The organism is Pseudarthrobacter sp. CCNWLW207 (assembly GCF_037203945.1).
GTDB lineage: Bacteria > Actinomycetota > Actinomycetes > Actinomycetales > Micrococcaceae > Arthrobacter.
In genome coordinates this window covers 339,783-396,409 of the sequence record NZ_JBBCBS010000002.1, presented here as the reverse complement: position 1 = coordinate 396,409, position 56,627 = coordinate 339,783, and the positions used below count along the sequence as shown (strand labels likewise).

52 protein-coding genes (1 of these 52 only partly in view) are annotated in these 56,627 nt (G+C 66.2%); 14 read left to right on the top strand and 38 right to left on the bottom strand.

Annotated elements, in window-relative coordinates; translation table 11 throughout:
* Nucleotides 1-184: the 5' end (the start) of a lysine--tRNA ligase gene (lysS, locus tag V9L17_RS04885; protein ID WP_337345464.1), read on the bottom strand. It extends 1,343 nt beyond the left edge of the window; 184 of the gene's 1,527 nt are visible here — the first part of the coding sequence; the start codon lies at nt 182-184; its stop codon lies off the left edge, out of view.
* Nucleotides 185-298: 114 nt separating this feature from the next.
* On the opposite strand from lysS, the gene V9L17_RS04880 reads away from it, so the two are divergent.
* The gene (locus tag V9L17_RS04880; RefSeq protein WP_443198003.1) at nt 299-1,162 is read left to right on the top strand and encodes an alpha/beta hydrolase; all 864 of its coding nucleotides are present in this window, start codon (nt 299-301) and stop codon (nt 1,160-1,162) included.
* A gap of 76 nt (nt 1,163-1,238) precedes the next feature.
* Nucleotides 1,239-2,072 (top strand): alpha/beta fold hydrolase, encoded by an 834-nt coding sequence (locus V9L17_RS04875; protein ID WP_337345462.1) that lies wholly within the window; start codon nt 1,239-1,241, stop codon nt 2,070-2,072.
* Between the two features lie 83 nt (nt 2,073-2,155).
* Here V9L17_RS04875 and V9L17_RS04870 read toward each other — a convergent pair whose 3' ends face one another.
* The 11 genes from V9L17_RS04870 to V9L17_RS04820 form a co-directional block, all read right to left on the bottom strand.
* Nucleotides 2,156-3,631 carry a DHA2 family efflux MFS transporter permease subunit gene (locus tag V9L17_RS04870; RefSeq protein ID WP_337350667.1) on the bottom strand — a complete coding sequence of 492 codons (1,476 nt, stop codon included), beginning with the start codon at nt 3,629-3,631 and terminating at the stop codon, nt 2,156-2,158.
* Nucleotides 3,632-3,757: 126 nt separating this feature from the next.
* Entirely contained in the window at nt 3,758-4,324 is a 567-nt protein-coding gene (locus tag V9L17_RS04865; protein WP_337350666.1) for a type 1 glutamine amidotransferase domain-containing protein, read from the bottom strand.
* 113 nt (nt 4,325-4,437) lie between these two features.
* Complete coding sequence (locus tag V9L17_RS04860) at nt 4,438-5,298, bottom strand: hypothetical protein (protein WP_337350665.1); 861 nt, start codon at nt 5,296-5,298, stop codon at nt 4,438-4,440.
* A gap of 93 nt (nt 5,299-5,391) precedes the next feature.
* Nucleotides 5,392-7,164: a DUF5605 domain-containing protein gene (locus V9L17_RS04855; RefSeq protein ID WP_337350664.1), complete on the bottom strand. Its 1,773-nt coding sequence runs from the start codon at nt 7,162-7,164 to the stop codon at nt 5,392-5,394.
* A 30-nt stretch (nt 7,165-7,194) separates the two neighbouring features.
* A complete protein-coding gene (locus tag V9L17_RS04850) occupies nt 7,195-10,107 on the bottom strand; it encodes a family 78 glycoside hydrolase catalytic domain (protein WP_337350663.1) in 2,913 nt (970 codons plus the stop codon).
* 62 nt (nt 10,108-10,169) lie between these two features.
* Nucleotides 10,170-11,681 carry a glycoside hydrolase family 43 protein gene (locus V9L17_RS04845; RefSeq protein ID WP_337350662.1) on the bottom strand — a complete coding sequence of 504 codons (1,512 nt, stop codon included), beginning with the start codon at nt 11,679-11,681 and terminating at the stop codon, nt 10,170-10,172.
* Entirely contained in the window at nt 11,678-14,179 is a 2,502-nt protein-coding gene (locus V9L17_RS04840) for a beta-glucosidase family protein (protein ID WP_337350661.1), read from the bottom strand. Before V9L17_RS04840 ends, V9L17_RS04845 begins: the two co-directional genes overlap by 4 nt.
* 68 nt (nt 14,180-14,247) lie before the next feature.
* Nucleotides 14,248-15,108, bottom strand: a complete 861-nt coding sequence (locus V9L17_RS04835; protein WP_337345454.1) for an ATP-binding cassette domain-containing protein — start codon at nt 15,106-15,108, stop codon at nt 14,248-14,250.
* The gene (locus V9L17_RS04830) at nt 15,105-16,958 is read right to left on the bottom strand and encodes a dipeptide/oligopeptide/nickel ABC transporter permease/ATP-binding protein (RefSeq protein ID WP_337350660.1); all 1,854 of its coding nucleotides are present in this window, start codon (nt 16,956-16,958) and stop codon (nt 15,105-15,107) included. The genes V9L17_RS04835 and V9L17_RS04830 overlap by 4 nt, the downstream gene beginning before the upstream one ends.
* Entirely contained in the window at nt 16,955-17,896 is a 942-nt protein-coding gene (locus tag V9L17_RS04825) for an ABC transporter permease (RefSeq protein ID WP_337345452.1), read from the bottom strand. Before V9L17_RS04825 ends, V9L17_RS04830 begins: the two co-directional genes overlap by 4 nt.
* An 81-nt stretch (nt 17,897-17,977) precedes the next feature.
* On the bottom strand, nt 17,978-19,498 hold the full coding sequence (locus tag V9L17_RS04820; RefSeq protein WP_337350659.1) for an ABC transporter substrate-binding protein: 1,521 nt from the start codon (nt 19,496-19,498) through the stop codon (nt 17,978-17,980).
* 185 nt (nt 19,499-19,683) lie between these two features.
* Between V9L17_RS04820 and V9L17_RS04815 the strand changes: the two genes are divergently transcribed.
* Entirely contained in the window at nt 19,684-20,322 is a 639-nt protein-coding gene (locus tag V9L17_RS04815; RefSeq protein WP_337345450.1) for a TetR/AcrR family transcriptional regulator, read from the top strand.
* Between the two features lie 39 nt (nt 20,323-20,361).
* Here the strand turns inward: V9L17_RS04815 and V9L17_RS04810 are convergent, their stop codons facing one another.
* From V9L17_RS04810 to V9L17_RS04800, 3 genes are all read right to left on the bottom strand, one after another.
* A complete protein-coding gene (locus tag V9L17_RS04810) occupies nt 20,362-21,117 on the bottom strand; it encodes an SDR family NAD(P)-dependent oxidoreductase (RefSeq protein ID WP_337345449.1) in 756 nt (251 codons plus the stop codon).
* A gap of 61 nt (nt 21,118-21,178) precedes the next feature.
* A complete protein-coding gene (locus tag V9L17_RS04805) occupies nt 21,179-23,083 on the bottom strand; it encodes a hypothetical protein (RefSeq protein ID WP_337350658.1) in 1,905 nt (634 codons plus the stop codon).
* 182 nt (nt 23,084-23,265) lie between these two features.
* On the bottom strand, nt 23,266-24,009 hold the full coding sequence (locus tag V9L17_RS04800) for a FadR/GntR family transcriptional regulator (RefSeq protein WP_337345447.1): 744 nt from the start codon (nt 24,007-24,009) through the stop codon (nt 23,266-23,268).
* 220 nt (nt 24,010-24,229) lie between these two features.
* Here V9L17_RS04800 and V9L17_RS04795 point away from each other — a divergent pair, with 220 nt between their 5' ends.
* The 6 genes from V9L17_RS04795 to V9L17_RS04770 all read left to right on the top strand — a co-directional run bounded on the left by V9L17_RS04795 (nt 24,230) and on the right by V9L17_RS04770 (nt 30,397).
* The gene (locus tag V9L17_RS04795) at nt 24,230-25,594 is read left to right on the top strand and encodes an MFS transporter (RefSeq protein ID WP_337345446.1); all 1,365 of its coding nucleotides are present in this window, start codon (nt 24,230-24,232) and stop codon (nt 25,592-25,594) included.
* 105 nt (nt 25,595-25,699) lie between these two features.
* On the top strand, nt 25,700-27,442 hold the full coding sequence (locus V9L17_RS04790) for a dihydroxyacetone kinase family protein (protein WP_337345445.1): 1,743 nt from the start codon (nt 25,700-25,702) through the stop codon (nt 27,440-27,442).
* Nucleotides 27,439-27,909 (top strand): ribose-5-phosphate isomerase, encoded by a 471-nt coding sequence (locus V9L17_RS04785; RefSeq protein WP_337345444.1) that lies wholly within the window; start codon nt 27,439-27,441, stop codon nt 27,907-27,909. Before V9L17_RS04790 ends, V9L17_RS04785 begins: the two co-directional genes overlap by 4 nt.
* A complete protein-coding gene (locus V9L17_RS04780) occupies nt 27,893-28,705 on the top strand; it encodes a triose-phosphate isomerase family protein (protein WP_337345443.1) in 813 nt (270 codons plus the stop codon). Before V9L17_RS04785 ends, V9L17_RS04780 begins: the two co-directional genes overlap by 17 nt.
* Nucleotides 28,702-29,535, top strand: coding sequence for a sugar phosphate isomerase/epimerase family protein (locus V9L17_RS04775; RefSeq protein WP_337350657.1), 834 nt, complete (start codon nt 28,702-28,704; stop codon nt 29,533-29,535). The genes V9L17_RS04780 and V9L17_RS04775 overlap by 4 nt, the downstream gene beginning before the upstream one ends.
* Nucleotide 29,536: 1 nt before the next feature.
* A complete protein-coding gene (locus tag V9L17_RS04770; RefSeq protein WP_337350656.1) occupies nt 29,537-30,397 on the top strand; it encodes a phosphogluconate dehydrogenase C-terminal domain-containing protein in 861 nt (286 codons plus the stop codon).
* Nucleotides 30,398-30,498: 101 nt separating this feature from the next.
* Here the strand turns inward: V9L17_RS04770 and V9L17_RS04765 are convergent, their stop codons facing one another.
* Entirely contained in the window at nt 30,499-31,119 is a 621-nt protein-coding gene (locus tag V9L17_RS04765) for a TetR/AcrR family transcriptional regulator (RefSeq protein WP_337345440.1), read from the bottom strand.
* Between the two features lie 129 nt (nt 31,120-31,248).
* On the opposite strand from V9L17_RS04765, the gene V9L17_RS04760 reads away from it, so the two are divergent.
* Nucleotides 31,249-31,515: a hypothetical protein gene (locus tag V9L17_RS04760; protein WP_337350655.1), complete on the top strand. Its 267-nt coding sequence runs from the start codon at nt 31,249-31,251 to the stop codon at nt 31,513-31,515.
* A 37-nt stretch (nt 31,516-31,552) separates the two neighbouring features.
* Here the strand turns inward: V9L17_RS04760 and V9L17_RS04755 are convergent, their stop codons facing one another.
* The 19 genes from V9L17_RS04755 to dacB all read right to left on the bottom strand — a co-directional run bounded on the left by V9L17_RS04755 (nt 31,553) and on the right by dacB (nt 48,864).
* A complete protein-coding gene (locus tag V9L17_RS04755) occupies nt 31,553-32,263 on the bottom strand; it encodes a GAF and ANTAR domain-containing protein (protein ID WP_337350654.1) in 711 nt (236 codons plus the stop codon).
* A 9-nt stretch (nt 32,264-32,272) separates the two neighbouring features.
* Nucleotides 32,273-32,974, bottom strand: coding sequence for a GAF and ANTAR domain-containing protein (locus V9L17_RS04750; protein ID WP_337350653.1), 702 nt, complete (start codon nt 32,972-32,974; stop codon nt 32,273-32,275).
* A 136-nt stretch (nt 32,975-33,110) separates the two neighbouring features.
* Complete coding sequence (locus tag V9L17_RS04745) at nt 33,111-33,383, bottom strand: hypothetical protein (protein ID WP_337350652.1); 273 nt, start codon at nt 33,381-33,383, stop codon at nt 33,111-33,113.
* 11 nt (nt 33,384-33,394) lie between these two features.
* Nucleotides 33,395-33,616 (bottom strand): hypothetical protein, encoded by a 222-nt coding sequence (locus V9L17_RS04740; RefSeq protein ID WP_337345435.1) that lies wholly within the window; start codon nt 33,614-33,616, stop codon nt 33,395-33,397.
* 329 nt (nt 33,617-33,945) lie between these two features.
* Nucleotides 33,946-34,890: a 4-phosphopantoate--beta-alanine ligase gene (locus V9L17_RS04735; protein ID WP_337345434.1), complete on the bottom strand. Its 945-nt coding sequence runs from the start codon at nt 34,888-34,890 to the stop codon at nt 33,946-33,948.
* Between the two features lie 2 nt (nt 34,891-34,892).
* Nucleotides 34,893-35,786 carry a Rossmann-like and DUF2520 domain-containing protein gene (locus V9L17_RS04730; RefSeq protein WP_337350651.1) on the bottom strand — a complete coding sequence of 298 codons (894 nt, stop codon included), beginning with the start codon at nt 35,784-35,786 and terminating at the stop codon, nt 34,893-34,895.
* Nucleotides 35,779-37,335, bottom strand: a complete 1,557-nt coding sequence (locus V9L17_RS04725; protein WP_337350650.1) for a PH domain-containing protein — start codon at nt 37,333-37,335, stop codon at nt 35,779-35,781. The genes V9L17_RS04730 and V9L17_RS04725 overlap by 8 nt, the downstream gene beginning before the upstream one ends.
* An 89-nt stretch (nt 37,336-37,424) precedes the next feature.
* Nucleotides 37,425-37,937, bottom strand: a complete 513-nt coding sequence (locus tag V9L17_RS04720) for a PH domain-containing protein (protein ID WP_337345431.1) — start codon at nt 37,935-37,937, stop codon at nt 37,425-37,427.
* Nucleotides 37,918-38,460: a DUF3180 domain-containing protein gene (locus tag V9L17_RS04715; RefSeq protein WP_337345430.1), complete on the bottom strand. Its 543-nt coding sequence runs from the start codon at nt 38,458-38,460 to the stop codon at nt 37,918-37,920. The genes V9L17_RS04720 and V9L17_RS04715 overlap by 20 nt, the downstream gene beginning before the upstream one ends.
* A gap of 3 nt (nt 38,461-38,463) precedes the next feature.
* A complete protein-coding gene (gene folK, locus V9L17_RS04710; protein ID WP_337345429.1) occupies nt 38,464-39,003 on the bottom strand; it encodes a 2-amino-4-hydroxy-6-hydroxymethyldihydropteridine diphosphokinase in 540 nt (179 codons plus the stop codon).
* Nucleotides 39,000-39,359 carry a dihydroneopterin aldolase gene (gene folB, locus V9L17_RS04705; protein ID WP_337345428.1) on the bottom strand — a complete coding sequence of 120 codons (360 nt, stop codon included), beginning with the start codon at nt 39,357-39,359 and terminating at the stop codon, nt 39,000-39,002. The genes folK and folB overlap by 4 nt, the downstream gene beginning before the upstream one ends.
* Nucleotides 39,360-39,372: 13 nt before the next feature.
* The gene (folP, locus tag V9L17_RS04700; RefSeq protein WP_337350649.1) at nt 39,373-40,293 is read right to left on the bottom strand and encodes a dihydropteroate synthase; all 921 of its coding nucleotides are present in this window, start codon (nt 40,291-40,293) and stop codon (nt 39,373-39,375) included.
* Nucleotides 40,294-40,303: 10 nt separating this feature from the next.
* On the bottom strand, nt 40,304-40,948 hold the full coding sequence (gene folE, locus V9L17_RS04695; RefSeq protein ID WP_337345426.1) for a GTP cyclohydrolase I FolE: 645 nt from the start codon (nt 40,946-40,948) through the stop codon (nt 40,304-40,306).
* Between the two features lie 10 nt (nt 40,949-40,958).
* The gene (ftsH, locus tag V9L17_RS04690; protein ID WP_337345425.1) at nt 40,959-43,022 is read right to left on the bottom strand and encodes an ATP-dependent zinc metalloprotease FtsH; all 2,064 of its coding nucleotides are present in this window, start codon (nt 43,020-43,022) and stop codon (nt 40,959-40,961) included.
* A gap of 146 nt (nt 43,023-43,168) precedes the next feature.
* Nucleotides 43,169-44,212 carry a LacI family DNA-binding transcriptional regulator gene (locus tag V9L17_RS04685; protein ID WP_337350775.1) on the bottom strand — a complete coding sequence of 348 codons (1,044 nt, stop codon included), beginning with the start codon at nt 44,210-44,212 and terminating at the stop codon, nt 43,169-43,171.
* Between the two features lie 93 nt (nt 44,213-44,305).
* A complete protein-coding gene (hpt, locus tag V9L17_RS04680) occupies nt 44,306-44,857 on the bottom strand; it encodes a hypoxanthine phosphoribosyltransferase (protein WP_337345424.1) in 552 nt (183 codons plus the stop codon).
* Between the two features lie 30 nt (nt 44,858-44,887).
* Nucleotides 44,888-45,979 carry a tRNA lysidine(34) synthetase TilS gene (gene tilS / locus V9L17_RS04675; RefSeq protein WP_337350774.1) on the bottom strand — a complete coding sequence of 364 codons (1,092 nt, stop codon included), beginning with the start codon at nt 45,977-45,979 and terminating at the stop codon, nt 44,888-44,890.
* Nucleotides 45,980-46,039: 60 nt separating this feature from the next.
* Nucleotides 46,040-47,173: a zinc-dependent metalloprotease gene (locus V9L17_RS04670; RefSeq protein ID WP_337350648.1), complete on the bottom strand. Its 1,134-nt coding sequence runs from the start codon at nt 47,171-47,173 to the stop codon at nt 46,040-46,042.
* A 197-nt stretch (nt 47,174-47,370) separates the two neighbouring features.
* The gene (gene dacB, locus V9L17_RS04665) at nt 47,371-48,864 is read right to left on the bottom strand and encodes a D-alanyl-D-alanine carboxypeptidase/D-alanyl-D-alanine endopeptidase (protein ID WP_337350647.1); all 1,494 of its coding nucleotides are present in this window, start codon (nt 48,862-48,864) and stop codon (nt 47,371-47,373) included.
* A 154-nt stretch (nt 48,865-49,018) separates the two neighbouring features.
* Between dacB and V9L17_RS04660 the strand changes: the two genes are divergently transcribed.
* Complete coding sequence (locus tag V9L17_RS04660) at nt 49,019-49,507, top strand: inorganic diphosphatase (protein WP_066287853.1); 489 nt, start codon at nt 49,019-49,021, stop codon at nt 49,505-49,507.
* A gap of 121 nt (nt 49,508-49,628) precedes the next feature.
* Nucleotides 49,629-50,954 (top strand): carboxylesterase family protein, encoded by a 1,326-nt coding sequence (locus tag V9L17_RS04655; protein ID WP_337350646.1) that lies wholly within the window; start codon nt 49,629-49,631, stop codon nt 50,952-50,954.
* A 154-nt stretch (nt 50,955-51,108) separates the two neighbouring features.
* Here V9L17_RS04655 and V9L17_RS04650 read toward each other — a convergent pair whose 3' ends face one another.
* Nucleotides 51,109-53,502, bottom strand: coding sequence for a phosphoketolase family protein (locus V9L17_RS04650; protein ID WP_337350645.1), 2,394 nt, complete (start codon nt 53,500-53,502; stop codon nt 51,109-51,111).
* 612 nt (nt 53,503-54,114) lie between these two features.
* On the opposite strand from V9L17_RS04650, the gene V9L17_RS04645 reads away from it, so the two are divergent.
* On the top strand, nt 54,115-54,540 hold the full coding sequence (locus V9L17_RS04645; RefSeq protein WP_337350644.1) for a hypothetical protein: 426 nt from the start codon (nt 54,115-54,117) through the stop codon (nt 54,538-54,540).
* Nucleotides 54,541-54,587: 47 nt separating this feature from the next.
* Nucleotides 54,588-55,187, top strand: coding sequence for a hypothetical protein (locus tag V9L17_RS04640; protein ID WP_337345419.1), 600 nt, complete (start codon nt 54,588-54,590; stop codon nt 55,185-55,187).
* 58 nt (nt 55,188-55,245) lie between these two features.
* Here V9L17_RS04640 and V9L17_RS04635 read toward each other — a convergent pair whose 3' ends face one another.
* Both V9L17_RS04635 and V9L17_RS04630 read right to left on the bottom strand, forming a co-directional pair.
* Nucleotides 55,246-55,638: a DUF1761 domain-containing protein gene (locus V9L17_RS04635; protein ID WP_337350643.1), complete on the bottom strand. Its 393-nt coding sequence runs from the start codon at nt 55,636-55,638 to the stop codon at nt 55,246-55,248.
* Nucleotides 55,639-55,755: 117 nt separating this feature from the next.
* The gene (locus V9L17_RS04630; RefSeq protein ID WP_337350642.1) at nt 55,756-56,607 is read right to left on the bottom strand and encodes an AraC family transcriptional regulator; all 852 of its coding nucleotides are present in this window, start codon (nt 56,605-56,607) and stop codon (nt 55,756-55,758) included.
* Nucleotides 56,608-56,627: the final 20 nt, after the last annotated feature.

The window sequence follows — 56,627 nt, the reverse complement described above, 5'->3', positions numbered from 1 at the left end:
CGTCCGCTTCGAGGTGGGCGTACTTTTCGCGGATCTCGGTGAGGGAATGCGTGCGTTCAACACCCACCGGGTATGCCTCGGTTCCGCGCTCGATCAGCTTGGCGCGCTTTTCCATGCGGATGCGCATCTGTTCGCTGGCGTCGAGCGGCTCTGGGGCATTCTTGGGGGTGTTTTGGGAAGTCACAATCCCCAAGTTTACCGGGAGTTCCGGCCACCGGGTTTTTGTCCAGATAATGCACGTTCAGACCGCCGCCGGCCACGTTCGGTGGACAAAAACTCCAAGGGACGCCGCCCTAGGATGGGGAGGGTGAAAGAACAGGTAGTGCCAACGCACGACGGCGGCCGGCTGGCGTTGTACAGCTACGGCACCGAGGACGCTCCGGGAGAGCGCCGGGTAGTGCTGATCGGCGGAGCCTTCCTCACAGCCCTGATTTATCGCCCTTTTTCGGAAGCGCTGGCTGAGGGCCTTGGCGACGGCTGGGCGGTGGACGTGTACGACCGCCGGGGCCGCGGCAAGTCCAGCGAACAGCCGGCGGACTACTCCATGGCCACCGAAATCGCAGACCTCCGCACAATCCTTGACGCCACCCGCGCGCGCAACATCCTGGGGCACAGCCTGGGCGGCTCCGTCGCGTTGAACGCGGTCCAGGAATTTACCGGCACAGCTTATGTGCCGGACAAGCTGGCCGTGTACGACGCCGCGGTGAACATCGACGGCAGCATCGACACCGACTGGCTGGACGGGTTCGAGGACGCCGTTAACAACGGCCGCGTGGGTCACGCCCTTGCTCACATGAAGAAGGCCACCAATCCCGGCAGTGCGCTGGCCAAGATTCCCGAGCCGGTTCTCGCAGGGTTGATGGCCCTGATGTCCCGGACCAAGGTGAACAGGCTGTTCCGCCAGGTGATGCCCAGCGGCGTCGGTGAGCTGCGGGCCGCGTACAACGAGCCGGACCACGCCAGGGACTTCGGTGTCCTGCCCTCCAACACCCATTTCATGGCTGGCGGAAAAAGCCCCGCCTGTTACAAAGCCACGGCCGAGCTGCTCCATGCCGCAGTGCCCGGAAGCACGTTTGAGCTGTCACCCAAGGGTTTCCATGGCTCCATCCCCGCCGCCGTCGAGGAGCTTGTGACGGACATCTCGGAGTACTTCAAAGGCTGATTTCCCGCCCAAATCTTTACCGGCGCCAAAGGCACTCCTGCTGCCAGCACTCAGGTACCTCGGCTAGGCTCGGAACATGACGCGCGAGAACATCAAGACCCCCGACGGCGGCACACTCGAGCTCTTCTCCACGGGTGCCGAACTGGCGTCCGCCGGCTCCGGCGTGGTGGTGGTGCCGGCCTCCATGGTGACTGCAGCCGACTACACCAAGTTCGCGCAGAAGCTCAGCGCAGCCTTGGGCCGCCCGGTGCATACCTTCAACCGCCGAGGCCGCGGTTCCTCGTCGCCGCAGCCGGATGACTACACGCTTGACGCGGATATCCGGGACCTTGACGCCGTCATGAAGCACACGTCCAGCACCGACGTGTTCGGCCACAGCTTCGGCGGCGCCGTGGCCCTGCACGCGGCCCGGACGCTTCCCGTGGAACGGCTGGCCGTCTACGATCCCGCCGTGTCCGTGAACCACAGCGTCAAAGCCGACTGGACAGCGGAATACGAACGCGCCACGGCCGCCGGGGACGACGACCGCGCCCTTGCCGTGCTGAGCAAGGGCCTGGAAACCGGCGGCGCGTTCTCCCGGATGCCGTTGTCCATGCTCACCATCGCCAACAAGCTCACCGCCGGCACGCATGTAGGCAAGCAGATGCGCGAACTGATGCGCACCGGCGTCCGGGAAATCAAGGCGATCATCGCCGCGGACATGCCGGCCGAACCGTTCCTGGAACTGCCACTGGAAACCCTGATCGTGGTGGGTGAGAAGAGCCCGGCGTACTTTGGCGTGGCGTGCGGCCAGATCCACGACGTCCTGTCCGGTTCGAGCTATACCATCCTCCAAGGTTCCGGCCATGACGGCGTGCTCCGCGCGCCGGACAAGCTCATCACCGAACTCAGCGACTTCTTCGCCGGCTAACCCCTTGGCCGTTTAACCCCATGTAAGTAGCAGCAGATGTCGTTTTGAGGGCTCAAAACGACATCTGCTGCTACTTAGTTGGGTTAGTGGCCGCCGTGGGTGGGACCGGCGCCTTCTGTCTTGCGCATCATCGCTGAAAGTACGACGGCGGCAAGGGCTATCACAGTCGCCGTCAGGAACGCTGCGCTCATCCCGGCAACCAAACCGGAGGCGGCGGAAACCACAGCGAAGATGGACACCAGCAGCGCCGTGCCGGCGGCGCCGGCCACCTGCTGCGTGGTGCTCATGATCGCCGAGCCGTGCGAGTAGAGGTGCGGCGGCAGCGGGTTCAGGCCGGTGGTGAACGCCGGGGTGAACAGCAGTGCCAGGCCAAAGCTCAGCACCACGTGCAGGCTGACGATCCACCACACCGCTGTGCCGGCGTCGAGCATGGAGAACTGCCACAGGGACAGCACCATCAAAACCGAACCGGTCACTGTCAGCGGCAGCGGGCCTACCTTGTCGAAGAGCCGGCCGATGAACGGGCCCAGCAGGCCCATGGCCAGTCCGCCCGGGAGCAGGGCAAGGCCCGTCTCCAACGATCCCAGGCCGCGGATCTCCTGCAGGTAGAGCGGCAACAGGATCACGCCGCCAAACAGCGCCATCATGGCCACCACCATCAGCAGCACCGAGACGGTGAACATCCGGAAGTTGAAGGCGCGGAGGTCCAGCAGCGGAGCCTCCGCCTTCTGCAGCCGAAGCTGACGGAGCACAAACACTGCCAGGCTGGCCACGCCCACTACCAAGGCACCAATAGCTACCGGGCTCGGGCCGCCCTGAGCTCCGTGGCCGCCGCCGATCTGGCTGAGGCCGTAGACCAGCCCGCCGAAGGCCGGGACGGTCAGGAGCACGGAGAGGAAGTCGAGCTTGGTCTTCTCTGTTTCGCCGATGTTGGTCAGGTACTTGGCGCCGATCGCCAGCGCCGCGAGCGCCACGGGGAGGACGAACACAAACATAAAGCGCCAGGTGAAGTGCTCCAGGATCAGCCCGGAAACGGTGGGGCCCATGGCCGGGGCCACTGAGATGGCGATGCTGACGTTGCCCATCACGGCACCGCGCTTGGCGAGCGGGACGAGGGTAAGGATGGTGGTCATCAGCAGCGGAAGCATGATTGCCGTGCCACCGGCCTGGACGATGCGTGCCAGGAGCAGTACTTCGAAGCCGGGAGCCGCTGCGGCCAGCGCGGTTCCGCCGGCGAAGAGGCCCATGGCCAGCATAAAGACTGCACGCGTGGACAGGCTCTGCAGGATGAATCCCGTGGTGGGGATGACCACGGCCATGGTGAGCATAAAGCCGGTAGACAGCCACTGTACGGTGGGCGCGTCCACTCCAAGGTCCACCATCAGCCGCTGCAGGGCAACGTTCATGATGGTTTCGTTGAGGATCACCACGAATGTTGCCACCAGCAGTGTGGCGATGATGGTCACCGATTCGCGGGACATCTTCGCCGGTGCGGACGGCTGCGCCTCAGTGGCCTGCACGGGCTCTCCGTGCGCGTCAGAAGAGACTTTTGTAGACATAAGTGTTCCCTCAGGGAGTTTGAGTTTGATGGCAGGCGAGCTTCGTCGCTGCAGATTCCAACACTCTACCCGGTGGACTAATTCCTCCGCCGGGCATTTTTCTTAACCCTGAGGGAACAATTTTATTTAGGCCGTCTGGCCCGCGTGCTGGCCTTCGGAGATTTCCTCCACCAGCTTGCTGTTGAAGGCAGGAAGGTCCTTCGGGCTTCGGCTGGTCACCAGCCCCTGGTCCACCACCACTTCGTCATCGCTCCAGTTGGCACCCGCGTTTTTCAGGTCGGTCTGGAGCGTGTGGTACGAGGTGACATTCCGGCCGCGGACCACGCCGGCGTCGATCAGCAGCCACGGTCCGTGGCAGATCGAGGCCACCGGCTTGTGCTGTTCGAAGAAGGCCCGGGTGAAATTCTGGGCGGCCTTGTCCACCCGGAGGTGGTCGGCGTTCACTACTCCGCCCGGGATCACCAGGGCGTCAAAGTCCGAGGCGTTGGCATCCGCAACCGTCAGGTCCACGTCGAAGGTGTCGCCCTTCTCTGTGCCCGCATAACCCTGCAGCTTGCCGCTCTTGGGAGCCACCAGCGTGGGTTCGCCGCCGGCGTCCTTGACTGCCTGCCACGGGCTGGTGAGTTCAACCTGCTCCACGCCGTCCGTCAGCAGGAATGCGACTTTCTTGCCTGCGATGCTGTGTTCTGACATTTTTCCTCCTCTGGTGAGGCGGAGGGAGCACATGGAAGCACTGCGTCATCCGCCTGGAGTTGTTTGCCTGACATGATCCAGCCTAGGAAAACCCAAACTCATAAGCAAGCTGACTACTTTGGCAGCACCAGCAGGTAGCCCGCAGGCAGGTCGCTGCTCCAGCGTCGCGGCTCCCGGACCACGAACTGCGTGGCCAGCTGCTCGGGGGTAATCAGGGTGTTCGGCGCGGGCGACGGACCCCACTGCCCGCTGCCGTGCGGGAAGAGCGGGTCCAGGACGTGGACGCCAGTAACGGAGAATTCCGGGAACTGGCCGGGATCGCCGAGCGACTCGAAGCCACTCATCACCCACGCGTGGCGGCCACTCCACATGACCAGCCCCACCGGCCGGCCCGTGGCGGCGATGGCGCGTGCCGCGGCCTGCAGCGCGTCCTCGTAGCCGGAGATGCTGACCACCTCGTAGGGCCCCATTCCCACCTCGGTCAGCACCTTCGCCCAACCGAAGGGATTGGCGCCGTTGAACGAGTTGGACGACCGCGCCCGGGCCATCTCCCACAGGTCATTCTGCTGGGCGCGGTCGGTCCACGTGCCGCCACCGGTGTCGTCGATGAGGTTGTGCGCCATCTGGATGCTCGCCGCAACACACCAGTCGAAGGTGTACTGCGGCACGAAGTCCCCCTCCTGGTAGAGGTTGAGGGCAAACACCTGGGGCACCGGGGCCGGCATTGGTACCGACGCCGGACTGGGCACCGATGGTGCGGAGGGAACCGATGATGGGGTGGGAACGGATGTTGCCGTGGGGGCCGCGGCCTGCTGGGGCGAGAGGGTGGCGTCGCTCGCGGCTGGCGGGGCCGTGGTGGCCGGGATCGGTGAATCGGTGAGGGCCTCGTCAATGCCGACCGCGGGCACGCAGGCGGTGAGGAGGGTCGCCAGGACGACGAGCCACGCAAGATAACGGGGCTGGGCACCGGTCATGATCGATCCATTCTAGCGCGGCGCCGCGGGAACACCCCGTCCGGGAACCGCAGCCATCCAGCCGCTGAGGGCCTGCCGCGGTTCCCGGAAATGTCAGGAAACGGCGCGGATACGAACAGCCATGAACTGCCGGCCCGGAAGCTCCACCTGGAACCGTCCTTCCACTGCGTCGGGCCGCGTTTCCACTGTCATGTTCCAGGTGTCGATGACGTCCACCTGGTACTGACGCCCGGCTGGCATGACGAAGTTCCGGTACGTGGGCTGGTTGAACCCGAAGTAGCTGATCTCATACTCGAACCGGATGCCGGCGGTGGGAACGTCCCAGGCGCTGGGCAGCGGATCAAGGAAACCTCCGGGTGTCTCTTCCTGGATGCTGCGCAGGAAAGCAATGCGTTCCGGGCTGCTGCCGTGGAACCCGCCGCCCTTGGCCCACCACAGGATGTCCCGGTCGTGCATATATGTTTCGCCGTGGCCAACGTAGCCGCCGCGGACGGCGCCTTCCCAGAACCGCCGGGTCATTTCCTCACCGGTGATGTTGCCCCAGCCTTGGTCGATGTTGCCTTCGTAAGCGCACTCGTCGATGACCACCGGCTTCTGCCAGCGGTCGCGCCACTCCCCCGTGAACTCCGCGGTCTTGTGTACGTCCTGGCGCTGGATGCTGCTGTGCGTGATCCAGGGCCGGCTGTAGTCGTAGAACGCGTGGCAGTTGTGGATGGACAGCAGGTGGGCGCTGGGGTCATTGGCCTGGACAATCCCGGCGAATCGTTCCCAGTCCTCGGTGGTCTTGCGGAAGAGCAGGTCATATTCGTTGGCCAGGGACCACCAGATGTTCCGGTGCGAGGCAAGCCGGGCCACCACGTACTTCAGGTAGCGGTCGTCCTGGCCCGGGGTCATGGTGGAAAAGCCCCAGCGGTCGTAGGCGTGGAAAAGGATGAGGTCAGCCTCGATGCCAAGTTCGTCCAGTTGGCTGATGCGCTGTTCGAGGTGGCGGTAGAACGCCGGGTTGGGCCGCTCGTAGTCGAAACCACCGGCAAGGGAGCCCTCGAACGGGTAGAGGTCCGGTTCGTTTTCGTTGAACAGGTACGACTTGGGGAAGACGCACATCCGCATCTTGTTGAACGGTCCTGTGGCCAGCGTGTCCAGGGTCTGCTTTTCCAGGGCATCGCCCTGGTGGGTCCAGGCGTAGGCCGTGGTGCCAATCGGCAGGTAGGCGGTACCGTCGTCGTACGCGAAGTGGAACGTGTTGGCCACGCGAACCACGCCCTTGGCACCCGCTGCAGCCTCCGCTGCGCTGAAGGATCCGGTGATGCCGTCGAGCGAGCGGGCGTTGCTGGAGGTGGCGAAGGTCCATTCCCCCGCCTCCGGGACCAGGAGCCTGACCTTGTAGTTGCCGTCCCCGTCATAGAAGCCCGGCACATCCAACCTCTTCCCGGACGGGGCGGTGAAGACTGCACGGAGTTCGACGTCGGTGAACGGGTTGCCGTGCGAGGGCCCGGCGAAGGTGATTTCGAGCCGGTCCTGCGCTGCAGCCGCCGTGGGCAGGGAAACAGCCGCGCTGGCCCGTTCAACGGATTCCGGTTCGAAGTCGGCGGCGGGGGCCGGGACGTCGACGGCGGCTGCCGCTGCCCGCTGCGCCACGGTGTCCTCCGGCTCGAGTTCGCCGATGAGGCGGAGGATCTCTGCAACCTGGGCAGGCTTTCCCTTCAGGGCTTCCTCGGTTCCGAGGATCAGTCCCACCTCGTGGAAGTACAGGGTGTGCAGCAGGGGGTTGTTGGTCAGGGTGGGGACGTGCTCGGTGAGGATGCGGTTACCCTCGGCATGCCGCATCACAAAGTACAGGGGGCTTTCAGCGGTAAAAGTGCTCATCGATGCCTTCTTGGTTCGTGATTCAGGAGTTCAGGAGTCGTGACGGGTGCGTTCGGAGCGGCGTCCGTCCAGGGCTGCGAGGGCGGCGGCGATGTCCTGCTTGACGGCGGGCTGGGTGAAAATCAGGCCCTGGTCCAAGGTGGTCTGCCGGTACCAGACGGTGTCCTTGCGGAAGGCCGCGGCCGCGGCTGGATCATGGGCATCGATGGCCTGCCATACGGCGGCATACGCCTGTGGGTCGTCTATGATGTCCGCGAGCGGGGAGTGCAGCGAGGCCGTACTGCGTTCTGCTGCCGGTCCGGCGTCGGGAACATCCCAGCTGTGCTGGCCCGAGCCCACTACGAAGCCTGCGGAGCCGTCCGGCAGAGAGACCTCCGCGGTGCTTCCAGGAGGCACTTTGGCCTCCACCAGGATCCGGTCGCCCACGCGCTTCCACGCAACCTGGGCCAGGCCGTAAGGAGTTTCGTGCGACGTCGAAGCGTGCGTCAGGCTGTTCAGCGGGCGCGGCGCGATGCGGAGTTTCCGGTATCCGGGCGCTGCCGGGGCCAGGCCAGCCACGGTGCGGTGCATCCAGTCTGCGATCGCGCCCAGCGCGTAGTGGTTGAACGAGGTCATTTCGCCGGGGTTGACGCTGCCGTCCTCCAGGATGGAATCCCAGCGTTCCCAGATGGTGGTGGCACCCTGCGTGACGGGGTAGAGCCAGGACGGGCATTCGGTCTGCGTGAGCAGCCGCTCGGCAGCACCGAGGTGACCCGTCACAGTCAGGGCGTCGGCAACCAGCGGCGTACCCACAAAACCGGTGGCGATCCGGTAGCCGCCCAACCGTGCGAGCTCGGCGAGCCGGTCACCAAGGGCCTGGCGCTGCGCCGGATCGGTGCTGATGCCGAACATCAGGGCCAACGAATAGGCCGTCTGGGCGTCCGAGACCATGCGGCCGGCCGGCGTCACGTATTGGGCCAGGAAGGCCTGCCTGGTCTCCTCGGCGAGCGCAGCGTACTTGCCGTGGTCGGCGTCGTTCCCCAGGACGGCAGCCGCGTGGGCCACCAGGTCCAGGGACCGGAACAGGTAGGCGCTGGCCACAATGTCGCCGTGGGTGCGGGCGGCACCGGGCTTGTCCGGCGGAGCGGCGGGGTCCAGCCAGTCGCCCAGCTGCATCTGGCCCTGCCACAGCCCCGAACTGTCCCGGACCTTCAAGAGGGCGTCGGCCCAGTCCCGCATGCTGGCGTATTGGCGGCGGAGCAGGCCAGTGTCACCGAAGCGCTCGAAAAGCACCCACGGGACCACGGTGGCGGCGTCGCCCCAAGCGGCCACAGGTGATTCGAGCATGCCCAGGACAGACGGCACGATAATGGGGACCACGCCGTCGCGGTGGCCCTGCTCGAGGGCGAGGTCCTGCAGCCAGGAGCCGAGAAAACCCAGCGAGTCATACAGATAGCTGGCGGTGGGGCTGAATACCTGGATGTCGCCGGTCCATCCCAGCCGCTCGTCCCGCTGCGGGCAGTCAGTGGGCAGCGCCAGGAAATTGCCGCGCATCCCCCAGAGGGCGTTTTCGTGCAGCCGGTTCAGCAATGGGTCTGAGCAGTCGAACCAGCCGGTGCGGCGCATGTCGTTATGGATCACGACGGCGGTGATCGCCGCCGGGTCCAGCTCGCCGGGCCAGTTGTCCACCTGCGCATAGCGGAAGCCGTGGAAGGTAAAGCGCGGTTCCCATTCCTCCTCGCCACCTCCCCCGAGGCCGTCTTCCGCAGCACCGGGGCCCGCGAGGGTATACGTGTCGGTGGCCGCCGCCTGGCGCAGTGGGCGCAGTGACAGTTCGCCATCTTCAAGGACCTCGGCGTGCCGAAGGGTGATCGTGTGGCCGGGCTCGCCGGAAACCCGGATCCGCAACCGCCCCACAAGGTTCTGGCCGAAGTCCAGCACGGTGGCGCCGGAGGGAGTGGTCAGGACTTCCCTAACAGGAAGTTCCTCGATGCGGCGCACGGCCGGGGCCGTGGCCGGGGTGGCATCCGCCCAGTTCTGATCGGAGTCGACAGCGGCGGGGAGCCAGTGGGCGTCGTCGAAACCTGGTTCGGACCAGCCGGCCTCCGCGCGCCGGGCGTCGAATGTTTCGCCGGCGTAGATGCCGCTGGATACCAGCGGGCCGCCAGTGCGTGCCCGCCAGTCCCGGCTGCTGGCCACAATGTCCTTCGTGCCATCCGTGTATTCAAGGCGCAGTTCCACCTTGACCGCCGGCTGCTCGCCATAGAACGGTTTGGCGAAGCCGTGGAAGCCGTACTTTTCGGTGAACCAGCCACCCGCGAGCCAGACTCCGATGGCGTTGGCACCCGGAGCCAGGAGCGCCGTGACGTCGGTGGTTTCATGATTAAGCCGGTCCGCATAAGCCGTCCAGCCCGGTTTGAGGACCTGGTCATCCACTTCCGTCCCGTTGATTTCTGCCTGGTAGACGCCGTGCGCGGTAGCGAACAGCGTGGCTTTGGCCAGCCCTTCCCGCACCATGAACTCGTGACGCACTTGGCCGGGCTGGCCCAGCGGATAATTTTCGCCCGCAGGGGCGGGCAGACCGATGGCCACGGCCTGCCAGGGACCGTCCACAAAACCGCCCACCAAGGTCAGCGGCGCGCACCAGTCCGAGGTGCCGCCGTCGTTCCCGGTGACCCGGACGTCCACCTCCACCTGCCCGCCCGCGGTGATGTCCGCGAAAGGCCAATCCACCAGCACGGACTCGGGACCTTCGAGCAGCACGGACTCCGACTTCCCGTCCCGCCTCACCCTGACTTCGGCTGCAACTTGCAGCCAGTCTGTGCTCCCAGTGGCAGTGACCCAGCTGAGCCGGGGCCGCGGCTCGGCCACGAACGGGGTATCTGTCCGGTACTCCGCCGATAACCGGCTCACGACGGTCTGCTCGCGGGTGGCTGACTGCGGTGTCAGGGTCGTGTTTGTCACAGAAGGCCTTTCAGGCGGAGGTGGGAGGTGATCAGAGCTGCGATGCGGGGCCCAGCCGGTTTCTACCGGGGTTCGCGGCCTTCGCTGCGGAACCAGTCGAACGCCACCGTGCCGGCGCTGGCAAAGACGCCCGCCACCCGTCCGGTGAAGGATGCGGCGGTCTCAGCCGAGAGGTACCGGCCGTCGAGTTCAGCCAGGGTAACTGGTTGGCCGTCGACGACTGCCTGGAGCGCGATGGTGTCTGAGCTCAGGCTGCCGATGGCATTGTCCGGGTTTGGTTCGCGGGTCTCGATCCGCAGTTCCACCGGTCCGGCGGGCGCCGGGTGGGTCCACGTCTGTTCAATCGACGAAATCCTGGCCCGGGCCGTAAGAGTGGTTCCGTCCGTTTCAATGGAGTAGTGGTGGGCCTCGTCGTAGCGGACGGCCAGGCCGCCGGAGCCGCTTTCGCTGGCGCTGGCGCCTTCCACGTCCACGAGTGCTGCGATGGTCTCCACCTGGTACTGCTGGCGGCGGCCCAGGAACGCGGGACGGGCATCATCCAGTTTCGTGCCGTCGCTGGTCAGCGTGAGGCGTCCCGGGACTTTCTCGGTGGAGGCAAACGCGCCGGGGAAGCGTCGGACTGCGATCCAGCCGCCGTCGAGCTCCGCGTCCGCGAAGTCATCCTCAAAGGCGCCGCCTTCGCGGGGGTTCAGAATGACCGGCTCCGCGACGGGCCAGTCATCTACCCAGGTGACCGGGGTGATGAACGTTTCCCGGCCCAGCGCGGAGAAGGCGCGGGTCATGCCCTTGGGACGCATGCCCAGGAGGACCATGGCCCAGCCGCCGTCGGGCGTCTCCACCAGGTCGCCGTGGCCGGTGTTCTGGATGGGGCGGTCTGTGCTGCGGGCGCTCAGGATGGGGTTGGCCGGGTTGGACTCGAACGGACCGGCCGGGGAGGTTCCGCGGGCGATGCTGACGCTGTGCCCGCGCTCCGTGCCGCCCTCGGCGATCATGAGGTACCAGTAGTCGCCGCGCTTGTACAGGTGCGGCGCCTCCGGGAACATCAGGCCTGTGCCGGACCAGACACTGCGGGGCTCCTCAAGTGCCTTGCCGGCTTCTAGATCAACGCGGACCTGGAGGATGCCGCCGTGCTCACCCATGTTTCCAGTGACAGTGTCCAGCCCGGAGTAGGTCATGTAGGCCATGCCGTCGTCGTCCCAGGCGAGATCCTGGTCGATGCCGATGGCTCCTTCGATCGCGAGGCCATCGCTCCAGGGCCCCGCCGGATCCTTTGCCGTGAACACCAGGGTGCCGCGGGCCATGGCGTCCGTGACGGCAACGTAGAACAGGCCGTTGTGGAAGCGGATGGTGGGCGCCCAGGCACCGCCGAGGGTGGGCACGTCGCGGGAATCCAGCTGCCCTTCGCGATCCACAACGTGGCCGATCCGTGTCCAACTGACCAGGTCGGTGCTGTGGTAGACGGGGATGCCGGGCAGGTACTCGAACGTGGAAGTGGCCAGGTAATAGTCGCTCCCCACCTTGACGATGCTGGGGTCCGGGTTGAAACCGGGGATCAGCGGGTTGGGCAGGTTCATGCTGCCCCCTCCTCGGAGACGTCGGTCAGGGTGAGCACGGTTTCCAGCGGCAGTTCGGTGACTGACGTGCCAATGCGGAGCGTGTAGTCGCCGGGCTCGTAGGTCCAGCCGTTGTCCCAGTAGGCCAGGAGCCGGGTGGGGACGTTCAGGATGGCGGTGGCGGTTTCGCCGGGTCCGGCCCACACGGGGATGGAGGCAACGAGCCAGCGGATGGGGCGGTCGACGGCGGAGCCTGGCTTTTCGGCGTAGATCTGGACGACGTTTTTGCCTAGCCGGGTGCCGGTGTTTGCCAAGGTGACGGTGAGGGGCACGACAGCGCCGGGGGCCGCTGTAACAGGGGCGTCCACACCGTCGAGGGTCCAGGTGGTGTAACCGAGGCCGTAGCCGAATTCGTAGGCCGGTTCCGTGCCGGCTTTGAGCCAGGCGCGGTAGCCGATGTGGATGCCTTCGTCGTAGGTCAGGGTCCCGTCGGGTGCGGGGGTGACGTTGATGACGGGCACGTCTTCCTGGGTGGCGGGCCAGGTGGTGGGGAGCCGCCCGCCGGGTTCGGTGGCGCCGGTGAGGATGTCGGTGAGGGCGTGGCCGAATTCCTGGCCGCCGAAGTAGCCGATCAGGATCGCGGCCACCTCGTTGCGCCAGGGCAGCAGGACCGGGGAGCCGGAGTTCACGACCACGATGGTGCGGGGGTTTGCCGCAGCGACGGCGTGCACGAGCCGGTCCTGCAGGCCTGGCAGTTCCAGGGAGGTCCGGTCGTAGCCTTCGGATTCGACCCGGGAGTTGGTGCCGACCACCACGACGGCGACATCGGCTGCGCGGGCAGCCTCCACAGCATCCCGGATCAGGGAGTCCGGGTCGGCGTCGTCAGCTTCCACGCCGATGGTGATGGCAAGGGCGTTGGACAGGGCACCCTCCCGGTCATGGGTGTCCAGTTCGATCCGGACCTCCAGCGGGACGCCGGCGGTGGCCTGCACTTCGACGGACGCGGACGGCGGTGCCAGGAACGCGGCGCCGAGATCGGTTCCAGTCGCTTCGATGGTGGCCTCGCGGGCCAGGACTCCGTCGACAAAGATCCGGCCGTGGCCCACGGTGGAGAAGCCGAGCCTGACGGGGCCGGTCTCATCCGGAGTGTAGATGGTGTGGAACTGGACCAGGGAGGACGCCGAGATCGGGGCGTCGCCGCCGAACCAGACCAGGGCGGTGGAGCGGCGGTCCTCGGCGAAGAGTTCGTTCCCGTTGGAGTCCAGGAACCGGACCCGCACGCCGGGGGTTCCGGTGGTGGGGTTGGTGAGCTGTTCCAGGGGGAGTTCGGCGATGCCTTCCTGGACCACGGCGCCCACGCTGTAGCTGACATTGTCCGCGCCGAACGCGTCGCGGATCCCGTCCAGCGGGGTGACGATCTTTTCGGGCACGACCGTGGCGGAGCCGCCGCCCTGGGTTCGGGCGTACCGGGCGTTGTGCCCGATCACAGCGACAGTCCTGGCGGCGGCGGGAGCCAGCGGCAGCACGCCGTCGTTCTTCACCATTACCGTCCCGGCGGCGGAGGCCTCGCGGGCGAACGCAATGGGGTCCTCACGGTCCACCGGTTCGGCCGCCACGGCCTCGAAGCCTTCGAGTGCGCCGACGCGGGCGGCCAACTGCAGGATCCGGAACACCTTGCGGTCGATCGCGGCTTCGGCGACCTGGCCGGATTTTACGGCCACCACCAGGGCTTCACCCCAGGGGCCGTCCGGGCCTGGCATGGCCAGGTCCTGGGACGCGCTGGCGCTCTCCACGCTCCGCACGGCGGTCCAGTCGCTGATCACCACGCCGTCGAAGCCCCATTCACTGTTCAACGGGGTTTCCAGCAGCTCGTTTTCGGTGGCGGTAGTGCCGTTGATCGAGTTGTACGCGCTCATCACCAGCCACGCCTTGGATTCGACAATGGCCTTCTCGAACGCGAGCAGGTAGAGCTCGCGCAGGGGCCGGTCCGCAACCTTGACGTCCACGGTGAAGCGGTCGGTTTCGGAGTCGTTGGCGATGTAGTGCTTCGGAGTGGCGCCCACGCCGTTGCGCTGGACCCCGGTCACGTACGCCGCGGCAAGCTCGGCCGTCAGGACCGGGTCCTCGCTGAAGGCCTCGAAGTGCCGGCCGCCCAACGGGGACCGGTGCAGGTTGATGGTAGGGCCAAGGACGACGTCCACGCCCTTGCGCCGGGCCTCGACGGCGGACGCGGCGCCGAGCCGGTCGGCGATTGCCGGGTCCCAGGAGGAGCTGATCGCCGCGGCGGAGGGGAAGTTCATGGACGGTTCCCGCTCATCCCACACCTCGCCCCGGACACCGGTGGGTCCATCAGAGAAGAGCATCCGGCGCAGGCCAATTTTTTCCAGCGGCCAGGTGGTCCAGAAGTCGCGGCCGGTCAGCAGCCGGACCTTCTCTTCGAGGGTCAGTTCAGCCAGGAGGGACTTCAATCGCGCGTCGGTGCTCTGGTCAGTATTCAGGTCAGTAATGAGGGTTTCCATGGTGGCTTTCTTGGCTGTTCCTGCGGAGGACGTGTGCTTGTGCTGTTAAGGGGCCGGTATGCCTTGGGTCAGGCGACGCCGGCCTGGATGTCCTGCTGGTCCTGGAGTTCCAGGAGGCGGAGCCGGTCAGCACGGTGTTTGGCCTGCCGGTCGGGATCGGGGATCGGCGCGGCCATGAACAGCCGCTGGGTATAGGGGTGTTCGGGCGCTCCGGTAACCTGCTCGCCGTCGCCCCATTCCACGATTTCGCCGTGGTACATCACGGCCACGCGATGGCTGAGGTGCCGGACCACCGCGAGGTCGTGGGAGACAAAGAGGTAGGCGACGCCAGTGCGTTCCTGGATCTCGATAAAGAGTTCCATGACCCGGGCCTGGGTGGAGAGATCCAGGGCGGAGACGGGTTCGTCGCAGACGATCAGCTTCGGGTCCAGGGCAAGGGCCCGGGCGATCGCGACGCGCTGGCGCTGCCCGCCGGAGAATTCCCGCGGGAGCCGGTGCGCGGCGCCGTGCGGCAACCGGACCTGGTCCAGGAGTTCGGCCACGCGCTTGTTGGCTGCCTGGCGCTCAACTTTGCGGACCGTGAGCGGCTCGGTGAGGATCTGCTCGATGGTCATGGACGGGTTAAGTGACGTATAGGGGTCCTGGAAGACCACTTGGATCTCATGGCTGAGTTCCTTGCGCTGGGCCCGGCTGGCCTTGGAGATCTCCTGGCCGCGGTACTTGATGCTGCCCCCGGTGACCGGGGCCAGCCCGAGGACCGCGCGGCCCAGGGTGGTCTTGCCCGAGCCCGACTCCCCTACCAGTCCCACGGTTTCGCCGGGACGGATGTCCAGGGACACGCCTTTGAGGGCCCTGAACGGTTCCTTCCGGAAACCTTTGAGGGGGTATTCGACAACAACGTCCTTGACGTCCAGCAGGGTCTCGGTCATGACGTCACTCCTTTCAGTTCCTTGGGCTCAGCCGCTTTTTCGGCGTGGTTGGGGCCAACCGTGGGGTACTGCCCGCGGGGAGCGGTGTCCTCAAGGATCGCGTCCTGCAGCTGCCGGGTGTAGGGGTGCTGGGCGTTGTTGAAGATGGCCCGGACGGGTCCGGTTTCCACCACACGGCCGGTCTGCATGACCGAAACGCGGTCGCAGAGGTCGGCCACCACGCCGAAGTTGTGCGTCACCAGGATGACGCCCATGTTCAGTTCGTCCTGGAGTTCGCGGAGCAGGTTCAGGACTTCGGCTTGGACGGTGACATCCAGGGCGGTGGTGGGTTCGTCGGCGATCAGCAAATCCGGTTCGCAGGACACCGCGCCGGCGATCAGGACGCGCTGGGCCATGCCGCCTGAGATCTGGTGCGGGTAGGCGTTGAAGGTGCGCTCCGGATGCGGGATTCCCACCTTGGCGAGCAGGGCCAGGGCGCGCTTGCGGGCTTCGGCCTTGGAAAGCCCCAAGCACACCCGCATGGGTTCGGTCAGCTGGCTGCCGATGGTGAAGGCGGCGTCCAGGTTGGACATGGGTTCCTGCGGGATGTACGCGATGCGCTTCCCGCGGACCTTGGTCATCTCCTTCTCGGAGAGGTGCGCCAGGTCCTTGCCCTCGAAGAAGATCGAACCGCCGGTGATGCGTCCGCCCTGCGGCAGGAGCCGGAGGATGGAGAATGCGGTCTGGGTCTTGCCAGACCCTGATTCACCCACCAGGCCGTGCACTTCGCCGCGGCGGACCGTCAGGCCCACATGGTTCACCACGTGCGTGGTGGACCCGTCGGGCTGGTCGTAGCCGACGCCCAGATCGGTGACTTCCAGCAGCAGCTCACCCGCTGTTTCGGTCGGTTCATCGGGATGGACGACGGCGGCAGCACCGCGCTTTTCGGCGGCACCTTCAGCGTCGGCTGCTGCGGCTGCTGCCGCGGCCTTGCGGCTCTTCTTGACCGGCCCGCGGCTGCGTTCGAGTTCATCGCGCATGGCGTTCGCGAGCAGCGTCAGGGCGATGCAAACGAGTCCGATGACCAGTGCCGGCCACAGTACGAGGGTGGGAGATTTGAAGATGTTGATGAAGCCATCGTTGAGCATGCTGCCCCAGGTGGGGATGTTCAGGTCGCCCAGGCCCAGGAACTCAAGGCCGGCCTGGATGGCGATCGCGATGCCCAGGACCATGGCCGACTGGATGATGACCGGGGCCCGGACCACGGTGAGGATGTGGCGGGCGATGATCCGGAAGTCACTGAGGCCGGAAACGCGTGCCGCATCCACGTACAGCTCGTTGCGGACAGCGGTGACGGAGGCGTAGACCAGCCGGAAGAATGCCGGCGAGAGCATCACGCCGAAGATCATCATGGACAGCCACATGGACGGGCCCAGCACGGCCCGGGCTGCCAGCAGCACCACCATGCCCGGCAGGGCCATCATCAGGCCGGTGAGCCAGGAGGAGACGGCGTCGAACCAGCCGCCGTAGTAGCCGGCGATCAGGCCGGCGGTGACGCCGAGGACCATTGCCACAACGAGGGCCACCAGCGCGCCGGCGAGGCTGAACTGGCCGGCGAAGAGCAGGCGGCTGAAAACGTCCCGGCCCGCGCTGTCGGCACCCAGGAGGTGTTCGGACCCCGCTTTGGCCAGCACGTCCTTCAGGTTTGCGGTGTTGGGGTCGTGGGTTGCCAGCAGCGGCGCCAGGGCCGAGGCAAGGGCAACCAGGACCAGGATCAGCAGCGATGCCGCGCCCGTGGGGTGGGTCAGGAGCCTGCGGAAAAGGGAAACCTTGGCTGCCGTGGTGGGCAGTGCGAGGGGTGTTTCGATCATGACAGCCGAACTTTCGGATTGAGCCAGCCCTGGGCGAGGTCGATGATGAGGTTGACGGTGACCACGATGGCGGCCGTAGCGACGACGACCCCCATCACCACCGGAATGTCGCCCTGGCCGGTTGCGGCGACGGTGATCTGCCCGAGGCCGGGCAGCGCGAAGATCTGTTCCACAATGACGGCGCCGCCCAGCAGCCCGATGAACTGCACTGCGAGCACAGCCAGGGCAGGGCCGCCGGCGTTGCGCAGCACATGCTTGTAGACCACGCGGTTGAAGGACAGGCCGCGGGCCCGCAGGGTCCGGACGTAATCCTGGCGGAGGGCGTCGATCAGCGAGCCGCGGACCTGCTGGACCACGGCGGCGATGCAGCCGATGGAAAGGGCGATGATCGGCAAGGTGACGGTGGCCGCCCAGCCGCCGAACGACGTCGTAATAGGGACATAACCGGTGGCCTTGAACCACTTGAGGTTCAGGGCGAACAGGGACACCAGCCCCAGGGCGATGAGGAAGCCGGGGATGGCGAAGCCCAGGACGCCCACAAACTGGACCACCCGGTCAACCCAGCCGCGGCGGACGGCTGCCCAGACGGCCACAACGATCGAGACAACGGCGGCGATGATCGTGGCACCCAGGACCAGGGAGATGGTGACGGAGACCCGGCTGCTGACACCGGCCGTGACGAGTTGGCCGTTGAACCAGGATCGGCCAAGGTCGCCGGTCAGTGCGCTGGTGAGCCAGTCCCAGTACTGGACCAGAAGCGGCCGGTCCAGGCCCAGCTGGCTGGCCTTCAGCGCAACCTGGGCATCGCTGGCCGTGGGACCCACGATGCGGCGGGCGATGTCACCGCCGCCTGCGTAGAGGAGCAGGTAGGCGACAGTGGTGATGACGAACAGCAGGAGGACACCGGAAAACAGGCGCCGCAGCACGAATCGGTACATTCGAAAATCCTTAGGGAAGGTTCCTGAGGCTGCCGGACCGGACCGCACTGTTCAAGTGCGGCCCGGCGCGGCAGCTGTCCGCTAGGAGGCGGGGGTGAAGGACCAGAGGAACGGGTACGCGTTACCCGTCTGGACCTCGACGTTGGTCTTGGCGTCGGTCACGAAGCTGGACTGCGGGCGGTACCACGGGGCAAACCAGGCCTGCTCCACGATGTACTTGTTCAGTTCCTTCGCTGCGGACTTCTGCTCGCCCTCGGAACCCAGGTGGATCTTGTTGACCAGTTCATCCACCTTCGGGTCCTGGTAGTTGTAGGGGTTCCAGGGTGCGTTGGGAGTGAGCTTCATGTTGATCAGCTGCCAGTCGGACTGCTGCTCGAGGATCATGTAGCTCACGCCGAACTTGGGTGCCAGGAGGTCAGCGATGAAGTTGTTGCCCACATCGGTGAACTGGGCCGTGATGCCCACGTCCTTGAGCTGCTGGGTGATCAGCGCCGGGATGGTGTTGCCCAGGAGGGTGGAGGAGGGCAGTTCCAGCGTGAGCCCGCTGGCGTACCCGGCTTCGGCGAGAAGCGCCTTGGCCTTCGCGGGGTCGTAGCTGTAGCGGGAGTCCAGGGACTCGTCATAGGCGTCCGACGACGGCGGGAACACTTGCGTGGTCAGCTCGCCATGGCCCTGGCCGATGGATTCCAGCATCGCCTTGGAGTCGAACGCGTAGTTCAGCGCCTGGCGGACGCGGACGTCTGCCAGGGCCGGGTTGGTGGTGCCGGCGCGGTCGAAGATCAGCAGGCCGGACCAGTTCAACTGGAGCGGGTTGACCTTGTAGCCGGCTGCTTCGATTTCGGTGAGCGTGTTGTTGTCAATGGTGTTGGCGGCGTTGAGCGTGCCGGACTTGATGGCGTTCAGCAGCGAGGTCTGGTCGCCGTAGACGTTCAGGACAAGGTTGTCGTAGTGGACCAGATCCTTGTCCCAGTAGTCCGGGTTGGTTTTGTAGGTGTAGGACGTCCCGGTGACGGTGGCGGCGGTGTCCAGGATGTACGGTCCGGAGCCGACTGGGTTGGTGGCGATGTCGGCGTTGCCGAAGGAAGCCGGGCTCTGCATGAACGACGCGTCCTTGGACAGGTAGTTCAGGAACGCCGGGTCCGGAGCCGACAAAGTCAGTTCCAGGGTGGTGGCATCCACTGCGGTGGCGGTCTGCAGGGCCGCGAGGAACTGCGCGTCCGGTGATGTGCCGGCCTTGAAGCGCTCGAGGTTCTGCTTGGCGGCGTCGGCGTTGAACGGAGTGCCGTCGGTGAACTTCACGTCGTCGCGAAGTTTCAGGGTGAGGACGGTCTTGGCCTCGTTGTACTTCCACTCGGTGGCCAGCATGGGCACCAGCGTGCCGTCCGGCTCCATGCGGATGAGGGTGTCGTAGACGGCCTGGTAGAACGGCGACAGGTTGGCGAACTCGGACTGGTCTGCTGCAAACGTCTTCGGCGCCAGAAGCGTGCCGAGGGTGAGGGTTTCGGAGGACTGTTCTCCGGAGGCGTCTCCACCGGCAGAGCAGCCGGTGAGGCCTAGGGCAACGGCGGCGACAAGAGCGGCCATACGCTTGGATCGGAACATCTTTGGTCCCTTTCACGGTCAGTGGCGTCCACCATGGACGGCCATTGGGAAAGACCGTAACATGAAAACCTAGTGGGTACTAGGTTTTTATTTTGAAAAGCTGAATCGCCCGTAATGTGACGCGACCCACAGCGGTTGACCAATTGGCTTTCCGCCCCTGAAAACTACCTTGTTAGGGTTATGTGATGACTGACACCCCTGCCACCGCGGTCGCCGAGGCACCTCGTCGGGGCCGGCCACGGGGTAGCTATGCCAAGACCGAAGCCCGCCGCCAGGAGATCCTCACGGCCGCCTTCGAGGTGTTTTCGACGTCGGGCTACCGCGCGGGATCGCTGAAGGATGTGGCCGACAAAGTTGGCCTCAGCCAGGCTGGGCTGCTGCACCACTTCCCCAGCAAAGAAGCCCTGCTGGAAGCTGTCCTCACGCTGAGGGACGAGGAATCCATTACCCGGACGGGCGCATTGACTGCCCAGGGGATTGAGATGCTGCGCGGCCTCGTGGAGCTCACACGCTACAACACCACGATTCCCGGCCTGGTCGCCCTGTACTGCGTCCTGTCGGCTGAAGCCACCGATCCCGACCATCCGGCCCACGAGTACTTCCAACGGCGCTACACCTGGGTCCGCGGCACCATGACAGAAGCCTTCGACGAGCTGGCAAGGCAAGGCCAGCTGCGTTCGGGCATCGCTCCCTCCACCGCTGCACGCCAGCTTGTGGCACTCATGGACGGCCTGCAGGTGCAGTGGCTGCTGGACAACGACTCCGTGGACATGCCAGCCGAGGTGGTCGCGTTCCTGGAGGCCGTCACCACGGAGAAGTTTTAGCCGGGCACTACTAGCGGGCAACAGCAGGTCAGCGCAGCCCTACAGCGCAGTGAGGCCTCCGTCCACGGTGAAGATCCCGCCGGTGGCGTAAGCGGAGTCGTCGCTGGCGAGGAAGACCATGATGCCCTCCACGTCCGCTGCCGTCCCGGGACGGCCCAGCATGGTGGAATTCACCAGGCTGGCGCGGCTGACGGGGTCCTCGGCAATGGCCTGGACCAGCGGTGTTTCGGTATAACCGGGGACCACGATGTTGACGCGGATGCCGGCGTGCGCGTAGTCGGCTGCAACTACCCTCGCCAGGCCATGGACCCCGGCCTTAGAGCTCGTGTAGGCGGTGAATGTCTGGCCGCAGGCCACCACGGCGGTGGGGCTGCCCGTGCAGATAATGGAGCCGCCGCGCCCTTCCATGGCCCGGACGGCATGTTTGAGCGTGAGGAACGCGCCCCGCTGATTGATGGTGACAGTCTTCTCCCAGACGGCCAGGTCCAGGTCCCCCACCTTCGCGTCCTGGCCGAACAACTGCACGCCGGCGTTCGCCACCACCACATCAAGCTGCCCGGCCGCTGCAACCTCGGCGTAGGCAGCCGCCACACTCGCTTCGTCCGAGATGTCCATCCGGAGGGCGAGCGCGCCCGAAGCCCCGGTGGCGGCGGCGGCCTTTTCTGCAGCTTCCACGTTGATGTCGGCGAAGTAGACCGTGGCCCCTTCGGCGACAAAGCGCTGGGCAACGGCCAAGCCAATCCCCGAGCCAGCCCCCGTGACAAGGGCAGTTTTTCCTTCAAGTCGCAGACCCATCGGGTCTCCTTTCACATAGGGGGCGCGGCCGTCGGAAGGCGGCAGCAAAACATGGGGTGGTTCAGTTCGGTGCCGGAAACTTGGTACCCGGAAAGCGGACGACGCCGGCAGACCATGGTCCGAGCGTCAGCCGCCCGGCTGCGGGGTCGCCGTCGTTATTGGTACTGAAGCGGATGACAGCGGGGGTCTCCTGCCCGAAAGCGGCGCACACGGCGCCGCTCGCGCTGACACCGTCCGGAAGCCGGACGTCCACGACAACCGGGGAACCGGAGAGGTTGCCGGCAAAAATGACCAGGCCTGCCCGCGACCGCACAGGGTACAGCGTCACCGGCCCCGCATCGGCGTCGACCGACAACACCACGGAGTCCCGGAGCCCGGCGAGCTCCTTCAGTAGTTCACCGGCCGGATTCAGCTGGCCATCGGCGCCGCTGATGCCCGTTGGGCCGGATGCCTCGAAGTAACTGACGGAGGCTACCCCGTCCATGGTCAGCGCATTGATACTCGCCAGCGTCCATGCGGCGGTGAACGGCTCGCCCTGCAGTTCATCGGCTTCCGCCTCCGATTCGATACCGGACGTGGCCACGGCGTTGAACCGCGGCAGCAGCGTCACTGGACCAACGTGGACCGGCCTTCCGCCGCCCAGGCGCAGCGCGTTCTGGGCCACGAGCCGCTGCATGGGCACGCTGTCGATGACGTGTGCGGCCTCGGTACTGTGCATCTGCGGCGTAATGCTGAACGTGAGGGCGTCGGAGTCCGACGGCGTGCGGCTGCTTTCGCGGTTCAGTTCCGTGAAGTGCGCCCGGGTTCCGGCCAGGAGGCTTCCGCCGAACCCTGCGGCGTGTGCCGATTCCTTGAGTGCCGGCCAGCTGTCCGGCTCCGTGATGTGGGTGTCGGGATGGAACACCGCGAGCCGCTTGGCTTGCGGCAGATAGGGTGCGAGGTCTGCGACGGCGCCAACCGGGTCCGCGGTCACTGCCCGGATGTCCAGTCCGGCTCCGTGGATGGAGGCGGCGGCTGCCGCGGCCGCCAACCGGGCTGTCCAGAGTGATCGGTCGGCGTCGTTTTCTTCGTCGACAAGTTCAACCACAAGGGCGTCGAGCCCGGGGATCTCCGGGAGCACCCCGGGCTGGGACCCAGCCCCCACGGCCAAGGCCGGAACCCGGCCGGCTTCAGCGCCAATCCGCGCGGAAACCGCTGTGGGCAAACTGGAAGCAACGCGGGCAGCCACTGCGGCCGCTTCCACGGCCTCCTGCGGCTCCAGCGTGGCCGCCTCGAGGAGGACGGACTGCCGAACAGTGTCCCCGGCTGCGACGGCCACCGGGAAGGGCAGCGACAGCGGCGTGCTGTACGTCTTGAAGGACGCATCCGTCCAGTTCCGCTGGTCCTCGGTCTCAAAGACGTCACCGGTGAACGAAAGACGGAAGGCGGTGCCGGCGTCGGCCCACTCAAGTGCCGCGATGTCCGTAAAGGGCTGGTGCGGGCTGATGTCGTGCGGAAACTGCGCGGCTGTGCTGCCGCCGCCGGGGTGTTCCACCGTGATTTCCCGGCCGGCCTCAGCCGGAGGATGGAGCACCACTAAGCCGATCCGGTTGCTGCGGAAGGCCTGCGCAGCGGCACCTTCAAAGGAAATTTCCACGGTCGCGGGAGTGAATTCGGCCGTCAGTTGGCCGTCATACTCCACGCCGTATCCGGCAAAGGCTACGGCCCAGCGTGCCTGAAGGCCGTCGTCGTCCTGCTTGATCTCGACGTTTCGAACCGAGGGCTTCGGAGTCCGCCAATTGTGGTCCCGGACTACGGCTTTGACGGCCCGCAGAACCTCCCGGCCCGCGTAGCTGACGTGTGCGAGTTCGTCGCCCACAAGCCGGGCAGTCCACGGTCCGGCGGAGAGCAACCGCACGGGGGGTGCCAGCCTGGCCTGGACGGAGGGGGACAGTTTCGGCGGACCGGTCAAGGGCTGGGAAGACACGTCACTGCTCTCTGCCTGGCCCGGGGCTGCTTTGGCCCGGCGGCCCGACGTCGCTAAAGCAAACTTAAGAGGGCCTGTGAGGCAGGCCATATCCGATTATGGAATTATCGCTGCATACAAGTCAACCGGTTGACCAATAGTTGGACGACGCGCAGGGGGCCCGAATGGGGTCAGCCGGAAAGCTACTGCGAGGCGTCAAAACCGGCGAGCAGCCGGCGGGACGCGGTTTGCATGTGCGAGCGCATGGTCTTAGTGACTGCCTCGGAATCGCGGGCTTCAAGGGCGGTGAATATCTCGGTGTGCTCCTTGAGTGCGGCCGCAGCATGGCCTTCGTCCGTCAGCGCGCGGTCCACCCAGATGCGCAGCAGGGAGCGAATGCTTTGGAGCAGCTCCTTGAGAACCTGATTTCCGGAGCTTTCGGCGATTTCGCGGTGGAATGCGGCATCGGCTTCCACAAAGGCCGCCAGGTCATTGAGCGTTTCGGCCATGGTGGCCAGGTTGCCCCGCATGCGCTCAAGGGCCTCATCGGTGATCCGGTCGGCGGCGAGCTGCGCGGCCTGGACCTCCAGGCCACTGCGCAATTCCACCAGTTCGCGGGTCCGGGGCGCGCCGAGCATCAGGCCCCAGCTCAACGTGCGCGGCAGGAGTTCGGAGATGCCGTCACGAAGGTAGGTGCCTGACCCGGGCCGGACAATCACAATCCCCAGGATCTCCAGGGCAGCAAGCGCCTCACGCACCGCGGACCGGCCAACACCCAGGGAGGCGGCCAACTGGCGCTCCGCGGGGAGGCGCGTTCCGACGGCGATATCACCACTGGTGAAATACGCGAGCAGGCGCTCTGCGACTTCAGAGACAACGGAGCCCTGGCCCACGGAACCGAGCGCTGCGCTGATCTTGGCCGTCGATGCGGCGGAGTTTATGGACACATCCCAAGCGTAACAACCGGCCCCTGCCCCGGCCGCCAACCCTGGACTTCCAAAAAAACAACACGTCAACCGGTTGACCAATTTACGTTTCGCTCTTATCGTTGAAGTCACACATGCTTTAGCCGCCGGTCCGGCCCCCCCCTGCCCTCCGGCGATGAAACAGCCCCCCCAAGCCTCCAGAGACGGACGCTGCCGGGAACATCAACATCTAGGAGTCAACGTGGACACCACACAATCGGTGGTCGAAAAATCCGCAATCAGGAAAGTGGCGATCCGGCTCGTGCCGTTCGTCGCCCTGATGTTCTTCATCAACTACCTCGACCGAACGGCCATCTCGTTTGCCGGCCCCAACGGCATGAACACAGACCTGGCCCTGTCTGCAGCACAGTTTGGCTTTGCGTCCGGCGTCTTCTTTATCGGCTACATCCTGCTGGAAGTTCCCAGCAACCTGGCCCTGCACAAGTTCGGCGCCCGCCGCTGGCTGGCCCGCATCATGGTCAGCTGGGGCATCGTTTCCCTGTTGTTCACCTGGGTGGGCAACGTGGAACAGCTCTACGTCCTCCGCTTCATCCTGGGCGTGGCCGAGGCCGGGTTCTTCCCCGGCGCCATCCTCTTTCTGAGCCTCTGGGTCCCGTCACGGCACCGCAGCAAGATCCTTGCCCTGTTCTACTTGGCCCAGCCGCTGACCACAGTGATCGGCGCCCCGCTGGCCGGCCTCCTCATCCAGCAGCACGGCCTCTTCGGACTTGAGGGCTGGCGTGTCATGTTCTTCGGCGTCGCAGTCCCGGCAATCATCGTCGGCATCGTCGCCTGGTTCTACCTGGCTGACTCCCCCGCAAAGGCCAAGTGGCTGACGCAGGAGGAGAAGACCTGGCTGACCGGCGCACTGGAGAAGGAAAAGAAGGAAACCGCGGCCAGCAACAAGCACGTCAGCGTCCGCACCGTCTTCGGCAACGGCCGCGTCTGGATGCTCTCCGCCATCTACTTCGGCTTCATCTACGGCCTCTACGCCCTCGGCTTCTTCCTCCCCACCATCATCGCGGGCTTCGAAGGCATCTACGGCACCAAGTTCGATGTCCTGCAGAAGGGCCTGATCACGGCCATCCCGTACCTGCCGGCAGCGTTCGCCCTGTACTTCTGGTCCAAGGACGCCACCAAGCGCGGCGTCAAGACCTGGCACATTGCACTTCCCGCCCTCATCGGCGGCCTCAGCATCCCGCTGGCCCTGTTCGCAGGTTCCCCGGCGGCCACCATCGCTGTCATCACCATCACGGCCATGTCCATCTTCGCGGCCCTGCCCAACTTCTGGACCGTGCCCACTCAGTTCCTCACCGGCGCAGCAGCCGCCGCAGGGATCGCCCTGATCAACACCATCGGCAACCTGGCGGGCTTCAGCGCGGGCTACGTCACCGGCTGGCTGAAGGACCTAACGGGGGGCTACACGGTGCCGATGTTCGTCGTGGGCGGCTTTATGCTCCTCTCCTCGATCCTCATGGTGGCACTCAGCCGCTCCGGCAAGGTCAGCGAGGGCATCCCCGCCGAGGCACTGGATCCTGCGGGCGCCGGACACCACTCCGAGCCGTAAACCAGACCCGGGGGCGTCCGTTTTACCCGCGGACGCCCCCGCACCAATCCAACTAACCGGTGGTCGAGCCACCGGAGCGAGCAATAACTCCAGGAGCCTTTTCCCATGACCCGCCTGTTCAACGAACCTTCAGCTTTCGCTGACGAAATGATCGAGGGCTTTGTCGCCTCCCACGGACGCTGGGTGAAGCGCGTTTCCGGCGGCGTGGTCCGCAACACCAAGAGCACCCCGGACACGGTGGCGCTGGTCATCGGCGGCGGCTCCGGACACTACCCGGCGTTCGCCGGGCTCGTGGGCCAGGGCCTGGCCCACGGCGCCGCGATGGGCAACCTCTTTGCTTCCCCGTCCGCCCAGCAGGTCTACAACGTGGCCAAGGCCGCCAACAACGGCGGCGGTGTACTGCTGGGTTACGGCAACTACGCCGGCGACGTCCTGCATTTCAACCAGGCCCAGGACCGCCTCCGGGCGGAAGGCATCGACTGCCGCAGCATCGCCGTCACCGACGACGTCTCCTCCGCCCCGCCCGCCGAGCGCACCAAGCGCCGCGGCATCGCCGGGGACCTGACCGTTTTCAAGGTGGCCGCCGCTGCAGCGGAAGCCGGTTACTCCATGGACGCAACAATGGAAATCGCCGAACGCGCCAACGACCGCACGCGCTCCTTCGGCGTCGCGTTCACCGGCTGCACGCTGCCGGGCGCGGACCATCCTTTGTTCTCCGTCCCGGAGGGCCGGATGGCCGTGGGCATGGGCATCCACGGCGAGCCCGGCATTGATGAAACGGACATTCCGACGGCGGATGAGCTTGCCGAACTGCTGGTCGCCAAACTCCTCACCGAAGTGCCGGAGGGGCTCGACGCCAGAGGTGCCCGCGTGGTCCCCATTCTGAACGGCCTGGGCAGCGTCAAGTACGAAGAGCTTTTCGTCGTCTACCGCCGCGTCGCACAACTCCTCGCCGAGGCCGGCCTGGAAGCGGTTGACCCGCAGGTGGGTGAACTCGTCACCAGCTTCGACATGGCCGGCACGTCCCTAACCCTTTTCTGGCTCGACGACGAACTCGAGGCCCTCTGGGACGCCCCCGCCGACGCCCCGGCCTTCCGCCGCGGCGCCGTTACCGCGGAAGCACTGGAAGCCGGCGACGGCGAACTTGCCGAGGCCGAGGCGGTCATCCCGCACGCCACGGAAGAATCCCGCGCCGGCGCCGCGCGTGTCCTCGCCGCCCTCGGCGCCGCGAAGGCCGTCGTGGATGCCAACGCCGATGAACTGGGCCGGATCGATGCGATCGCCGGCGACGGTGACCACGGCATCGGCATGGAACGCGGCGTCCGCGCCGCCGTCGAAGCCGCAACGGACGCCGTCGCCCGCGGCGCCGGTGCCGCCACTACCCTTCACTTTGCCGCGGATGCCTGGGCCGACAAGGCCGGCGGCACTTCCGGCGCCCTCTGGGGCATGGCCCTGCGCGCCGTTGGGGACGCCGTGGGAGACAGCAAAGCGCCCGACGCCGGTGCTGTCGCCGCCGGTGTCGCAGGAGCCGCGGCCGCGATCATGGACTTCGGCAAAGCCAAACCCGGCGACAAAACCCTCGTGGACGTCTTGGTTCCCTTCCGTGACGCGCTGGCATCCGGCGTCGGTGCGGGTAAGTCCCTCACCGAGGCCTGGGCCGCCGCCGCAGTGACCGCGGAGCAGGCCGCCGAGGACACCGCCCAGCTGCTGCCCCTTATGGGCCGCGCCCGCCCGCACGCCGAGAAGAGCCTCGGCACGCCGGACGCGGGTGCCGTATCCATGGCACTGATCATCCGAGCCATCCACAACACGCTCATCGAGCGGACAACCATTAAGGAGAAAGCATGAGCGCCAAACTGCGCCTGATTGTTGGGGCCGACGACGCCGGTTTCGAGTACAAGGAAGCCCTGAAGGCTGATTTGGAGGCCTCCGAGCTGGTCGAATCCGTCACCGATGTTGGGGTGGACGCCACCAGCCACACCCCGTACCCGTCCGTGGCCATCGCCGCCGCCGAGCTCATCGCCGCCGGCAAGGCCGACCGCGCCCTGCTGGTCTGCGGCACCGGCCTTGGTGTGGCTATCGCCGCGAACAAGGTCCCCGGCATCCGCGCTGTTACCGCGCACGACAGCTACTCGGTTGAACGTTCCATCCTGAGCAACAACGTCCAGGTCCTCACCTTCGGCCAGCGCGTTGTTGGCCTGGAGCTCGCCCGCCGGCTCGCCAAGGAATGGCTCACCTACACCTTTGACGAAACCTCGGCCTCGGCCGGGAAAGTCACCCTGATTAAGGACTATGAGGGTGTCACTTCGTGCTAATACCCCGATAAAACCGAAGGCCATCATCGGCGTCAGCCTGAAGATGTACTTCGGCTACCAGCGCTCGGTGGACTACTGCCGCGACGTGGCCGCCATCGCGTTCGCGCACCCGGCGGTCCAGGCCGGCGACATCGAGCTGTTCGTCCTGCCCACGCTCCCGGTTCTGCCCGAGGCTGCCCGCATCCTGGGACCGGCGGGAGCCGCCGCGGGCGCCCAGGACATCTTCTGGGAAGACGAAGGCGCGTTCACCGGTGAAGTCGGCGGCAAGACCGTGGCCGAGCTCGGCGGACGCTACGCCGAAGTGGGCCACGCCGAACGCCGCCGGATCTTCGGCGAGGATGACACAGTCATCGGACTGAAAACGGCCGCCGCCTACCGCAATGGCCTCACCCCGATCCTGTGCGTCGGCGAACTGCAACGGGGATCCGTGGAAGAAGCAGTCACCCGCTGCTCCGCGGAAATCGACGCCGCCCTCCACCGCGCGCAGTCCCTGGGACCGGCCAGCCGGACCATCGTGGCCTACGAGCCGCAGTGGGCCATCGGCGCCCCGGAACCGGCGACACCGGATTACATCAGCGCGGTCATCACCGGGCTGGACGCGCACCTGCGCAGCCTGCCCGGCCAGGCGGACAGCCGCGTCATTTATGGCGGAAGCGCCGGACCAGGCCTGATCACCAAGCTGGCCCCCGCCGTCGCCGGCCTGTTCCTGGGCCGCTTCGCACACGACCCGAAAGCGCTGAAGACCATCCTGGATGAGACGGCTGCAAGGATGACCGCTGCGGAGGTGAGGGTATGACCAGCCTCGGCACCGGCTCACGGATCGGGCAGGGTTCAAGAATTGGATTGAGCAGCTACGCCTTCTTCTGGCAGCTCTCGGACAAGGTCTCCCAACCGCTCAGTATCCATCAGGCGCTGGAACGGACCGCCGCGCTCGGGGTGGAACTGTTCCAAATCTGCGACTACGCCCCACTCGAAGCGATGCCGGATTCCGAGCTGGAGGCCGTCCGGGCCACCGCGGACCGGCTGGGCATTTCCCTTGAGCTCGGCACCAAGGGCATCCGCCCGGAGCACCTGAGGAAGTTCCTGCGCATCGCCGGCATTCTGGGCTCGCCCCTGCTGCGGACCATGTTCAACGTCCCGGGCCACACCCCGACGCCGGAGGAAGCCGTGGCGATCTTCAAGGAGGTCCTGCCCGAGTTCGAGGGCGCCGGGGTGAAGATCGCAGTGGAAACCTACGAGCAGGTCCCCACCAATCGGATCCTGGACGTGATCCGCGGAGTGGGCAGCCCGTACCTTGGCATCTGCGCCGACCCGGCCAACACGGTCGCGGCGCTGGAGATGCCTCGCGAGGTGATTGACGCCGTCGCGCCTTATGTCCTGAACATGCATGTCAAGGACTTCGCGTTCAGCCGCAAAGACGGGTGGGTCGGATTCACCTATGCCGGCGCACCGCTCGGCGAAGGCCTGCTCGACTACGACTACATGGTCAGCAAGTTCATGCCCTACCAAAGAAATATCAACCAGATCGTCGAACACTGGCTGCCGTGGCAGGACTCCGAGGCGGACACTATCCGCCTCGAAAACCAGTGGACCCAACAAAGCATCGAATTCCTAAGGAGCAAGTGAAATGTCAGCAGAAAAATTGACCGTCGCCGTCATCGGAGCCGGTGGCAAAATGGGAATGCGCGTTTCCCGTAACCTCCAAAAGAGCGACCACACCGTCTTCTACAGCGAGAACTCCCCCGCAGGCCAGGAACGCATCCAGGCAGAAGGCCGCGAAGTCACCGCCACTGACGACGCCGTCAAGAACGCCGACGTGGTCATCCTCGCCGTCCCGGACACCGTCCTCGGCGTCGTCTCCCAGGGCGTAGTCCCCCAGATGAAGGCCGGCGCAATCCTGCTCACCCTGGACCCCGCCGCCGCCTACGCCGGCCTGCTGGCAAAGCGCGACGACGTCGTCCAGGCTGTGGCTCACCCGTGCCACCCGTCCGTGTTCCTCGAGCGCACCACCAAGGAAGAATGGGCCGACACCTTCGGCGGCGAGGGCGCCCCGCAGAACGTGGTGGCCGCAATCGACGAGAACGCACCGGAGGGGACCAAGGCAGCAGCCGAGGCCACCATCCGCATCATCTACGCACCCGTCATCGACGTCCACTGGGTCACCGTCAAGCAGCTCGCCATCCTCGAACCCACCCTCGTGGAGACCGTCGCCTGCATGATCGGTACCCTGCTCAACGAGGCACTGCACGAGACCGTGCACACCGCGGGCGTTCCCGAGGAAGCGGCGAAGGCCATGCTGTTCGGTCACGTGCAGATTGCCCTCACCAACGCCCTGCGCGGCTCCAACCCGTTCTCCGAAGCCTGCGAAATCGCCATCCAGTACGGCAAGGACACCATCATCAAGGACGACTGGAAGAAGATCTTCGACGACTCCGAGCTGGACAGCGTCATCGCCAAGATGCTCAAGCTGGACGCCGTCAAGCGCTAGCCCCGAGGGCGGCGCGAGTGCCCCCGCCGTTCGGCGCGTTCTTACAGTTGAGGCCCCGGAAACCGGGGCCTCAACTGTAAGTTCCGCGACTGGTTGGCTGCCTAGCTGCGGTGGTGTTCTATCAGCCAGGCAGCCATCTGCTGGGCACGCTTGTTCGCCTGCATGTCACCCTCTGTGGCCGAGATGATGGATCCCTTCATCAGGATGTGCCAGGACCGGGCGAAATCTTCGGTTCGGGCCAGCCCCGCTTCCTCCGCAAGGGCCTGGACGTGGCCGCGGATCCTGGCCAGGTAATCGATGCTTGCCTGGCCGAGGGGGTGCGCCGGCCCCATCTCCAGCAGGATGTTGATGAAGGAGCAGGCCTCGAAGTCCTCGCGCAGGAACCAGTCGCCGAAGACGTCGAAGATGGCCAGCAGCTGTTCAGCGGGCGTGTTCCCGCGGCGCCGGGCTTCGGAGACAATGGCGTCCACGGTCCACTGCCGGTCGCGTTGTTCCAGGAAGGCCAGCACCAGGGCGTCCTTGGAAGGAAAGTGCCGGTAGAAGGTTGCCTTGGCAACGCCGGACCGTTCGATGAGTTCGTTAACGCCGACGTCCCGGACACCACGGCGGGAGAAAAGTTCGTAAGCGACAGCCAGTATCCGGCCCACTGCATCGGCATGGCCAACTGCCGCCCCCACCTGCGTCTGCACGGGGGACGGTCCAGTCTCTGGGGCTGAAGTCATTGTACGAACCAGTTTACGCCAGGTAGAGACAGACCGGTCTTCCTCGCGGTAATGTTTCCCCTACGCGCAGTGCTTTCGACGCCGATTGGACCGTTTTCGGCCCAGCCGGTCTGGTGCAAGGAGGCTCCTATGTCAGCAGAGCGGATGTTCCAAAGCGTGCCCGCTGATCCTGAACCTTGGTTGGATGAGGACTTCAATCCAGCCGAGATCCGGCGGTTTGCGATCGAGTCGCTTCGATGGCAGGCGCAGGAAATTATCGATGAAGTGCTCTGCGGAAAGTCCCCCGGGGAAGAGATGGCGCGGGCACGGCTCCGCCGCTGCGTGGCGCGGCATCCGGGAGAACCCGAGCAGGCCCTGCTGGAACAGCTGATGGTCAACCGGGAACTTCCCGCCTGACACCTGGGCCGCGTATCGGCCGGGTGCCAGTGCGGCTTTAGAGGTTAAGGCTGCGGTCCACGATCCGGCCGGCGGTCACATGGAGGCCTTCATTATGAGCGCGCGCGTGATTGCGCAGCCGGTTGAAGGCTTCGTCCATGTCCACTCCGGCGGTGTGGGCGATGACTCCCTTCGCCTGTTCAATCAGCACGCGGCTGTTCAGCGCACGCTGCAGCTGCTCGTTGACCAGGGATGCTTCCCTGATGGTGCGTTCCTGCATCAGGCTGATTGTGGCTACGTCTGCCAGGGCTTGGCCGATCGCAGCATCCTCCGCGGTCAGGGAACCGGCGTTGGCCCCGAAAAGTCCCATCGCACCGATGGTCCGTGCGTGGAGGCGCATGGGCACCGCGTGTACTGACCGGAAGCCCTGTGAAAGTGCCGCAGCCTTGAAGTCCTCCCAGCGATCCAGTGCGCGGATGTCCTCCACCACCACGGGACGTCCGGTGGAGTAGCATTCGACGCACGGTCCCGAGCCGGCCCGGAGCTGCAGGACTTCCACAAGCTGGCTTTGCTCGCTGGTGGACGCCAAGACCTGGAGTTCTCCGCTGGGGTCGGCCAGCACCAGGCCCGCGGCAGCAACGTCGAGGAGCCCCACGGATTCCTCAACGAGGGTGTGGAGCAGGTCCAGGACGTCGTAGTCCGCAACCAAGGTGTCCGTAAGTTTTACGAACGCCCCGCTGACGCGCTCGGCGCGGGTAGTCGTTGCCATGGCGCTATTTTACGTCAGCGGCGGGCTGCCGGGACCGCTGACACCGCCGTCGGACGTGAAACTCAGGCGGCCTTCGAGGACGGCGTCGGCCGTCTGGCGGAGCGTGAGGTCGTGGGCAAAGGCGTATGCACGCAGCAACAGTAAGGAATCCGCTGCAGTGGCACCGGACTGGGCGAGCACCATTCCAGTGGCTTGGTGGATCTCACGGCGTGACATGAGGGCCGGCTCCAAGGCGGGGTCGGTATCAGGCGAACTGATGGTGAGGATCGTTCGAAGGAGGTACCAGGAGGTCTGCCCTGCAAGAACGGCCGCAGTCGCCTGCTCGGACCTGCTGAGGGCCCCGGGTTCTGAGTGGTAGAGCTCAACCACGCCCAGGTCCACCGCACCAACCGTCAGTGGGAAAACAAACAAGGCGGCGGCCCGGGTCCTGGCAACGGCCTCGTGGAACATTGGCCAGTCAGCGTGCGCTACCGCCTGCACATCCGGGATCAGCACGGGCAGGCGGGTCCGGACAGCCCTCCACCGCGGCCCTTCGCCCAGGCTGAACTGCAGTTCATCCAGCTGGGCGGCGAGGGCGTCACTGGCGCACACGAGGGTTTCGGCTGTGGCGCCGCCAAACAGGGACACTGCAGCTCCCGTGACGGGCAATTTCTGCAGATAGGGGCCGCACAGGTCTTCTCCACCCGCGACCAGCCCGGGTGCAACATCCATGCTGAGCCTCTGATCCCTGGTCCATCCCGCTGGGTTGTTCATCCCACTCTCACGCCGGCTGCTGGCCGAACCGGCATGGCGGAGTCGTCACCTAAGGATACTCACCGCCACCGCGCATGATCATCACGGGCCGAAATCAGGGCGTCTCCTCGCCACCTTCCGCATTCACGCGTTGGGAAGTCTCCATCAGATGGGCGAGCAACGCCCGTTCCGGTGCACCCGGGTAGGCGGCAACACATTTGCGAAGGTGCAGTTTGATCTCTGCCAGCCCGGGCGATTCGTCCTCAAGGATGGAGGCGATGATCTCGAGCGCCTGCACCCCGATCGGCGTGGCCCGGGGCATGCCGGGGAACTGCGCAGGTGCTGTAATTTCCGGGGCAAGTGCCAACATCGCATGACCGTCATACATCAGCGCCTCCCTTAGGGGTCGATCTGCTCGCGGGTCTCGCCAAAAGGCACGGCCTCGCTCACCGCTACCGTGAAGGTGTCGGGCGCGTGACGGGTCACCATGATGCCGCAGATCCCCCTCTTGGCAGCATGTTGGCGTGCCAGGTCCACAGCGGAATTCAAATACTCGTCCAGGACGGACGCGTCAGTCACTTTGACGACATAGGACAGGCCGTCCTCTATTGTGCTAATCATCGGAAACTTGCTCCTGGTCTGGTGTGGCACGTCGGCCACAGGCGTTGGTGGGGGGTACAGGCGTGCACGGCGCACGCCCGTACGCGGCTGCGCCGGGCATACGGCCACCGGGCAGCACAAAGGCCAAGGGTAAGACGGGAAGTGATGTGGGGATTGCCCGCGTTGATGACTGCTCCTCCTGGTGGACGCCGAGTAAGGCCATGCCAGGGTCTGGGGCAACAATTCGAGCATAGCGGACCGGCAGGCCAACCAACAGGGACCGGGGCCCCCTACCGGCTTCGCCCGGACCCCGGAACCAGGCCGGAAGGTTCAGGAAGGTTCAGGAGGCTTCAGGAGCTGAGCGGCAGATTATCGATCAGCCTCACGGGGCCTACCTTGGCCGCGATGATCGCCAGGGCGTCGCCACGGAACGGGGTCTCGCGGCAGTTCTCGGCCAGCGGTTCCAGCGTGCCTTGGTCCACCACCTCGAAATAGTCGAGTTCAACCAGCGGCTGGGACGCTACCAGTGCCTGGGCGGACTCGAGGTCCAATGGCTCGTGGAGGTTGGCCCGCTGCTCGAGGAGCCGCAGCGCCCGGGACAGCACCAGGGCGGCGTCCCGCTGTTCGTCGGACAGGAAGCGGTTGCGGCTGGAGAGGGCCAGGCCGTCGGCAGAACGGACGGTGGGCACTCCCACGATGTCCACGGGGAAATTCAGGTCGGCCACCATGCGCCGGACCAAGGCCAACTGCTGGGCATCCTTCTGGCCGAAGTAGGCGCGGTAGGCAGGCAATCCCGGGATGCCGGCAGAAGGCGCACCTGAGGTTGCAAACGCGCCCGACGGCGGCAGCCCGGTTCCGGGAATGCCGTAATGCAGCAGCTTGGCCACCACGGTGAGGGCGCCGTCGAAATGTCCGGGCCGGGAGGCACCTTCCCACTTCTCCCCAAGCGGGCCGGCGGTCACCCGGACCAATGGCTCGCCGCCGGGGTACACCTCCTGCACGGACGGCGCGAACGCCAGGTCCACGCCTTCGGACTCCAACAGGGCGAGGTCTGCGTCCAGCGTGCGCGGGTACCGGTCCAGGTCAACGGCGTCGCCGAACTGCAGTGGGTTTACAAAGATGGACGCCACCACGACGTCGTTCTCTTCGACGGCGGTGCGCGCCAACTGCGCGTGCCCCTCGTGCAGGGCGCCCATCGTAGGCACCAGCCCCTGCGAGGCGCCGGACTTGTTCACCAGGAGCCGGGCGCTCTCGGACCGCAGATCGGCCGCCGTCGTCACCAGTTTGATGGGCATCTTCAGTCTTCCTTGGGTTCGAGGGCCTGGCGCAGCCCGTCCAGCTGGTCCCCCTTCAGCAGCCCGCGGCTCTCGGCGCGGCGTGCGGTGGAGCGGGCCATGGCCAGGTATGCCTCCAACACATCGCCGTGGGCGCCGGCGTCGTACTCCCGCAGGGCCTCGGCGTGGGCGGCCACTGTTCCGACATCGCCCCGGGCCACCGGCCCGGTCAGCGCCGCCTCACCGGAGGCCAACGCGTTCTCCAGTGTGGCCCGCAGCAGGGGCCCGAGCATCCTTTCGGGCGAATCCACGCCCACGTCACGGAGCAGCTGGGATGCCTGTGCCACCAGAGTGACCATGTGGTTGGATCCGTGGGCGAGGGCTGCGTGGTACAGGGTCCTGTCCCCTTCGGCGATGGCCACGGGCTCGGCACCCATTTCCACCACCAGGGCCTGCGCGATGGGCAGCATCGCCGCGTCCGCGGTGACGCCAAAGGTGCAGTCCAGGAGCCGGGTGAGGTCCAGGCTCATGCCGGTAAAGGTCATGGCCGGGTGCAGGGCCAGCGGGATGGACCCGGCCGCGCGCACCGGATGCAGGACGCCCACGCCAAACCGGCCCGACGTGTGGGCCACCAGCTGCCCGGGCTGCCAGGCGCCCAGCTTGGCCAGTCCGTCCACCAGTCCGGCCAAGGCGTCATCCGGTACGGCGAGGAGTACCAGTTCGGCACGCTCCACGATGTCCTGGATCTCCAGGATGGGCACTCCGGGAAGAAGCGCTTCCGCACGTTCCAGGCTCGCGTCAGACACCGCGGACACCCCCACGACGGCGTGCTCGGCCGCTCGGAGCGCAGCACCGAGCACGGCACCCACCTTGCCTGCGCCAATGATTCCGACGCCGAGGCGCCCCGGCTTAGCCATGTTGCTGGCCTTCCTGTCGTTTGGGGGTGTCAGGGGTCGGCGCGGACTCAACCGGCTGGCTTGGATCGGGCTGAATCGCCGCGGTTTCGGGCTCAGCGGCGGGAGTTGCCGGCGCCACCTGGGCCAGCCACTGTTCACTCGTCTGGCGTTTGCGGGCCAGCCTGGCACGGGTCGACTGTTCGTCGAAGAGGGTCCTGGCTTCCTCGACCCCGGCTTGGATCAGGCGGGGCGAGACCGGACCGGCGGTGGTGTGCAGAACGAGGTCGGCCACAGCGAACCGCCTGGCCAGCGGGCCTTGGTGCAGGGCCATGGATTGGGTGCGCTGGTGCGGCACTACCACTAGCTGCCGCCACCAGCGGCCGGAGCGGATCAGGAGGGCGGTTGCTGTGGCGGTGTAGCCGTTGCGGCGCCACCCCAGCGGGGCCAGGAACCGGGCGCGCCGCGGCGTGGTGACAAAGCCGCCGTCGGAATCCAGTCCCGTGAGCCCGGCGGTGAATACACTCCCCGGTTCCGGGGTTCCGGGGTCCGGGAGCACCAGGGACAGCATGCTCATCACGTCGGCCAGCTTTCCCACGGGCAGCAGGGTGGTGCGCGACGCCGTTTCGCCGTTGCTTCCCGCAGCACCATATCCGGCCACGTTGACTTGTATGCGGTACCAGCCGAAAATACGCCAGAGCGGCGGCTGGGCTACCCTGAGCGCCTGGATTCTCCCGGGCGGGAGCGTCTGGGCCTGGGTGTCCAGTAGTCCATACCGCAGCCGGATGCCGTCCGGGGAAATAGCGGCAGTGAAGTTGTAGCCCTTGTTGAAGGAACTCCAGTAGGTCGCGGCGAGGCCCAGGGCGGCGGGAATCAGGTACAGGTAGAACCCGCGATTGTCGGTCACCGCGGAGAGGACCACTGACGCGACGCCGCCCAGCACCACGAAGAAGCTCTGCTCGCTGAGCAGCAGCGAACCGACCAGGCGCGACGGCGGCACGGACAGCACGGGGAATTCCGGCGCCTCGGGCGCGGCTTCCTCGGGCCGCTCCGGGTCCTGGACCACGCCGGCGGCCCGGGCGAGGATAGTGGCACGGAGCTGGCGGGCGTCGTCCATCCGGAGGTAGGCGAGGCGCACAGCCGACTCACCGGCGTCGGCGACTTCGAACTTGAGTTCAGCCAGGCCAAAGATCCTGGCCAGCAGCGGCTGCACGATGTCAATGGCCTGGACGCGGTCCAGCCGGGCCTGCCGCTGCTGCCGGAAAAGGAAACCGGTATTGACCCGGACGTAGCCGCCGGCAACCTGGTACCTGGTGAAGTACCAGGTCAGGATGAAGCCAAGGACGGCGATCAGCAGTACGGTCCCGCCGCCGGCCAGCAGCCAGGGAATCCGGCCGGCGAACCCCTCTTCCAAGAGGGGCCTGCCTTGCAGCATCCGCTCAAAGAAGTCGCGGCCGAAGAAAAAGCCGATGGCGGCCAAGGCCACCCAGCCGCGCACAAACGGCGACGCCGGATGCACGCGCAGCCACTCGCCGTCGTGCGTTTCCGGTGCGGACGCGGCGGGCGCAGTCATTGCAGCCGTAGGTGCGGCAGGCGTAGGCGCGGCGTCGGCTTTACGCGGAAGTGGCGCGGAACCCGGCTCCGGGACGGGGCCGTCAGCGGTCACAGCCCAGCCAGCCTGGCTTCGCCGCGGGCCGACAGCTGCTCGCGCAGGCGCGCGCCTTCCGCGGCCGGCAGCCCGGGGATCAGTGCGTTGGTTCCCGGCGAGGCCGTATGCAGCTTCAAGGTGCACAATCCAAGCCCACGCTCCACTGGGCCCACCCCGATGTCCACGTACTGCATCCGCCCGTACGGGACCACCATGGTGCGCTGGAAGAAGATGCCGCCCCGGATCAGGAGGTCCTCGTCCCGCTCGGCGTAACCGATGGCACGTACCTGTCGCGGGATCAGCACCAGCCGCCAGACGGCCATGACCACGGCCGCAGCGGGCACGAGGATCGCCAGCCACAACGGGGGCCACACCCACCACCCGAGGGTCACAAAGACCAGCGGCAGGCACAGCACAAGCACCATGATGAGGTTCCCGAGGGCCCACTCCACCAGCCGGACCGTGACGTATTTGGGCGACACCCGCTGCCAGGTGATGCCTGGCGGATCAATCGCCTCGGTACGCATATTCGCCTTCCCCTGCGGCTTCGCCCCGCGGGCTCCGGCCACGGTGGCCCTCGCCCGGCGTTTCAGTGTCCTCCGGCGGAATCTTGCAAAAGCGCTCCACTAAGAGGCCCACCACAATCATCACGAGGCCGCCACCGGCCTGGGCAAGCGCCACCCAGGTAATGCCTTGGTCACTGCGCAGGCTCCAGACCCTCAGCTGGTCCAGGAAAATGCCGACGTGCCAGCCCAGGAGTACCGTGCCGGCATAGGCGCAGGCCTGGGCAAGGACCAGGGTCCGGGCGGCCAGGATGGGGTCAAGAACAGTCTTCTTTTTGGTACTGTCCCGGTTGCTGTTGCGCCACCGCAGGATCCGGATGCCGAGGATCAGGGTGATGGCCACGATCACGCCCATGGTGGCCAGGGCCGTAACGGGCAGGACTGGCGTGGCCATGCTGTACCGGTTGGTCAGGACGGTGGCAGCCCAGCCGGCGACGGCCAGGATCAGGCCGATGAGCAGCAGGCGGAGGGGGTTGATCGGTTTCATGGCCTATTCAACCGCCCCGGCGGTGGGGACGCCGTCGAAGTCGCCGAAGCCGTCAAACGGGGCAAGGTCGTCAAAGTCGGAGGCGCGGACAGCCAGCGCGCTGATGCGTTCACCGTTCAGCATGGCGGCCGGTTCGATCAGGGACCACGGATAAAGCACGAAGGCGCGTTCCGCAGCGCGGGGATGAGGCAGGGTCAAGTCCGGGTCCTCGCTGGTGAAGTCGCCATAGGTGATGATGTCGACGTCGAGCGTTCGCGGCCCCCAGCGCACCTCGCGGACACGGTGGTGCTTGTTCTCCACGGACTGGCAGTGCTCCAGGAGCTTGGCCGGGGACAGGGTGGTTTCCACGGTGATGACCATGTTCAGGAAGTCCGGCTGGCCGGCAGGACCACCTACCGCCTTCGTCTGCACCACCGGAGAGACGGCCAGCAGGCGGACCTCCGGCGGATCCACGAGGTCAGCTACCGCTTCGGAAAGGGTGTCGTTCCGTTCGCCCAGGTTGCTGCCGAGCGCAAGCACCGCCTTGGTATAGCCGGTGGTCATGTCCGCTCCCGGTACACGCTGACGGACACGTCGCCGAAGGGGACTTCGATGGGCGCCTTGGGTTTGTGGACGGTGATCTCCACGGCGTGGAGCCGGTATTCGCTAAGCAGGTCCTCGGCAATCCGCACAGCCAGGGCCTCGATCAGGTTCACGGGTTCGCCCGTGATCCAGCCTGTGATGCGCTCCGCCACCTCGCCGTAGTGCGCGGTGTCCCGGACATCATCCGAGGCGGCCGCCCCGGAAAAGTCCAGGTGCAGCACGGCGTCCACCACAAAGGGCTGGCCGTCGCGGCGTTCGAAATCGAACACGCCATGATGGCCGACGGCGGTGACACCGCTCAGCGTAATCCTGTCCATGGGTCCCCCGGCCCTAGTGTGTTGTGCGGGCGGAAGCCAAGCGTGAGGCAACCTTGACGGCGTCAAGGCTGGGGCCGACGTCGTGCACGCGGACCGCCCAGGCCCCGCGGAACGCGCTGATGGCAGTGATGGCCGCGGTGGCGGCGTCCCGCTCCTCCGGGGCGGCGGACTTTCCTGCCACCGTGAGCAGGGTGCCCAGGAATCGCTTCCGGGAGGCACCTATCAGGATTTTGTGCCCCAAGCTCTCCAGCTGGTCCAGGTTTTGCAGGAGCTCCCAGTTCTGGGCGTCGTTCTTGGCGAAGCCCAGGCCCGGGTCCACAATGATCTGGTCCTGCCCGACCCCGGCTGCGTAGAGCTTGTCCCGTACCCCGGCGAGTTCTGCCACCACTTCCCCGGCAACGTCCTTGTACTCGGCCAGCGAATTCATGGTGCGGGCGTCGCCGCGGCGGTGCGTCAGCACGTAGGGCACCTTGGAGACTGCCACGAGCTCGGCCATTTCCGGTTCCAGGGTGAGGCCGGAAACGTCGTTGATGATGGCTGCGCCGGCTTCCACCGCGGCAGCTGCCGTAGAGGCATGGGTGGTGTCTATGCTGACCAGCGCGCCTGCCTTGACCAGGGCCTCGATCACGGGGATCACCCGCCGCTGTTCCTCTTCCGGGCTGACGTCCTCGGCGCCGGGACGGGTCGACTCACCGCCGACGTCGATGATGTCAGCCCCTGCGTAGAACATCCGGAGGCCGGCGGCGATGGCGGTGTCCGCCGTCGGATGCTTGCCGCCATCGCTGAAGGAGTCCGGGGTGACGTTCAGGATGCCCATGACCAGGGTGCGGTCGGTGGGCAGGTCGGAGAACTTCGCGGCCGGACGCGGTTTGCGCAGGATGGGCAGCGGAGATGTTGCGGGCCCGGTTCCCGGGGCTGCAGCTAGTGAGTCCATGGTCTGATACTTACCTTCCGAGGATGAGGCTCATGGCTTCGGCGCGGGTGGCCGGGTCATGGAGCTGCCCGCGTACCGCACTGGTGACGGTTTTCGCTCCGGGCTTGCGGACACCGCGCATGGACATGCACATGTGCTCGCATTCAACCACGACGATCGCGCCGCGGGGTTTGAGGTGGCTGACCATTGCTTCAACGATCTGGGTGGTGAGTCGCTCCTGCACCTGCGGGCGACGGGCGTACATGTCCACAAGCCGTGCCAGCTTGCTGAGCCCGGTCACTTTGCCATCGTGCGAGGGAATGTAGCCCACGTGCGCCACCCCGTGGAACGGGACCAGGTGGTGCTCGCACGTGGAATAGAACGGGATGTCCTTGACCAGGACCAATTCTTCGTGGTCGAGGTCGAACTTGGTGGACAGGATGTCCGCCGGATCGTGGTGCAGCCCGGCGAACACCTCGGCGTAGGCCTTGGCCACGCGCTTCGGGGTGTCCTGCAGGCCGCCGCGGTCCGGGTCCTCGCCGATGGCCAGCAGGATTTCGCGGACAGCAGCTTCGATCCGCGGCCGGTCCACTTTCTCATGCTTTTTGTGGTGGTGGCCGTCCTCCGCCGGGTGTCCGGCGGAGGAGTGGATGTCGTCGTCGTCGAAGTGGTTCACAGAAGAAAGCTTAGCCGTGGACGCCGTCAGGCCCCGAGTCGGGGACGCCGCCCTGGAACGCTGCGTCCTCCGGGACACCCTGCGGGTGCGGGGGCTGCGCGTCCAGCGGCTCCTCGAGGCGGGCCTGCTTTGCTTCCTCTTGGGCTTCGCGCTCAGCCTTCTCCTGGCGGGATTCCACTGGGCCCGCCTGCTGGACCGGGCGGGTCTCCTTGGACAACCAGACTTCGCGGAAGTCACGCTTGCGGATGTCGGCGAAGATATCGGCGATCTCGGACTGGTTGAGGGTTTCGCGTTCCAGGAGTTCCAGTGCCAACTGGTCCAGGACGTCGCGGTTCTCGGTAAGGATGGCGTAAGCCTCATCGTGCGCCTGGTCGATGAGGCGGCGCACTTCCTCATCCACCACGTAGGCGATCTGGTCGGAATAGTTGCGCTCGTGCCCGGCGTCGCGGCCAAGGAACGGCTCGCCGCCGCCCTGGCCGAGGCGGACGGCACCCACGCGTTCGCTCATGCCGTACTCGGTGACCATCTTGCGGGCCGTCGCCGTGGCCTTCTCGATGTCATTGGAGGCTCCCGTGGAGGGATCGTGGAACACGATCTCCTCAGCCACGCGGCCACCCATGGCGTAGGCCATCTGGTCCAAGAGCTCGTTGCGGGTGACGGAGTATTTGTCGTTATCCGGAACCACCATCGTGTAGCCCAGGGCGCGGCCACGGGGCAGGATGGTGATCTTGGTGACCGGGGCCGAGTTCCGCAGCGCCGCTGCCACCAGGGCGTGTCCGCCCTCGTGGTACGCGGTGATCTTGCGTTCGTGTTCCTTCATAACGCGGCTGCGCTTCTGCGGGCCTGCCATGACGCGGTCGATGGCCTCGTCCAAGGCGCGGTCATCGATGAGGTTGGCGTTGGAACGTGCCGTGAGGAGCGCCGCTTCATTGAGTACGTTGGCGAGGTCTGCACCGGTGTAGCCCGGGGTTTTCTTGGCCACAGCCTTGAGGTCAACGCCCGGGGCCATCGGCTTTCCCTTGGCGTGCACCTGCAGGATTTGGTCGCGGCCGATCAGGTCCGGGGCATCCACAGAAATCTGGCGGTCAAAACGGCCGGGACGCAACAGTGCCGGGTCCAGGACATCGGGACGGTTGGTGGCGGCGATCAGGATGACGTTGGTCTTGACGTCGAAGCCGTCCATTTCAACCAGCAGCTGGTTGAGGGTCTGCTCGCGTTCGTCATTGCCGCCGCCGATGCCGGCGCCACGGTGGCGGCCCACTGCGTCGATTTCGTCAACGAAGATAATGGCGGGAGAGTTGGCCTTGGCCTGCTCGAAGAGGTCGCGGACCCGGGACGCGCCCACACCGACGAACATCTCAACGAAGTCCGAGCCGGAGATGGAGAAGAAAGGCACGCCGGCTTCGCCCGCAACGGCCCGGGCCAGAAGGGTTTTGCCGGTTCCGGGAGCGCCGTAGAGCAGCACGCCCTTGGGGATCTTGGCCCCCACCGCCTGGAACTTTGCCGGCTCCTGCAGGAACTCCTTGATTTCCTGGAGCTCCTCAACAGCCTCGTCCGCACCGGCAACGTCAACAAAAGTCACTTGCGGCATGTCCTTGTTGACCATCTTGGCCTTGGACTTGCCGAACTGCATGATCTTGGAACCGCCGCCCTGCATGCGGGTCATCAGGAACCAGAACAAGGCACCGAGGAGGATGACCGGGATCAGGAGCGAGAGCAGTCCGGAGAACCAGTTGCTCTCGATTGGCTGGTCCGTGTAGCCGCTGGCAGGTTTGGCATCGGTGACGGCCTTGACCACGTCCACCGCACGGGCATCAACGAAGAAGAACTGGACGCTCTTGCCCTTGTCCTGGCCGTTGAGCTGCAGGTTTTCCTTGAGTACCAGGTCCACGCGGTTTTCGCCGTCGAAGATCTTCGCCTGCTCAACCTGGTTTTCAGACAGCAGCTCCAGGCCCTTGTTCGTGTCGATCCGGGCGGCACCGCCGGGAGCCAGCGTTGCAAAGGCCACAAGGAGCATGCCGATAACAACAACGATCCAGATGCCCGGGCCCTTGAAGAAACTCTTAGCTTTCATCTGTTCGGGGATTCGCCCCGTCCCTCCTGGTAGTGCTGCACGGCGAGTGGTCTGCGCGCGTGTGGTGCTGCGTCAGCTTCTAGCTATACACCGTTCGGAGTAAATCACGCACGGTATGGCACAAAAGTTCCCTGTGGGCGTAGCGGTCAGGACCGGGGCGGCGCGACGGATCCGCGGGTGACCAGCGGGCAGTCCAGGACCGTCGGATCCAGTGCCAGCCCGGCGAGGTCGCCTTTGCCCTCAATGGCGTCAATCAGCGTTCCTGTGGCCCAGGCACCCATTTCGTAGTGCGGCAGGGCCAGCGTAGTGAGGCCCGGATGCAGGTTGCCGGCGATGAGTTCCTGGTCATCGAAGCCCACAATGGACAGGTCAGCGGGGATGGCAAGTCCCAGCTCGGCCGCGGCCCGGTAGGCGCCCATGGCCATCCGGTCGTTGTAGCAGAAGATGCCCGTGGGGGGATCGCTGAGCTGCAGCATCCTGCGTGCCGCCTCATAGCCGCCCTGCACTTCGGACGGTCCGGTGTGCACCGGCGCGGCACCGCCGTCGAGCCCTGCCTCGGACAGGGCCTTCCGGAACCCCCGAAGGCGGCCGTGAGTGGACGGAACGTCGTCGGTGTTGTTGAGGAAGCCGATGCGGGTGTGCCCTGCGGCCAGCAGGGTGGTGACCGCCGTCCTGGCTCCGGCTTCTTCGTCGGGGACAACGGCGGCGATGGTTGCCCCGCTGCTGACGGCGTCCACCAGTACCGCCGGGACGTTTGCGAGATTGCCGGGCACATCCAGAATGCGGTGGTACATGGTGGCGTACAAAATGCCGTCCACCCGACGCTCCAGCAGGGCATCAACGTCTGACTTCCTGGATTCATCGCTGGCCGACGCGGAAGTGTTAATGATCATGAGGTTGTAGCCGCGGGCACGTGCGGCGTCATCTGCGCCCAGAATGATCCTGCCCGCATGGGGCGTAGTTGCGATGTCCTCGCTGACCAGCCCCAGCAAGCCGGTGCGCTGCGTGCGCAGCGCCTGGGCCAGGCGGTTGGGGCCGTAGCCGAGCTGCACCGCCGCGGCCTTCACCTTTTCCCGGGTTTCGGTGCTTATCCGCGCGTACGGGACATCGTTGAGGACGTGCGAGACCGTGGTGGCGGACACTCCGGCGGCGACTGCTACGTCCTTGATGCCAATGTTCTTGTTGTTCAACTTCTCTTCCACATGCTGGTTGTCCGGGTGTGCAAAAGGCGGCCTCCCGAAAGAGACCGCCCTTACAACAGGTGCGCGGCAGGGAAGCGCGGGTTACTCGTAGACGTGCGGCGCCAAAGTGCCCACGAAGTCCAGGTTGCGGTACTTTTCTGCGTAGTCCAGGCCGTAGCCCACAACAAACTCGTTGGGGATGTCGTATCCGACGTATTTAACGTCGATCTCCACCTTGGCGGCAGTGGGCTTGCGGAAGGCGGTGCAGATTTCCACCGAAGCAGTGCCGCGGGACTCCAGGTTGGTCTTCAGCCAGGACAGCGTCAGGCCGGAGTCGATGATGTCCTCGACGATCAGGACGTCCTTGCCCATGAGGTCCGTGTCCAGGTCCTTGAGGATGCGGACAACCCCGGAGGACTGGGTGCCGGAGCCGTAGGAGGAAACAGCCATCCAGTCCATGGAGATGTGGCTGTGCAGCGCGCGGGCGAGGTCTGCCATGACCATCACCGCACCCTTGAGCACGCCAACAATGAGGATTTCACGGCCTTCGTAGTCCTTGTCGATCTCGGCAGCGAGTTCGGAGATCCGCTGCTGGATCTGTTCCTTGGTGTAGAGAACGTGCTTGAGGTCTGCCTGGACGTCGTTTGAATCCACCAATGGCTCCTGTGTAGATGCGGGGTGCGACTAATTTTGGGGCGGTTTTTGAGGCCGGAATACTAGCTTCCCACAGCGGGGGGCTTCCCGGGGAACGGGAAAGCTGCCATCGGGCTGGGCGGCGTCCCTGGCGGGCCGGTTTGCTGCCTGCAGCTGGGCCAGCGACAACCGGTAGACACTCACTCCTCCGGGTAGCTCAACCGGGCCGGCCGATCCCTGCCTTCGCAGCAGCGCTTCCGCCGCGAGGAGCCTCTGGTAGCTGGGCTGCTGGCCCCCGACGTCGGCAGCCGCCTTCGCGATGACCCGGAACCTGATGGCCGGCGCAAGTTCCCCCAAGGCCTCCTCCGGAAGGCTCACTTCGGCTCCGGAGCGTTCCGCCAAGGCCGCAAACGTGCGCTCCGCCACGTCCTCGAGGTAGTCGGCGTCCAACTGGAGGATGGACGCCGTCCTGGCCAAAGATTCTGCGACGCCGGGCCCGAGCTTCTCTTCGAGCAGCGGCAGCACTTCTACGCGGGTCCGGGAGCGAGCGAACGCCGGGTCCGCGTTACTGGGGTCATGCCAGGGTTCGAGTTCCTCGGCGTGGCAGATCTCCAGGGTGTCCGCACGGCGAAGTCCCAGGAACGGCCGCAGCAGCATGCCCCTGGCAGGCCTCATCCCGGCCAGGGACCTGGTCCCTGAACCGCGGGCCAACCCCAGGAGAACCTGTTCGGCCTGGTCATCCAGGGTGTGGCCCAGGAGGATTGCCCCGGCTCCCTGTTCCGCGGCTGCAGCCTCAAGGGCGGCATGGCGGGCATCACGGGCGGCAGCCTCCGGTCCCATGCCTGTGGGCGCGACAATGACGGTCCGCACCTCCACCGGGGCCAGGCCCAACTCCTTGAGCGTGTGCGCGGTCCGGACGGCCACGTCAGCCGAGCCTGGCTGCAGCTGGTGATCCACCACCACGGCGCCCACCGTCACCGGGTGCCCGTCCACGTGGCCGCGGCGGGCGAAGTAGGCTGCGACGGCGGCAAGCGCCAGGGAGTCGGGCCCGCCGCTGCAGGCCACCACTACGTGCGCCGGAAAGCCGGCGTCGGCCAGCGCGTTCTGGAGCGCCTTGCGCGCAGTGCCGACGACGGGCGCCAGCCTGCCGGGCCGCCGTCGTCCGCTGTGAAACCCGGAGCGGGCGTGAGGCGCTTCAGGCAATTAGAGGCCCATCCGGTCAAGCCAGATCTTGGCGTCGTGGATTTCAGGTTCAGTGGGAAGGTTCTCTGCCGATTCCCAGACCCGGTTGAAACCCTGCATCCCGGCAACATCCACCACGGCACGGACGAACTTGGCGCCGTCCGAGTACTGGCGCATCTTGGCGTCCAAGCCCAGCAGGCTGCGGATGAACTTTTCGATCACGCCACGGTCCTTGCCGCGGTCGTTGAAGCGCTGCCGGATGGTCTTCACCGACGGCACGATGCTGGCGTCAACAGCGTCCATCACCACGTTGGCGTGGCCTTCCAGCAGGCTCATCACGGCCGTGAGGTGGGAAAGGGAAGCCTTCTCTTCGGGGTTCTGCAGGAGGTCCAGGATGGCACCGCGGCCGGGAGTGTTGCCCGTGGCGGTCCGGTCCTTGAGGGAGCGCGCCGCGGCGGAGGCACGCTCCAAGAGGGAGTCAACGTTGCCCAGCAGGTGCCCGCTGAGGTTGTCGATCTCGGAAAGCATGTGGTGGCGCAGCCAAGGCGCGGCGGCGAACTGCACGCGGTGCGTCTGTTCGTGCAGGCAGACCCAGAGCCGGAAGTCCTCCGGCGTGACGTTGAGTTCACGCTCGACGGAGACGATGTTGGGGGCCACCAGGAGCAGCCTGCCGCCCGCCGGTGCATTGGAGCCTTCGGCCAGGGCCGCGAAGGGATCGTACTGGCCCAGGACCTTGCTGGAGAGGAAAGCCAGGACGGCGCCCAGCTGGCTGCCCGTGATGGCACCGCTGACGCTGGCCGCAGCCGGGCTGACCGTTCCGCGGCGGCTTTCCAGCATTTTCTCCATGGCCGGCTTCAGCATCACCGCGAAGCTTTGGGTGTTGGCCTTGGCCCAGGATGCCCGGTCCACTATGAGCACCGACGAGTCCCGCAGATCCCGCGCCGCTTCCAGCCCGGTGATGTGGTGCACATGGTGCACTGAGGCGTCCGCCAGCCGCCGCAGGCTGTCCACGGCGTCACCGATTTCCGCCGATGACAGTATGGGTCCCGCCGGTGTCAGCCGTGCAGCTGTGGACGCGGCGAGGTCCCAGTTGATCAGGGCCTGGGCCGGGCTGGGCGACGCCGGTGCGGACGAATCACGTGCGGTGGACTCCATAGTTCCCATCAGAACACAGCAGACCGCGGAACGTCCTTAAGTTCGCTGACCGGCGAACCCCCGGCAGGCGCCGCCGGAGCCCGCCAAACCGGTCCCCGCATGAACGGTGCTGGGCCGCACCGCCAATGCGGGCGAGGGCCGCTAAGACTTTCCCGCCGCCGACACGCGGATTCTGTGATCTCCTGGCGAACGCGCCCCTAGCGGCAGCCGCAGGCCGCAAGCGCCGTGGCGGCCCTGTCGAGGGCTTCCTTGTTCCCGCCCGCCCCGGGGGTGAGCCCGTTGCCGATAAACGAGAACACCAGCAGCCGGCCGTCGGCGTCCACCACGTAACCGCTGAGGGCGATCACCGAATTCAGCGTCCCGGTTTTGGCCCGCACCAGCCCGGCACCGCCTGCGGTGGAGCTGTCCCCGTAACGCGTGTCCAGCGTTCCGGTCAGGCCGGCCACCGGGAATCCGGCCAGCGCGGCCCGCAGCCTGAGGTCCGGTCCGGAGGTGATGGCCCGCACCACTTCGGAGAACTGGCGGGCCGAGACCTGGTTGTCCAGCGCCAGCCCGGACACGTCCGCGAGCCGCATGGCATCGGTGGGGATCCCAAGTTCGGTGAGCTGGGCACGGACTGTGGCGGTGGCGGCGTCGTTGCTGGCCGGTTGCCCCTGGGCGGCGGCCGCCATTCTGCCCAGGACCTCCGCGAGGTAGTTGTCCGAGGTCTGCAACATCAGGTCGACCTGCTCCCCCACGGTGGCGGACTGGACCTCGGCCAGGACGGTTGGGTCACTGTCCGCCGGCGCGCTGGAACGCCCGACGCCGGCCGCCACCGTCAGTCCCGCGGCGGCACCTGCCGCCTTGAGCTGCTCGGCGAACGCCTCCCCTGCGGTGATCGCGGAATCCTGCGGGCGCGGTCCGGTGATGACGGCGGGATCGAACCGCGCGGAATTCAATGCCAGGGGGTACAGCGGGGCCACTTCGCCGGCCTCAACGTCACCGGACGCCCAGGCCGGATTCAGGGACGGGCCGCTGAACAGGGAGTCGTCCACCAGGACCGTCAGCTCCCCGGTTGCGCCGTTCTCCTGCAGGGCAGCTACGGTAGCTTCGGCCAGCGTGGCAAGCCCGGCATGGCCCATTACCTGCTCCGGCGCGGACTTCCCCGTTCCCAGGAGGACGTCGCCGCCGCCGGCCAGCACCACTTGGCTGGGCGTGGGACCGGCGACCACTCTGGTGCTGAACCGCTCGTCCGGCCCCAGGACCCGCAGGGCTGCGACCGCGGTCAACAGCTTCATATTGGACGCGGGAATGCGGTTCTCCGAACCGCCGCGGTCAAAGAGGACCTGGCCGGTGAGCGCATCCTGGACCATCCCGGTGAAAGTACCGCCGCCGTCGGGCTTTAACACCGGTTCCAACTGGGCCGTGACGGCTGCTTGTACCGGTACCGGCGCGGAATCCGTCAACGGGGACAGGCCCTGCCGGGTGGAAAGTGACGTGGGAGCCTGCTGCCAGGCTGGCGTTTCGGGCGCCTGGACCGAAGCCGGACCCGTGAAGGCGGGGGCAAGCAGCCAGCCGGCGGGGAGCGCCAGGATAACGATCAAAACCAGGAGCAGCGCCGTGGGCCAGGCCTTCACTCCGCGGTGGAAGGTGCGCCGCAACGCATCCGTGAACGGCGCCCCGAACCCTGCGGGCCCCGATGTTTCCTTCATGTTGGTGCTGGTCCTCAAGTCCTGAAATTTCCCCGCAAGTTCCTGAAACCTGGGCCTCTCGCTATATCCTCAATAGTAGTCGGCGGCACCGACACTCCATTTTGCTGAGCGTCTACTGTGCCGCGAACCCCCTGCAATTGCCGAGGAGCATTCCATGAAGCACGACGTCACCATCGAGATCCCCAAGGGGTCCCGCGTCAAGTACGAAGTTGACCACGAGACCGGCCGCGTCCGCCTGGACCGCGTCCTCTTCACCTCCATGCAGTACCCCACGCACTACGGTTTCTTCGAAAACACCCTGGGCGAAGACGGCGATCCGCTGGATGCACTGGTGCTCCTGCAGGACTTTGACCTGCTCCCCGGCGTCATTGTTGAGTCCCGCCCCATCGGCGTCTTCAACATGACCGACGACGGCGGCGGAGACGCCAAGGTCCTGTGCGTCCCGGTTGACGCCCGCTTTGACCACATCCAGGAAGTCAGCGACGTCAGCGAGTTCCTGATCAAGGAAATCGAGCACTTCTTTACCCGCTACAAGGACCTGGAGCCCGGCAAGTGGGTCAAGGCCGAAGGCTGGGGCGACCGCGCCGCCGCCGAGGCCGAGCTGGAAGCTTCCATCAAGCGTTACGTGCCGGCCGCGCACTAAGCGCCCCGCCGCAAAATCCCCGCCTCCCGGACAAATCCCCGCGTCATGCGAGGGGGAAATGTCCGGGAGGCGGGGATTTTCTGTTGCCCCTCCAAAAGTAAATCTGTGGAATCGTTGCCCTGTGAGTTCCGAGCCTTCGTTTAATCCTCCGTGCGGTCCGGTCAGCGGTTGGCGGGACGGTGACGTGCTGCGCGCTACGGGGATCCCCTACGCCACAGCGGCCCGCTTTCAACCTCCGGTGGCCATACCGGACTGGACCACTGACTTCGCCGCCACTACCCTCGCACCCGCCTGCCCGCAGGGGCCAGTCCCGTTCCTGGATGACGTCCTCGGCACCCGCTACGGCGAGCTTCCCGGCAGCGAGGACTGCCAGCGCCTGTCCATCACCGTGCCTGCCGGCTTGGCCGAGGATGAGCGGGTCCCGGTCATGGTGTGGCTGCACGGCGGTTCCTACACTTCCGGTTCCGGTGACCTGGCAATCTTCGACGCCACATCACTGGTGGCTGAAAACCGGGTGATTGTTGTCTCGGTAACCTACCGCTTGGGCTTGTTCGGCTACTTGGCCACCGGCACCGGACGGCCCGCCAACCTCGGCATGCTCGACCAACTGGAAGCATTCCGCTGGGTGCAGCGCAATATTGCTGCCTTCGGCGGCGATCCCGGACGTGTTACCGCGTTCGGCCAGTCAGCCGGCGGCGACTCCGTGGCCCACCTCATGGCGACGCCCGAAGCGCCGTCGCTGTTCCAGCGGGCCATCATCCAAAGTGCTCCCCTTGGCATCACCCGCGGCCGGCACAAGATGAGCCACGCCATGGGCATCGCTGCGGAGGCTGTCACCGAAGACACTCCTGCCATGGAAGTGGTGGCCGTCGAGGACCGCGTGTCCCAGGTGGCCCGAAAGTACGGGCTCATGGCGGCCATGCCGTTCGGTACGCAGTACGGGCACGCTCCCCTTACGCCGGAGGCCGACATCGAGGCCGCCTGGAATGTGACGGCTCCGGACATCGAGGTGCTGATCGGGCATACAGCCGACGAGGCACGGCTTTTCCTTCCCCGGAGCCCCCTGGTCAGCCGGCTGGGCAAAGTCCCCGGCATCGGAAACGCCGCCGTCAAAGCCATCAACTGGGCCGTGACGGAGGCGGTGTACGGCCGGGCAGCCCGGAAGTTTGCCCGGCGCCATGCACGCGCCGGCGGCAAGGCCCACAGCTACGTCATCTCCTGGGGCGCCCCGGGGAACTACTATCGCGCCGCGCACACGGTTGACCTGCCGCTGTTGTTCGGCAATCAGCAGACCTGGGCCGCCGCCGGACTCCTCGCGGGAGCAACATGGGATGAGATCAATGCCGTGGGCCGGGAGTTGCGGAGCCTGTGGGCCGCTTTTGCCCGGGGTGACAGCCTCGGCGAAACAGGCGGCATCCCCGGGGCCCTTCAGTACCGGTCCGTTTAGCTCCGTGGGGGGTAGGGGACACCTGAATTTCGACGCCCGCCCGGGCCGTCATCCAGAAGCAGACCGTCGTGCCGCCAGGAACCCATGCCGCGGCAGCACTGACCGAAGGCTGGATCCATGTGCCGTCCGGCGAGCTCGCCGGCCTCATCGACATTTAGCTGCTGCCGCCCAGGGTCCAGTTGCGGAGGTCCTCCGGGTCCTCGCCGTGGATGCGGGTGTGTTCGCGCGCTTGCATGCGCCGGTCCTGGAGGCTCTGGCGGACCAGCGAATGCTTCTCCGCCAGGCCCGGTACACGGTCGATGGCGTCGATGGCCAGCTGGAACCGGTCGATGCCGTTGAGCATGGCCATGTCGAACGGCGTGGTGGTAGTCCCCTCTTCCTTGTAGCCGCGCACGTGCAGGCCCTCCTGGTTGGTGCGCCGGTACGTCAGCCGATGAATTAGCGCCGGATAGCCGTGGTAGGCGAAAATGACAGGTTTGTCCGGGGTAAAGATTCCGTCAAAGTCCGACGCCGGGAGGCCGTGCGGGTGCTCACTCGCATCTTGGAGCCGCATCAGGTCCACTACGTTGACCACGCGGACCTTCAGCCCCGGAACGCCGCGCTTCAACAGCTCCGCAGCCGCGACTGTCTCGACAGTGGGCACGTCGCCGGCACAGGCCAGGACGACGTCGGGCTCCTCGCCGGATACCTCGGAACCTGCAAAACCCCAGATGCCCAGCCCCCGCTGGCAGTGGTTCGCAGCGTCAGCCGGCCCCAGCCACGTGGGCGAGGGCTGCTTGCCGCTGACCACGATGTTCACATAATCCGTTGATGCCAGGCAGTGTTCCATGACTGAGAGCAGCGTGTTCACATCCGGCGGCAGGTAGACCCGGATGACCTCGGCCTTCTTGTTCACCGCGTGGTCTATGAAGCCCGGATCCTGGTGCGAGAACCCGTTGTGGTCCTGCTGCCAGACGTGCGAGGACAGCAGGTAATTCAGCGAAGCCACTGGTTGGCGCCACGGGAGCTTGCGGTGCACCTTCAGCCACTTGGCGTGCTGGTTGAACATCGAGTCGACAATGTGGATGAAAGCCTCATAGCAGCTGAACACGCCATGCCGTCCGCTCAGGAGGTAGCCCTCCAGCCAGCCCTGGCACAGGTGCTCGCTGAGCACCTCAAGCACCCGGCCGGAGCGCGCAAGGTGCTCGTCGGATTCGTCAATCCGGTATTGCCACACCTTGTCGGTGACCTCATAGACGTTCTGGAGCCGGTTGGATGCTGTCTCATCCGGGCCAAAAAGGCGGAAATTCTCCATGTTGAGCGAGATCACGTCCCGCATCCACGAACCTAGCGTGATCATGGGGCTGATCCGCTCCGTACCTGGCTCCGGCACCTCTACTGCGTGGGCCCCGTACGAGGGCAGCTCCAACGCACGGCGCAGCAGCCCGCCGTTGGCGTGCGGGGTGGCGCTCATCCTGAAATCGCCGGTGGGAGCAGCCTCGGCGATATCAGGACGGAGCCGGCCATCGCCGTCGAACAATTCGTCCGGGCGGTAGGACTGCAGCCATTCCTCGAGTTGCTGGAGGTGCTCAGGATTCGTGCGGACTTCGGCGAGCGGGACCTGGTGGCTCCGCCACGTGCCCTCCACCTGCTGGCCGTCCACAACCTTCGGCCCGGTCCAGCCCTTCGGCGAGCGCAGCACGATCATGGGCCAGCGCGGCGCTGCCCCGTCCCCATCGGTGGCAGCGTCTTCCGCAGTGCCGCGGCGGGAGTCCTGGATGGCCCCGATTTCGGCCAGGCACTCCTCAAGCGCCGCCGCAAAATCCCGGTGCGCCTGGGCGGTGTTGTCCGCATCGGTGACGGTCACGAAATGCGGCTCATGGCCATAGCCGCGCAGCAGCTGTTCCAACTGGCCCTCCGGCATCCGGGCAAGGATGGTGGGGTTGGCGATCTTGTAGCCGTTCAGGTGCAGGATGGGCAGCACGGCGCCGTCCGTGGCGGGGTCCAGGAAATTGTGCGAATGCCAGCTCGCCGCCAGCGGTCCGGTCTCCGCCTCGCCGTCCCCAATCACGACGGCGGTGACCAGTTGGGGATTGTCGAACACCGACCCGTAGGCGTGCGCCAGCGCGTACCCCAGTTCTCCACCCTCGCTGATGGAGCCGGGGGTCTCCGGTGCCGCATGGCTGGGGATGCCGCCGGGATAGGAAAACTGCCGGAACAGCTCAGCCATGCCGGTTTCGTCGTTGCCCACATGCCCATAGATCTCGGAGTAGGTGCCCTCCAACCAGGCGTTGGCCACCACCGCCGGGCCGCCATGGCCAGGCCCGGCCACAAACAGCATCTCCTGGGCGTCACGTCGGATCAGCCGGTTCAGGTGCGCGTACACGAAGTTCAGCCCCGGGGTGGTGCCCCAGTGGCCCAGCAGCCGGGATTTTGTGTCCTCCGCGGCGAGCGGCTTCCGGAGCAGCGGGTTGGAACGCAGATAGATCTGGCCCACCGATAGGTAGTTCGCGGCCCGCCACCAGCGGTCCACGAGTTCGAGTTCGTCCTGCGCCACGTTGCCGGTCATAGCCATCCTTTGCTCGCACCTGCCGCCGCTGCGGCCGTTGGTCCCATCCGAACAGATGACCGCCGCACTCGCAACCGTTGTAGCTGGTTCATGCTCAGCAAACGCGTCCACCACCGTGATGGGCCGTCCTCCCCATCGCGGCTCGGTCCGCGCAGCAGAGGTTCGTAAGCGTTGATTCGACGCAGGCGGGGGGATGACCATGGCGGGAACCCAAGGAGCGGCAGGAACGGAAGCCTGCGGCGATCCTGCGCTCGTCCAGAATGCACGCAAACGGACGAAGACGCTGGGGAACGGCCGCCCGGTGGTCGAGTCCTCCGGTTGGCAGAGCGTGGGTGACACCCAGAGAACCTGGCTGGTACGCCGCGCGGAACGGCTCTATGCGGCCAGGCTGGGGCGGCTGCGGCACAGCGAACTGTCCTGGCATATAGCGTGGAAGTGGCTGCCTGTCCTTGTGGGGGTTGGATTCGTTTACGGCACCATCTTCCAGTTCACCGGGCGGCCGTCATCCCAGCGGAACCCGCCTTTTTCTCCGACATCCCGCTGTTTCTGGCGACGAGCATCCTTACGGGCCTGGTCCTATGGTCCCTGACCCTTTTCTGGAGCTTCCGCCGGGTGTTGGTGTTCGACCGCGGCCTTCTGTACGCGTACGCCCAGAAGCAAACCGCCCGGGCCATCTTCTGGCCGGACCTGGACTCCGCGTCCCTGCGGACAGTCGAGGCCCCGGCCGGCGTCGCGGCGGACAGCCTGCTCACTACGCTGGACAAAACTGGCAAGACCTCCCTGGGCGTCCGCGGGCGGTACGCAGTGGTGTTCCACGGGCTACCCACTCCTTTGGCGGACAGCGCCGGGCATGCTGGCGGACCCGAGGCGCCCTCGCCGGGCTTCTTTACGTTCAGCACGGAACGGACCCCGGACCGGCTGGTTACCGCGATGCAGCAGGCCATGGCCGAATCCGGCCTCCGGCCCCCAGGATCTGCCGGGCTGCAGGCGCTTGCGCCCATTCAGATCAGCTCTGCCACCAGGCTCGACCAGGCCTGAATTAAGGCACTTCCCTGATCCGTACCACCGGGTAGGGTGTACCCAGAATGTTCACGCTGACCATCAATCAAACGGACAGCCGGCGCGATGGTGACCGGGTGCCGCAGTTGCTCAAGGACCTGCGGCATATCCCTGCGCGCCTGGACTTCGACCGCTCGGTCGAAGACGAAGTCCAGGGCATCGTGGACTGTCCACACCAGGCAGTGGAGGCCGCGCTGATCGCCCTGCGCTCCGGTTCCTGGTACGTGGGGCTGGGCGTGGGTCCGGTGAACGAACCGCTGCCAAACCTCATCAAGGACGCGTCCGGCCATGGCCTGGTTTACGCACGCCGTGCCGTGGACCGGCTGCGGAACGGCAAGGACCGGGTCCCCGTGGCCGTGGAGGGACCGCTGGCTGACGTGGCCCACGAGGCCGAAGCCGTGCTGCGCCTCCTGGGGCACATTGTGCGGGACAGGTCAGGGGCTGAGTGGCGCGTTTTGGACCTGATGACTCCCGGCGTCCGCGGGCAGCAGAAGGCGGTTGCCCAGGAACTTGGCATCACCACCCAGGCCGTAAGCAAGGCAGTGGCCCGCTCGCAGTGGGTGGAGGAGCACGCCGCCCGGCCGGCAGCGGCCAGGTTGCTGGCGCTCATCCTCGAGGTGCGCTGAGCGCCGCACCGTCCACGCCCGCCGGCGCTGCTGAGGTTACTGCACTGCGCTGCTGCCGCTACTGCAGGGCGCCGATGATCGCCCCCATCGCCGTGAACGCCACGATGTTGTAGCTCGCATTGATGGCAAACAGCGTCAGGCTGCGGCGTTCGAAGAGGTAGTTGATGCCCAGGGCGGCCGCCACCCAGGCCACCCCTGCAGCGAGCCCGGCCAATGTGCCGAATCCCGCACCGCCGTCGCCAATAAACGCAGCCAGCACCCCTGCCATGACCACAGCGAACAGGAACGAGCCCACAAAAACCCGAATGGTTCCGTGCTTCAGCTGCTCATCCGTCACACCGGCCTCGCGTTGCCACACTTTCGCAAAAAGCACCGAGTACCACAGACCGCCCACAACGAATGTCGCCAGCGCCGCAAGAAGTACACCCACCCAGTTGAGGTCCAGGTCCATCGCCTTCATCCTTCCCCGGGACGCACTTCCGCGGCGTCCCTGGCTGGAGCCTATGCCCGCCAGCCAGCGGCGTATTGTACAAAAGCCGCACCGCACGCAGGCCGAATCCGCACCTGCTCAGCGTGCCGCCGTCGGGCTGTCCCCGACGCTCTGGAGCGGCACGAAAGTGGCGTATTCCGGCCCGTGTTCCCGGATCAGGCGGAGGTATTCCGACGGCGTGAAGCCGCTGAAGCGCCGAAAGGTGCGGATCAGGTGGGGCTGGTCGTAGTAGTCGGCCAGTGCCAGCAGCTCCTTGCCGCTTGAGCCGTCCACGGGCAGCCGGGCGGCAGCGTTGGCGAAGCGGTAGAAACGGCACACATCGGCGTAGCTTTTGGGGGTGATGCCGCAGTCGCGGAGCATGAGCCGCTGCAGGGTGGACGGGTTGACCCCCAGGTTGCGGGCCAGCTCTGCCACGGGAACGTCCTCCTCGGCCAACCGGGCCACGGCGTCCACGGTCCGCGGGTCCGCTCCGCCGCGAAACCGGGATGTGAGGAAGGTTTCCAGGGCGTCGAACGCGGCGGCGGGACCGGCGTCGATCAGCCCGGCGCGAAGGGCAGTGAAGCCGGGCAGGAAACCGTCCGTGTCCTGCACTTTTCCCTGCAGTTCCGACGGCGGCAGGTCGGTGAGTGCCGCGATGCCGTAGGGCTGCAAGGCTGCGCCGATGTTGAACAGGTGCGTCGGGTTCTCGCTGATGAGGTAGCTGGACTGGACGCCTGAATAGAAACCAACGGCCACTTCCCTGGCTCCCTTGTCCGGAGCCACCGCAAACGGATCGATGAGGCGGTACGGCGAGGACAGGTTCAGAATCAGGTGGGCCAAAGGACCCGGCAGGATCTTTTCGTACTTCGCCGCCGGGGTGCCGCGCACAAACCAGAAATGGCTGACGTAGGGCTGCAGCTGGGCGGGCGCGGGACACTCCTCGTAGAGCACACGAGCAGTCTACGGTGAGC

Bases quoted from the DNA above. Each gene is read 5' to 3' on its own strand.
- V9L17_RS04880 (WP_443198003.1), top strand. From the start codon at position 299: ATGGGGAGGGTGAAAGAACAGGTAGTGCCAACGCACGACGGCGGCCGG.
- V9L17_RS04875 (WP_337345462.1), top strand. From the start codon at position 1,239: ATGACGCGCGAGAACATCAAGACCCCCGACGGCGGCACACTCGAGCTC.
- V9L17_RS04870 (WP_337350667.1), bottom strand. From the start codon at position 3,631: ATGTCTACAAAAGTCTCTTCTGACGCGCACGGAGAGCCCGTGCAGGCC.
- V9L17_RS04865 (WP_337350666.1), bottom strand. From the start codon at position 4,324: ATGTCAGAACACAGCATCGCAGGCAAGAAAGTCGCATTCCTGCTGACG.
- V9L17_RS04860 (WP_337350665.1), bottom strand. From the start codon at position 5,298: ATGACCGGTGCCCAGCCCCGTTATCTTGCGTGGCTCGTCGTCCTGGCG.
- V9L17_RS04855 (WP_337350664.1), bottom strand. From the start codon at position 7,164: ATGAGCACTTTTACCGCTGAAAGCCCCCTGTACTTTGTGATGCGGCAT.
- V9L17_RS04845 (WP_337350662.1), bottom strand. From the start codon at position 11,681: ATGAACCTGCCCAACCCGCTGATCCCCGGTTTCAACCCGGACCCCAGC.
- V9L17_RS04840 (WP_337350661.1), bottom strand. From the start codon at position 14,179: ATGGAAACCCTCATTACTGACCTGAATACTGACCAGAGCACCGACGCG.
- V9L17_RS04835 (WP_337345454.1), bottom strand. From the start codon at position 15,108: ATGACCGAGACCCTGCTGGACGTCAAGGACGTTGTTGTCGAATACCCC.
- V9L17_RS04830 (WP_337350660.1), bottom strand. From the start codon at position 16,958: ATGATCGAAACACCCCTCGCACTGCCCACCACGGCAGCCAAGGTTTCC.
- V9L17_RS04825 (WP_337345452.1), bottom strand. From the start codon at position 17,896: ATGTACCGATTCGTGCTGCGGCGCCTGTTTTCCGGTGTCCTCCTGCTG.
- V9L17_RS04820 (WP_337350659.1), bottom strand. From the start codon at position 19,498: ATGTTCCGATCCAAGCGTATGGCCGCTCTTGTCGCCGCCGTTGCCCTA.
- V9L17_RS04815 (WP_337345450.1), top strand. From the start codon at position 19,684: ATGACTGACACCCCTGCCACCGCGGTCGCCGAGGCACCTCGTCGGGGC.
- V9L17_RS04810 (WP_337345449.1), bottom strand. From the start codon at position 21,117: ATGGGTCTGCGACTTGAAGGAAAAACTGCCCTTGTCACGGGGGCTGGC.
- V9L17_RS04790 (WP_337345445.1), top strand. From the start codon at position 25,700: ATGACCCGCCTGTTCAACGAACCTTCAGCTTTCGCTGACGAAATGATC.
- V9L17_RS04785 (WP_337345444.1), top strand. From the start codon at position 27,439: ATGAGCGCCAAACTGCGCCTGATTGTTGGGGCCGACGACGCCGGTTTC.
- V9L17_RS04775 (WP_337350657.1), top strand. From the start codon at position 28,702: ATGACCAGCCTCGGCACCGGCTCACGGATCGGGCAGGGTTCAAGAATT.
- V9L17_RS04770 (WP_337350656.1), top strand. From the start codon at position 29,537: ATGTCAGCAGAAAAATTGACCGTCGCCGTCATCGGAGCCGGTGGCAAA.
- V9L17_RS04765 (WP_337345440.1), bottom strand. From the start codon at position 31,119: ATGACTTCAGCCCCAGAGACTGGACCGTCCCCCGTGCAGACGCAGGTG.
- V9L17_RS04760 (WP_337350655.1), top strand. From the start codon at position 31,249: ATGTCAGCAGAGCGGATGTTCCAAAGCGTGCCCGCTGATCCTGAACCT.
- V9L17_RS04755 (WP_337350654.1), bottom strand. From the start codon at position 32,263: ATGGCAACGACTACCCGCGCCGAGCGCGTCAGCGGGGCGTTCGTAAAA.
- V9L17_RS04750 (WP_337350653.1), bottom strand. From the start codon at position 32,974: ATGGATGTTGCACCCGGGCTGGTCGCGGGTGGAGAAGACCTGTGCGGC.
- V9L17_RS04745 (WP_337350652.1), bottom strand. From the start codon at position 33,383: ATGTATGACGGTCATGCGATGTTGGCACTTGCCCCGGAAATTACAGCA.
- V9L17_RS04740 (WP_337345435.1), bottom strand. From the start codon at position 33,616: ATGATTAGCACAATAGAGGACGGCCTGTCCTATGTCGTCAAAGTGACT.
- V9L17_RS04735 (WP_337345434.1), bottom strand. From the start codon at position 34,890: ATGCCCATCAAACTGGTGACGACGGCGGCCGATCTGCGGTCCGAGAGC.
- V9L17_RS04730 (WP_337350651.1), bottom strand. From the start codon at position 35,786: ATGGCTAAGCCGGGGCGCCTCGGCGTCGGAATCATTGGCGCAGGCAAG.
- V9L17_RS04725 (WP_337350650.1), bottom strand. From the start codon at position 37,335: ATGACTGCGCCCGCCGCGTCCGCACCGGAAACGCACGACGGCGAGTGG.
- V9L17_RS04720 (WP_337345431.1), bottom strand. From the start codon at position 37,937: ATGCGTACCGAGGCGATTGATCCGCCAGGCATCACCTGGCAGCGGGTG.
- V9L17_RS04715 (WP_337345430.1), bottom strand. From the start codon at position 38,460: ATGAAACCGATCAACCCCCTCCGCCTGCTGCTCATCGGCCTGATCCTG.
- folK (WP_337345429.1), bottom strand. From the start codon at position 39,003: ATGACCACCGGCTATACCAAGGCGGTGCTTGCGCTCGGCAGCAACCTG.
- folB (WP_337345428.1), bottom strand. From the start codon at position 39,359: ATGGACAGGATTACGCTGAGCGGTGTCACCGCCGTCGGCCATCATGGC.
- folP (WP_337350649.1), bottom strand. From the start codon at position 40,293: ATGGACTCACTAGCTGCAGCCCCGGGAACCGGGCCCGCAACATCTCCG.
- ftsH (WP_337345425.1), bottom strand. From the start codon at position 43,022: ATGAAAGCTAAGAGTTTCTTCAAGGGCCCGGGCATCTGGATCGTTGTT.
- V9L17_RS04670 (WP_337350648.1), bottom strand. From the start codon at position 47,173: ATGGAGTCCACCGCACGTGATTCGTCCGCACCGGCGTCGCCCAGCCCG.
- dacB (WP_337350647.1), bottom strand. From the start codon at position 48,864: ATGAAGGAAACATCGGGGCCCGCAGGGTTCGGGGCGCCGTTCACGGAT.
- V9L17_RS04660 (WP_066287853.1), top strand. From the start codon at position 49,019: ATGAAGCACGACGTCACCATCGAGATCCCCAAGGGGTCCCGCGTCAAG.
- V9L17_RS04650 (WP_337350645.1), bottom strand. From the start codon at position 53,502: ATGACCGGCAACGTGGCGCAGGACGAACTCGAACTCGTGGACCGCTGG.
- V9L17_RS04640 (WP_337345419.1), top strand. From the start codon at position 54,588: ATGTTCACGCTGACCATCAATCAAACGGACAGCCGGCGCGATGGTGAC.
- V9L17_RS04635 (WP_337350643.1), bottom strand. From the start codon at position 55,638: ATGGACCTGGACCTCAACTGGGTGGGTGTACTTCTTGCGGCGCTGGCG.